Annotated in this window: 53 protein-coding genes, 1 tRNA gene and 1 riboswitch (1 of these 55 running past the window's edge); of the genes, 17 read left to right on the top strand and 37 right to left on the bottom strand. The window is 61.0% G+C overall.

Features of this window, described 5'->3' with window-relative positions:
• Positions 1 to 741 carry the 5' portion of a hydroxymethylglutaryl-CoA lyase gene (locus HX868_RS13555; protein ID WP_177003200.1) on the bottom strand. 210 nt of this gene lie to the left of the window's left edge, so the window shows 741 of its 951 coding nt (coding positions 1–741); it begins with the start codon at positions 739 to 741; its stop codon lies beyond the left edge, outside the window.
• Positions 742 to 757: 16 nt separating this feature from the next.
• The gene (locus tag HX868_RS13550) at positions 758 to 1,948 is read right to left on the bottom strand and encodes a CaiB/BaiF CoA transferase family protein (RefSeq protein WP_177003199.1); all 1,191 of its coding nucleotides are present in this window, start codon (positions 1,946 to 1,948) and stop codon (positions 758 to 760) included.
• A 112-nt stretch (positions 1,949 to 2,060) separates the two neighbouring features.
• Here HX868_RS13550 and HX868_RS13545 point away from each other — a divergent pair, with 112 nt between their 5' ends.
• A complete protein-coding gene (locus tag HX868_RS13545) occupies positions 2,061 to 2,963 on the top strand; it encodes a LysR family transcriptional regulator (RefSeq protein ID WP_177003198.1) in 903 nt (300 codons plus the stop codon).
• Between the two features lie 86 nt (positions 2,964 to 3,049).
• On the top strand, positions 3,050 to 6,250 hold the full coding sequence (locus tag HX868_RS13540; RefSeq protein ID WP_177003197.1) for a DEAD/DEAH box helicase: 3,201 nt from the start codon (positions 3,050 to 3,052) through the stop codon (positions 6,248 to 6,250).
• Positions 6,251 to 6,548: 298 nt separating this feature from the next.
• Here HX868_RS13540 and HX868_RS13535 read toward each other — a convergent pair.
• From HX868_RS13535 to HX868_RS13515, 5 genes are all read right to left on the bottom strand, one after another.
• Positions 6,549 to 6,624, bottom strand: a tRNA-Gly gene (locus HX868_RS13535).
• Positions 6,625 to 6,684: 60 nt separating this feature from the next.
• Positions 6,685 to 7,245: a CDP-diacylglycerol--glycerol-3-phosphate 3-phosphatidyltransferase gene (gene pgsA, locus HX868_RS13530; RefSeq protein ID WP_003232771.1), complete on the bottom strand. Its 561-nt coding sequence runs from the start codon at positions 7,243 to 7,245 to the stop codon at positions 6,685 to 6,687.
• Positions 7,246 to 7,277: 32 nt separating this feature from the next.
• Positions 7,278 to 9,101, bottom strand: coding sequence for an excinuclease ABC subunit UvrC (uvrC, locus tag HX868_RS13525; RefSeq protein WP_028619653.1), 1,824 nt, complete (start codon positions 9,099 to 9,101; stop codon positions 7,278 to 7,280).
• A 1-nt stretch (position 9,102) separates the two neighbouring features.
• Entirely contained in the window at positions 9,103 to 9,744 is a 642-nt protein-coding gene (gene gacA / locus HX868_RS13520; protein WP_032886613.1) for a response regulator transcription factor GacA, read from the bottom strand.
• 151 nt (positions 9,745 to 9,895) lie between these two features.
• Positions 9,896 to 10,261, bottom strand: a complete 366-nt coding sequence (locus tag HX868_RS13515) for a helix-turn-helix domain-containing protein (protein WP_177003196.1) — start codon at positions 10,259 to 10,261, stop codon at positions 9,896 to 9,898.
• Positions 10,262 to 10,343: 82 nt separating this feature from the next.
• On the opposite strand from HX868_RS13515, the gene HX868_RS13510 reads away from it, so the two are divergent.
• Positions 10,344 to 10,583 (top strand): DNA-binding protein, encoded by a 240-nt coding sequence (locus HX868_RS13510; protein ID WP_177003195.1) that lies wholly within the window; start codon positions 10,344 to 10,346, stop codon positions 10,581 to 10,583.
• Positions 10,584 to 10,618: 35 nt separating this feature from the next.
• Here the strand turns inward: HX868_RS13510 and HX868_RS13505 are convergent, their stop codons facing one another.
• Complete coding sequence (locus HX868_RS13505; protein ID WP_177003194.1) at positions 10,619 to 11,050, bottom strand: GNAT family N-acetyltransferase; 432 nt, start codon at positions 11,048 to 11,050, stop codon at positions 10,619 to 10,621.
• 609 nt (positions 11,051 to 11,659) lie between these two features.
• Here HX868_RS13505 and HX868_RS13500 point away from each other — a divergent pair.
• On the top strand, positions 11,660 to 12,727 hold the full coding sequence (locus tag HX868_RS13500) for a 3-deoxy-7-phosphoheptulonate synthase (protein WP_177003193.1): 1,068 nt from the start codon (positions 11,660 to 11,662) through the stop codon (positions 12,725 to 12,727).
• A 123-nt stretch (positions 12,728 to 12,850) separates the two neighbouring features.
• Here HX868_RS13500 and HX868_RS13495 read toward each other — a convergent pair whose 3' ends face one another.
• The 11 genes from HX868_RS13495 to HX868_RS13445 all read right to left on the bottom strand — a co-directional run bounded on the left by HX868_RS13495 (position 12,851) and on the right by HX868_RS13445 (position 25,880).
• Entirely contained in the window at positions 12,851 to 13,552 is a 702-nt protein-coding gene (locus tag HX868_RS13495; protein WP_177003192.1) for an NAD(P)H-dependent oxidoreductase, read from the bottom strand.
• A gap of 9 nt (positions 13,553 to 13,561) precedes the next feature.
• Positions 13,562 to 15,181, bottom strand: coding sequence for an ABC transporter ATP-binding protein (locus HX868_RS13490; RefSeq protein ID WP_177003191.1), 1,620 nt, complete (start codon positions 15,179 to 15,181; stop codon positions 13,562 to 13,564).
• Positions 15,182 to 15,184: 3 nt separating this feature from the next.
• Entirely contained in the window at positions 15,185 to 16,012 is an 828-nt protein-coding gene (locus HX868_RS13485; RefSeq protein ID WP_033902116.1) for an ABC transporter permease, read from the bottom strand.
• A gap of 3 nt (positions 16,013 to 16,015) precedes the next feature.
• Complete coding sequence (locus HX868_RS13480; protein ID WP_177003190.1) at positions 16,016 to 16,972, bottom strand: ABC transporter permease; 957 nt, start codon at positions 16,970 to 16,972, stop codon at positions 16,016 to 16,018.
• Positions 16,973 to 16,983: 11 nt separating this feature from the next.
• The gene (locus tag HX868_RS13475) at positions 16,984 to 18,570 is read right to left on the bottom strand and encodes an ABC transporter substrate-binding protein (protein WP_177003189.1); all 1,587 of its coding nucleotides are present in this window, start codon (positions 18,568 to 18,570) and stop codon (positions 16,984 to 16,986) included.
• A 19-nt stretch (positions 18,571 to 18,589) separates the two neighbouring features.
• A complete protein-coding gene (locus HX868_RS13470) occupies positions 18,590 to 20,197 on the bottom strand; it encodes a 5-guanidino-2-oxopentanoate decarboxylase (protein WP_177003188.1) in 1,608 nt (535 codons plus the stop codon).
• Positions 20,187 to 22,295, bottom strand: coding sequence for an acetate--CoA ligase family protein (locus tag HX868_RS13465; protein ID WP_177003187.1), 2,109 nt, complete (start codon positions 22,293 to 22,295; stop codon positions 20,187 to 20,189). The genes HX868_RS13470 and HX868_RS13465 overlap by 11 nt, the downstream gene beginning before the upstream one ends.
• Positions 22,296 to 22,311: 16 nt before the next feature.
• Positions 22,312 to 23,472 carry an acyl-CoA dehydrogenase family protein gene (locus HX868_RS13460; RefSeq protein WP_033902111.1) on the bottom strand — a complete coding sequence of 387 codons (1,161 nt, stop codon included), beginning with the start codon at positions 23,470 to 23,472 and terminating at the stop codon, positions 22,312 to 22,314.
• A 26-nt stretch (positions 23,473 to 23,498) separates the two neighbouring features.
• A complete protein-coding gene (locus HX868_RS13455; protein ID WP_177003186.1) occupies positions 23,499 to 24,290 on the bottom strand; it encodes an enoyl-CoA hydratase/isomerase family protein in 792 nt (263 codons plus the stop codon).
• 151 nt (positions 24,291 to 24,441) lie between these two features.
• Positions 24,442 to 25,080: a TetR family transcriptional regulator C-terminal domain-containing protein gene (locus tag HX868_RS13450; RefSeq protein ID WP_033902108.1), complete on the bottom strand. Its 639-nt coding sequence runs from the start codon at positions 25,078 to 25,080 to the stop codon at positions 24,442 to 24,444.
• 41 nt (positions 25,081 to 25,121) lie between these two features.
• Positions 25,122 to 25,880 (bottom strand): class II aldolase/adducin family protein, encoded by a 759-nt coding sequence (locus HX868_RS13445; RefSeq protein WP_177003185.1) that lies wholly within the window; start codon positions 25,878 to 25,880, stop codon positions 25,122 to 25,124.
• Between the two features lie 140 nt (positions 25,881 to 26,020).
• On the opposite strand from HX868_RS13445, the gene HX868_RS13440 reads away from it, so the two are divergent.
• The 4 genes from HX868_RS13440 (at position 26,021) to HX868_RS13425 (ending at position 29,669) form a co-directional block, all read left to right on the top strand.
• Complete coding sequence (locus HX868_RS13440; RefSeq protein WP_177003273.1) at positions 26,021 to 27,967, top strand: oxidoreductase; 1,947 nt, start codon at positions 26,021 to 26,023, stop codon at positions 27,965 to 27,967.
• Positions 27,964 to 28,533 carry a cupin domain-containing protein gene (locus HX868_RS13435; RefSeq protein ID WP_177003274.1) on the top strand — a complete coding sequence of 190 codons (570 nt, stop codon included), beginning with the start codon at positions 27,964 to 27,966 and terminating at the stop codon, positions 28,531 to 28,533. Before HX868_RS13440 ends, HX868_RS13435 begins: the two co-directional genes overlap by 4 nt.
• Before the next feature lie 120 nt (positions 28,534 to 28,653).
• A complete protein-coding gene (locus tag HX868_RS13430; protein WP_177003184.1) occupies positions 28,654 to 28,854 on the top strand; it encodes a hypothetical protein in 201 nt (66 codons plus the stop codon).
• Complete coding sequence (locus HX868_RS13425) at positions 28,842 to 29,669, top strand: hypothetical protein (protein ID WP_177003183.1); 828 nt, start codon at positions 28,842 to 28,844, stop codon at positions 29,667 to 29,669. Before HX868_RS13430 ends, HX868_RS13425 begins: the two co-directional genes overlap by 13 nt.
• Before the next feature lie 10 nt (positions 29,670 to 29,679).
• Here the strand turns inward: HX868_RS13425 and HX868_RS13420 are convergent, their stop codons facing one another.
• The 3 genes from HX868_RS13420 to HX868_RS13410 all read right to left on the bottom strand — a co-directional run bounded on the left by HX868_RS13420 (position 29,680) and on the right by HX868_RS13410 (position 31,970).
• Positions 29,680 to 30,447 carry an outer membrane protein gene (locus HX868_RS13420; protein ID WP_177003182.1) on the bottom strand — a complete coding sequence of 256 codons (768 nt, stop codon included), beginning with the start codon at positions 30,445 to 30,447 and terminating at the stop codon, positions 29,680 to 29,682.
• A gap of 124 nt (positions 30,448 to 30,571) precedes the next feature.
• A complete protein-coding gene (locus HX868_RS13415; protein ID WP_177003181.1) occupies positions 30,572 to 31,123 on the bottom strand; it encodes a DUF3455 domain-containing protein in 552 nt (183 codons plus the stop codon).
• A 148-nt stretch (positions 31,124 to 31,271) separates the two neighbouring features.
• Positions 31,272 to 31,970 carry a hypothetical protein gene (locus HX868_RS13410; RefSeq protein WP_025999809.1) on the bottom strand — a complete coding sequence of 233 codons (699 nt, stop codon included), beginning with the start codon at positions 31,968 to 31,970 and terminating at the stop codon, positions 31,272 to 31,274.
• A gap of 273 nt (positions 31,971 to 32,243) precedes the next feature.
• Here HX868_RS13410 and HX868_RS13405 point away from each other — a divergent pair, with 273 nt between their 5' ends.
• Genes HX868_RS13405 through HX868_RS13390 form a run of 4 tightly spaced genes read left to right on the top strand, consistent with a single transcriptional unit; the run spans position 32,244 to position 36,227 of the window.
• The gene (locus HX868_RS13405) at positions 32,244 to 33,092 is read left to right on the top strand and encodes a FecR family protein (RefSeq protein ID WP_177003180.1); all 849 of its coding nucleotides are present in this window, start codon (positions 32,244 to 32,246) and stop codon (positions 33,090 to 33,092) included.
• Between the two features lie 30 nt (positions 33,093 to 33,122).
• The gene (locus tag HX868_RS13400) at positions 33,123 to 34,001 is read left to right on the top strand and encodes a c-type heme family protein (protein WP_177003179.1); all 879 of its coding nucleotides are present in this window, start codon (positions 33,123 to 33,125) and stop codon (positions 33,999 to 34,001) included.
• A 10-nt stretch (positions 34,002 to 34,011) separates the two neighbouring features.
• A complete protein-coding gene (locus HX868_RS13395) occupies positions 34,012 to 35,415 on the top strand; it encodes a serine/threonine-protein kinase (protein WP_177003178.1) in 1,404 nt (467 codons plus the stop codon).
• Complete coding sequence (locus HX868_RS13390) at positions 35,412 to 36,227, top strand: PP2C family protein-serine/threonine phosphatase (protein ID WP_177003177.1); 816 nt, start codon at positions 35,412 to 35,414, stop codon at positions 36,225 to 36,227. The genes HX868_RS13395 and HX868_RS13390 overlap by 4 nt, the downstream gene beginning before the upstream one ends.
• A 5-nt stretch (positions 36,228 to 36,232) precedes the next feature.
• On the opposite strand, the gene HX868_RS13385 is transcribed toward HX868_RS13390, so the two are convergent.
• Entirely contained in the window at positions 36,233 to 36,628 is a 396-nt protein-coding gene (locus HX868_RS13385) for a carboxymuconolactone decarboxylase family protein (RefSeq protein WP_038851339.1), read from the bottom strand.
• 114 nt (positions 36,629 to 36,742) lie between these two features.
• Positions 36,743 to 36,947: riboswitch (cobalamin riboswitch) on the top strand.
• Between the two features lie 91 nt (positions 36,948 to 37,038).
• On the opposite strand from HX868_RS13385, the gene HX868_RS13380 reads away from it, so the two are divergent.
• The 4 genes from HX868_RS13380 to dkgB all read left to right on the top strand — a co-directional run bounded on the left by HX868_RS13380 (position 37,039) and on the right by dkgB (position 41,162).
• On the top strand, positions 37,039 to 38,967 hold the full coding sequence (locus HX868_RS13380; RefSeq protein ID WP_177003176.1) for a TonB-dependent receptor plug domain-containing protein: 1,929 nt from the start codon (positions 37,039 to 37,041) through the stop codon (positions 38,965 to 38,967).
• Entirely contained in the window at positions 38,967 to 39,326 is a 360-nt protein-coding gene (locus HX868_RS13375; protein ID WP_177003175.1) for a (2Fe-2S) ferredoxin domain-containing protein, read from the top strand. Before HX868_RS13380 ends, HX868_RS13375 begins: the two co-directional genes overlap by 1 nt.
• Entirely contained in the window at positions 39,323 to 40,255 is a 933-nt protein-coding gene (locus tag HX868_RS13370) for an ABC transporter substrate-binding protein (RefSeq protein ID WP_177003174.1), read from the top strand. Before HX868_RS13375 ends, HX868_RS13370 begins: the two co-directional genes overlap by 4 nt.
• An 88-nt stretch (positions 40,256 to 40,343) precedes the next feature.
• Complete coding sequence (gene dkgB / locus HX868_RS13365; RefSeq protein ID WP_177003173.1) at positions 40,344 to 41,162, top strand: 2,5-didehydrogluconate reductase DkgB; 819 nt, start codon at positions 40,344 to 40,346, stop codon at positions 41,160 to 41,162.
• On the opposite strand, the gene HX868_RS13360 is transcribed toward dkgB, so the two are convergent.
• From HX868_RS13360 to HX868_RS13325, 8 genes are all read right to left on the bottom strand, one after another.
• The gene (locus HX868_RS13360) at positions 41,159 to 41,581 is read right to left on the bottom strand and encodes an ANTAR domain-containing protein (RefSeq protein WP_177003172.1); all 423 of its coding nucleotides are present in this window, start codon (positions 41,579 to 41,581) and stop codon (positions 41,159 to 41,161) included. The genes dkgB and HX868_RS13360 overlap by 4 nt on opposite strands.
• Positions 41,582 to 41,714: 133 nt before the next feature.
• A complete protein-coding gene (locus HX868_RS13355; protein ID WP_177003171.1) occupies positions 41,715 to 45,329 on the bottom strand; it encodes a transporter substrate-binding domain-containing protein in 3,615 nt (1,204 codons plus the stop codon).
• 1 nt (position 45,330) lies between these two features.
• Positions 45,331 to 45,957: a response regulator transcription factor gene (locus HX868_RS13350; protein ID WP_177003170.1), complete on the bottom strand. Its 627-nt coding sequence runs from the start codon at positions 45,955 to 45,957 to the stop codon at positions 45,331 to 45,333.
• A gap of 301 nt (positions 45,958 to 46,258) precedes the next feature.
• On the bottom strand, positions 46,259 to 46,975 hold the full coding sequence (locus HX868_RS13345; RefSeq protein ID WP_033902087.1) for an MgtC/SapB family protein: 717 nt from the start codon (positions 46,973 to 46,975) through the stop codon (positions 46,259 to 46,261).
• A gap of 16 nt (positions 46,976 to 46,991) precedes the next feature.
• A complete protein-coding gene (mgtA, locus tag HX868_RS13340) occupies positions 46,992 to 49,697 on the bottom strand; it encodes a magnesium-translocating P-type ATPase (protein ID WP_177003169.1) in 2,706 nt (901 codons plus the stop codon).
• Between the two features lie 433 nt (positions 49,698 to 50,130).
• Positions 50,131 to 50,475: an FKBP-type peptidyl-prolyl cis-trans isomerase gene (locus HX868_RS13335; RefSeq protein ID WP_033902084.1), complete on the bottom strand. Its 345-nt coding sequence runs from the start codon at positions 50,473 to 50,475 to the stop codon at positions 50,131 to 50,133.
• Between the two features lie 39 nt (positions 50,476 to 50,514).
• On the bottom strand, positions 50,515 to 50,916 hold the full coding sequence (locus tag HX868_RS13330) for a type II toxin-antitoxin system HicB family antitoxin (RefSeq protein WP_016977415.1): 402 nt from the start codon (positions 50,914 to 50,916) through the stop codon (positions 50,515 to 50,517).
• Between the two features lie 52 nt (positions 50,917 to 50,968).
• Positions 50,969 to 51,154: a type II toxin-antitoxin system HicA family toxin gene (locus HX868_RS13325; protein ID WP_177003168.1), complete on the bottom strand. Its 186-nt coding sequence runs from the start codon at positions 51,152 to 51,154 to the stop codon at positions 50,969 to 50,971.
• A 532-nt stretch (positions 51,155 to 51,686) separates the two neighbouring features.
• Here HX868_RS13325 and HX868_RS13320 point away from each other — a divergent pair.
• The gene (locus HX868_RS13320) at positions 51,687 to 51,941 is read left to right on the top strand and encodes a DUF6124 family protein (RefSeq protein ID WP_246355524.1); all 255 of its coding nucleotides are present in this window, start codon (positions 51,687 to 51,689) and stop codon (positions 51,939 to 51,941) included.
• Positions 51,942 to 52,019: 78 nt separating this feature from the next.
• On the opposite strand, the gene HX868_RS13315 is transcribed toward HX868_RS13320, so the two are convergent.
• The 6 genes from HX868_RS13315 to HX868_RS13290 all read right to left on the bottom strand — a co-directional run bounded on the left by HX868_RS13315 (position 52,020) and on the right by HX868_RS13290 (position 56,764).
• Positions 52,020 to 52,640, bottom strand: coding sequence for a transglycosylase SLT domain-containing protein (locus HX868_RS13315; RefSeq protein ID WP_177003167.1), 621 nt, complete (start codon positions 52,638 to 52,640; stop codon positions 52,020 to 52,022).
• A gap of 134 nt (positions 52,641 to 52,774) precedes the next feature.
• Complete coding sequence (locus tag HX868_RS13310) at positions 52,775 to 53,242, bottom strand: RidA family protein (protein WP_177003166.1); 468 nt, start codon at positions 53,240 to 53,242, stop codon at positions 52,775 to 52,777.
• Positions 53,239 to 54,123 (bottom strand): PhzF family phenazine biosynthesis protein, encoded by an 885-nt coding sequence (locus HX868_RS13305; RefSeq protein WP_177003165.1) that lies wholly within the window; start codon positions 54,121 to 54,123, stop codon positions 53,239 to 53,241. The genes HX868_RS13310 and HX868_RS13305 overlap by 4 nt, the downstream gene beginning before the upstream one ends.
• Positions 54,120 to 55,160 (bottom strand): ABC transporter substrate-binding protein, encoded by a 1,041-nt coding sequence (locus tag HX868_RS13300; protein WP_177003164.1) that lies wholly within the window; start codon positions 55,158 to 55,160, stop codon positions 54,120 to 54,122. The genes HX868_RS13305 and HX868_RS13300 overlap by 4 nt, the downstream gene beginning before the upstream one ends.
• Before the next feature lie 24 nt (positions 55,161 to 55,184).
• A complete protein-coding gene (locus tag HX868_RS13295; RefSeq protein WP_016976714.1) occupies positions 55,185 to 55,949 on the bottom strand; it encodes an ABC transporter permease in 765 nt (254 codons plus the stop codon).
• A complete protein-coding gene (locus tag HX868_RS13290; protein ID WP_016976715.1) occupies positions 55,946 to 56,764 on the bottom strand; it encodes an ABC transporter ATP-binding protein in 819 nt (272 codons plus the stop codon). The genes HX868_RS13295 and HX868_RS13290 overlap by 4 nt, the downstream gene beginning before the upstream one ends.
• Between the last annotated feature and the right edge of the window lie 304 nt (positions 56,765 to 57,068).

The raw sequence follows: 57,068 nt of genomic DNA, 5'->3' as shown, positions 1-57,068 counted from the left end.
CACGTTGCCGCTGGCGCCGGGTGCATAGGGGCAACCGCCAAGGCCGCCCAGCGAAGCGTCGAAACGGTCGATCCCGGCCTGCAACGCCGCCAGGGTATTGGCCAGCGCCATGCCTCGGGTATTGTGGAAATGCAGGGTCAATTGCAGCTCGGGAAAGCGCTCGCGCACTTGCCGCGACAAGGCTTCCACCTGTGTGGGATAGGCCATGCCGGTGGTGTCGCACAGCGTGACGCCGCGCACGCCCAACTCGGCAAAACGCCCGACCCATCCCAACACATCGTCCGCCGCCACATCGCCCTGCATCGGGCAGCCAAACACTGTGGACAACGACACATTGACCGCCACCGGCCCACGCCCAATCACGCCCACTACATCCCTCAACTGGGCAAATGATTGTTCACGGGTCATGCGCAGGTTGGAGCGGTTATGCGGCTCGCTCACCGACATCACCAGGTTGGCTTCGTCGATGCCACAACCCAGCGCCCGCTCAGCGCCGCGCACGTTGGGCACCAGCACCGTGTACTCCACGCCCTTTTGACGCTGGATCCCGGCCATCACGGCCTCGGCATCACGCAACGCGGGGATGGCCTTGGGTGAGGTGAACGAGGTCACCTCGATCTTGGCGTAGCCGCACTGGCTCAGTTTGTCGATCAAAGCGATTTTCTGTTCGGTGTCGATAAAGGTCTTTTCGTTCTGGAAGCCGTCACGGGTCGCGACTTCCTGCAGGTACAGGCGTTTCATAGAGCTACTCCTTGAATCAGATCAGGTCGCGAGCGCGCCAGGCTTCGCGGGTCGGCGCGTCGATACCGATGCCGTCGAGCACCGCATCGGTGTGTTGCCCCAGGGTGGGCGCACGCGCGTGCACGCGGCCGGGAGTGGCCGTCAATTTGGGCACGATGCCGGGCAAGGTGACGGCGGTGCCGTCGTCCAACTGGCTGGCGAGCAGCATGTCGCGGGCCTGGTAATGGGGGTCGGCGGCGATGTCGGCGGCGTCGTAGATCTTGCCGGAGGGGATGTTGGCGTCCTTCAGCGCGGCCAGCACCGCATCGAGGTTTCTCTCGGCCGTCCAGGCGGAAATCGCTGCATCGATGCGCGCCACATGGCGCACGCGGCCGTCGTTCTGCGCCAGTTCTGGATCGTCGGCCAGGTCCAGGCGTTCGATCTTTTCCATCAGGCGCCGGTAGATGCTGTCGCCATTACCCGCGATCAAGGCGTACTTTCCATCCTTGCAACGGTAGGCATTGGTCGGCGCGATACCTGGTAGGCTGCTACCGGCCGGTTCGCGCACGCTACCGAACACCGAATACTCGGGAATCAGGCTTTCCATCATGTTGAAAACCGACTCGTACAAGGCCACATCCACCTGCTGGCCAGCACCGCGATTCTGCTCGCGATGGCGCAAGGCAAGCAGCACACCGATCACGCCGTGCAACGCGGAAAGCGAGTCGCCGATCGACACCCCTACCCGCACCGGCGTACGGCCCGGTTCACCGGAGAGATGGCGCAGGCCACCCATGGCTTCACCGATTACACCAAAGCCTGGCAAGTCGCGATAAGGCCCGGTCTGGCCATAGCCAGAGACCCGCAGCATCACCAGGCCAGGGTTGATCGATGACAGCTCATCCCAGCCCAGACCCCATTTTTCAAGGGTTCCAGGGCGGAAATTCTCGATCAGGATGTCGGCGTCCTTGACCAGCCGCTTGACCACGTCACGGGCTTCGACCTGGCGCAGGTCGAGGGTGACAGACTGCTTGTTGCGCGACTGGGCGGCCCACCACACCGACGTCCCGTCGTGCAGCAAGCGCCATTTACGCAGGGGGTCGCCGGTGACCGGTGGTTCGATCTTGATCACTTCGGCGCCGAACTCGGCGAGGATCTTGGCGGCGAAAGGCCCGGCTATCAGTTGGCCCATTTCGACCACCTTGATGCCTTCCAGGGGTAGGCTCATGACGTTGTCCGTTCTTGTTGGAGGTGATGGCCGGATAATCCCCCCAAAAACAGGCCGTGAGAATGTCAAAGATTTCCACTACTCTTTCCTGATTGGAAACACTGAGGTGGAAATGATCAACCTACTGCAACTGGACCTGGCGTCCCTGCGCCTGCTGGTGCTGGCCGCCAGTACAGAAAATCTCACCCAGGCAGCCAACAGCGCACACATGACCGTTTCCGCCGCAAGCAAACGGCTGGCCGAGCTCGAACGCGTCACCCACTGCACCCTGTTCACCCGCGTGCCCCGTGGCCTGCAACTGACCCCGGCCGGACGTGGCCTGGCCGAGCATGCGCGCACGCTGCTCGACGTCGCCCAGCAAATGACCCATGACGCCAACGACTACGCCAAGGGGGTTCGTGGCCATGTGCGCTTGTTTGCCAATACATCGGCGGTGATCCAGTTCCTGCCGGCGGACCTGGCGAGTTTCCTGGCCGCCAACCCGCATGTGCGCATCGAGTTGGAAGAAGCGCTCAGCGACCGCACCATCCACGCGGTGGAAAACGGCGAAGCCGAGATCGGCATCTTTGCCGACAACGTACCTGCTCCCGGCCTGCAAATGCGGCCCTATCGACGTGATCGGTTGGTGGTGCTGGTGCCGCAATCCCATGCGTTGGCGCAGCGTTCAAGCGTGACGCTGGCCGACACGCTGGACTTCGATTATGTCGCCTTGAACCAAGGCAGCTCACTGCTGCGCCGCATCAACGATGCCGCCGCCAGCACCGGCAAACGCCTCAAGGTGCGTATTCAGGTCAGCAGTTTCGATGGGATTTGCCGGATGATCGAGGCGGGGTTGGGGATCGGCATACTGCCGCTGGGCTCGGTGCATCCTGAGTTGCTGGCGTCCAAACTACGGGCGATACCGCTTGAGGGAGAATGGGCGTCGCGGACCTTGTATGTCGGCGTGGCGGACGCGACGCGCCTGTCGCCGGAGGCGGCGAACCTGTTCAACTATTTGAATAGCCTTGAAGGCTGACCGGTCACGGGTTGTTGCACTCAACGTCTTTCATGCCTGATATCCTCCCTGCAGGAACCCAAGCCAGAGTGCTTTCAAGGACGTAGATGACTTCGCAAAACATCGTGCGATATTGGCATGCCGTCGAACTGCTGCAACCCCAGGCCGTCCCCAAGCTGAAAAAACGCGACAACGACTATCAGCCTTACTTCCAGGACATCCCCTGCTCGGCCCAGATCCTGCCATGGATGCCGGCCAGTGCGCTGAGCCGTCAGCGTCTGCCGGCGAAACGCACCTGGAGCCACACGCTGTACGCCCACCTGTATGACAACCTGGACGTCTCCCGTGAACTGGAGCGGCTCTTCGGAGCAGACCAGGGCTACAAGGAACCGCAACGGCGAATGTCCGCCTTGTTCGCCCTGAAGTTCAACGAGCTGGGCATGATGGTGGTCGACAGCCTGGTATTGTCGAGTGAGGCGTGGTTTGTCGGTTGCGCGATCAATGGTCATAACTGGACACGCGGTTTTGATGACGCCCAGGACGCCTTGCGCGAACAGGCCAAGAGCCTGCTCGGCGGCGTGGTACTGGCCGCCGATCTAGAGCGCATGACTGCACTCGTGCGCAAAGCCCTTGGCGTGGATGAGCTGTTCGGCGACAAGCCTCGCACCCATCGTTTCCGCTCAGCCCCGATTAATCCGGACAAGCCTGAACAAGAGGACGATCCACTCAACAGCTTCCTGCTCGGCGACCTGGCCGACGTCGCCGATGCCCTGGCCTGCGGCCAGACCAGCGCACCACTGGCATATTACCTGAGCCGCCACGACGCCAACCAACGGCTGCACCTGGATAAATCGAATGCCGACCTGGCGCTGATCGATCGCCTCGCCCCCTCTCGCTACGCCTCCGGCTGTTGGCCGGCCGAGCGTCACTTGGGCCTGGTGCACTCGCAGCAGTTGGCGGTCAATAGCTTGCTTTTGAATCTTGGCAATACCCCCGGCTTGATGGGCGTCAATGGCCCTCCCGGCACTGGCAAGACCACCTTGTTGCGCGACCTCATCGCGGCAGTGGTGACACAACGGGCGGATGTCCTCGCGTCACTGAACAAGGCTTCAGACGCTTTTCTGCAAAATGGCCGCGAGTCGGCCAATGATGGCGGGCGCGAGCGTTTGGCGTTTCAGCTGAACCCCCGGCTGCTCGGCTTTGAGATGGTGGTAGCTTCGTCCAACAATGGCGCGGTGGAAAACGTCACGCTCGAATTGCCCCAGCGCGACAAGATCGATCCATCGTGGCTGCCCGATGCCGAATATTTCAGTGAGCTGGGCGAGTTGACCAGCGGCAGGCCGGCATGGGCGCTGATCTCCGCCGCCTTGGGTAGCAAGTCCAATCGTACGCGGTTCGTCGACCGCTTTTTCTATGGCAACGGTGACCCCTCGCCAGACTGCGCCGATAAACAAGAGGTACCGGCCCCCAAGGGCATGCGCGAATGGCTCAACGAGCACGCGCAGCAGATGAAGCCGCTTTCGCCCGCCGAAAAGGCCACCCTCTGGCGTGCCGCCGTCAAGCAGTACCAGGATGCCAAAGACGCAGAGCACGCCCTGCGCGATCAGGTCAGCGACGTCCTCGCACGTGTTCAGGCAGTGATCGATGCCAAGGCGCGGATCAAGCAGAAGGAGCAGGAACGCCAGGCCCGATTGGTCCAACGACACGACCTCGATAGCGAGCAAACCAAGCTCGACCGCCAGCAACTCACACCCGCCCGTGAGCACCTGCAATGTGCCCTCCAGGCTCTGGAAGCGCACCAGGGGAAAAAACCTGGCCTGCTCGCCAACTTGTTGAGCCTTTGGGGCGCACATCGCACCTGGACCGCGCAGCAACGTTTACGCGTAGGTTCTCACGACCTGGCGAAGGATGCCTTCGACAGCCTTCAACGCCAATTGCAGCGACTGACTGCCCAACTGGACCAAATCAAACGCCAGTTGGTCACTGACGAACAGGCTATTCATGATGCCATCCGTCACGCAACGTTGCAGATCGATAAAGCCCGCAGCATTGCCCAGGACGGCCAAGCCGACCATCTGCTGATCTGGCTTGAACAAGGTCAGCTCGGCAGGGGCAGCGACATCGAGTTGCGGGAGCCCTGGATCGTCGAAGGATGGCGCCAGGCGCGGGCAAAGGTATTTATCGAAGCGCTCAAACTGCACCGCACGTTCTTTCAGATCGAAGCTTCGCGCCTGGGCTACAACCTGGCGTTCATCACCAGCCTGTTGACCGGTAGCCGATACCGCGGCGTGTCTCAGGCGGTGGTGCGTTCGGCCTGGGCCTCGTTGTTCATGTGTGTGCCGGTGCTCAGCAGTACCTTCGCCTCGTTCGCACGGTCCTTTGGCAGCTTGGGCTGCGGCGAAATTGGCTGGTTACTGGTGGACGAAGCCGGCCAGGCGACCCCGCAGGCCGCTGTGGGCGCACTGTGGCGAGCACGCCGCGCGGTGCTGGTTGGCGACCCACTGCAACTGGAACCTATCGTGACGGTCTCCGACGCCGTGCTCGAACACATGCGCACCCGCTACCAGGTCGATGCCCATTGGTTGCCCAACCGCCAGTCGGCCCAGACCCTGGCTGACCATGCCACACCCTGGGGGCGCATGGCTGGCCCCCAAGGCCAGAAATGCTGGGTCGGCCTGCCGCTGGTAGTGCATCGCCGCTGCGACAAGCCGATGTTCGACCTGGCCAACCTCATCGCTTACGACGGCGCCATGGTCTACGGTACTGTTGCGCCGTCCGCCACTAAGGAAACGCCCGCCCGCCTGGCCACGGGTTGGATACACGCGAGCGGCCCGTCTTCAGGCAACTGGGTCGATAACGAAGGGCATGCGCTGGATCGCCTGCTGGCCCTGCTCGAAGCCGATGGTGTGCCGCCGGACAATATCGCGGTCATCACCCCTTTCCAGGACGTGCGTAACCAACTCAAGGTCCGACAGCTCGGCCAGCGGGTACACGGCACTATCCACACCATGCAAGGCAAGGAAGCCGCCGTGGTTATCCTAGTGCTGGGCGGCAACAGCGAAAATGCGGGCGCGCGCAACTGGGCCGTTTCACAGCCCAATTTGCTCAATGTCGCCGCGACCCGCGCCAAGCGGCGCTTGTACGTCATCGGCGACCGTGCGGATTGGAAGCAGCGCCGCCTGTTCTGCGATGTCATGGACCTGCTGCCCGCCCACCCCATTGGGGTTACGGGTGCTCCCGGCCTATTCAACAGCGACGGACTCGCGCAGTTCGAGGCAAGCCGAGAGGGTGGTGGCGCTGGTTTCTAGCAGGGTGCGGCGGCTGTCGATGCTCGCACCACAAATTGCCACCCTGAAAATCATCGCACCTGCATCAACTCAACCTCAACGATCGGGTGATCTGCGACTTCGAACGCGATCATCCGAACGACGAAGTCCTGCGCACCCAAGGCAGCCTGCTCACCACAACGTACGTGCCTCCTACACGGGGGCAAAAATCTAAAAACCACGACGCCTATGTCGTTAAAACGTGTGGCTCAGGAGGGGTTCGGTAAATCACGCGCAAACAAAAACGCCGATCATTTCTGATCGGCGTTTTTGTTGAATATGGAGCGGGAAACGAGACTCGAACTCGCGACCCCGACCTTGGCAAGGTCGTGCTCTACCAACTGAGCTATTCCCGCTTGGTGATGCGCATTCTATAGAAATCTCGTAACCGGTCAACCCTTTGATTCAAAAAAGTTTTATTTCTTTTCAACGGTAGTGCGCAGATGCGGCCAGGCAGCGCGCAGGTACTGGAGCATGGACCACAGCGTCAGGCCAGCCGCAATCAGCAGCAAGGCATAGCCAGTCAGGACCCAGAACGAGAAGTCCGACGGGTTGGCCAGCAGGATCACCAATGCAAGCATTTGCGCAGCGGTTTTCCATTTGCCCATGTTGGACACGGCGACGTGGGCACGGGCGCCGATTTCGGCCATCCATTCGCGCAGGGCCGAGACAACGATCTCGCGACCGATGATCACTGCGGCTGGCAAGGTCAGCCACAGGTTGCCGTGTTCCTGCACCAGCAGGACCAAGGCGACAGCCACCATCAGCTTGTCGGCCACCGGGTCGAGGAACGCGCCGAACGGCGTGCTCTGTTCCAGGCGGCGGGCCAGGTAGCCGTCGAGCCAGTCGGTGGCGGCCGCGAAGGCGAACACCGAGCTGGAGGCCGCATAGCTCCATTCGTACGGCAAATAGAACAACAGAATGAAAATCGGAATAAGCAGGACGCGTAGAACGGTGATCAGATTAGGGATATTCATCGGCACAACTGGCTACGAGGTGGAAAGGCATTCTATTCGCTGTGCAGATTCGCATAAATCAGCTCAGCGAGCTTTTTACTGATACCGGGTGCTTTGGCTATTTCGTCAATGCTGGCACGGGATAGCTCTTGCAAGCCACCAAAATGTTTAAGCAAGTCGCGTCGCCGTGTCGGCCCGACCCCCGCCACCCCTTCCAGGGTTGAGGTTCGCCGGGTTTTGCCGCGACGGGCGCGGTGACCGGTAATGGCGAAACGGTGGGCTTCGTCACGGATCTGTTGGATCAGGTGCAGCGCAGGTGAGTCACCCTTCAAAGTGAACTCATGGGCGGCGTCATTCAAGTACAACGTTTCGAAACCGGCCTTGCGCGTGGCGCCCTTGGCTACGCCGAGGAGGATCAGGTCGGGCACCGCCAGCTCGTTGAGCACGTCGCGGGCCATGGACAGCTGGCCCTTGCCGCCGTCCACCAGCAGGATGTCTGGCAACTTGCCCTCGCCGTCCTTCAGCTTGCTGAAGCGTCGCGTCAGGGCCTGGTGCATGGCAGCATAGTCATCGCCGGCGGTGACACCTTCGATGTTGTAGCGCCGGTAATCGGATTTGATCGGCCCTTCCGGTCCGAATACCACACAGGACGCCACGGTGGCCTCACCGCTGGAATGGCTGATGTCATAGCACTCCAGGCGCTGCGGCGGCTCGTCCAGGTTGAGGACTTCAGCCAGGGCGTCGAAGCGTGCGGCGACATGCTGTCGATTGGCGAGGCGTGCACCCAGGGCCTGTTCGGCGTTGGTCACGGCCAGTTGCTGCCAACGGGCACGGGTGCCACGTACGCGGTGGCTGATGTCCAGCTCGCGGCCGCGCAGTTCGTGGATTGCCTCGATCAGCGTGGGAAAGTCCTCATGCACCACGTTGACGATCAGCTCCGACGGCAGATCGCGCTCAGGGCTGCTGACGTAGTACTGGCCAAGGAAGGCGGCCATGACTTCGGCTACCTCCTCGTCTATACCCGTCTGCGGGAAGAAATTTTTGCTGCCCAGCACCCGTCCGCCTCGCACACTGATCAAGTGCACACAGGCACCACCCGGGTTGACGAAGGCTGCGATCACATCGACGTCGCCGGTGCCGCCCTCCATGCTTTGTTGGTCCTGAACACGGCGCAGCAGCGAAATCTGATCACGCAGTTCGGCGGCGCGCTCGAAGTCCAGGGTACTGGCGGCCTGCTCCATGGCGCCGGAGAGTTCATCGGTCAAGGCATTGCTGCGTCCTTCGAGGAACATCACCGAATGGCGTACATCCTCGGCGTACTCCGCCGGCTCAACCAAGCCCACGCAAGGCGCCTTGCAGCGTTTGATTTGGTATTGCAGGCACGGTCGGGTGCGGTTCTTGTAGAAGCTGTCTTCGCACTGGCGCACAAAAAACGTCTTTTGCAGCAGGCTAAGGCTTTCACGGATCGCGCCAGCGCTAGGGTACGGCCCGAAATACTTGCCCTTCTGCTTCTTCGCACCCCGGTGAATACTCAGGCGTGGGAAGTTGCCGTCGGATAAAAACACGTAGGGGTAGGATTTATCGTCGCGCAGCAGGATGTTATAGGGCGGCCGCCACTCCTTGATCAGCGTCTGCTCAAGCAGCAGCGCTTCGGTTTCATTGGCGGTGATGGTGGTTTCGACCTGGGCGATACGCGCCACCAGCGCAGCGGTTTTCGGCGCGAGACCGGTCTTGCGAAAGTAGCTCGCCAGGCGGTTCTTCAGGTTCTTGGCTTTGCCGACGTAAAGCAGGCGCGCCTCGCTGTCGAACATGCGGTACACGCCGGGGCGGCCGCTGCAGGTCGAGAGGAAGGCACTGGGATCAAACGGTGTGGTCATGTCAGGCGCTGGCGTCCACCATGCCGTGGCGCACCGCGAGCAGGGTCAATTCAACATCACTGCTGATGGCGAGCTTCTCGAAAATGCGATAGCGGTAGGTGTTGACGGTCTTGGGCGACAGGCACAACTTGTCGGAGATGGTCTGCACCTTCTGGCAACCGACGATCATCAAGGCGATCTGGATTTCCCGCTCAGACAGCGCATCGAACGGTGAATCGCTGACAGGCTGGAAGGATTTGATCGCCAATTGCTGGGCAATCTGCGGGCTGATGTAACGCTGGCCGGCAAAGACCAGGCGAATGGCTTGCACCATCTCCGCCAGGCCTGCACCTTTGGTCAGGTAACCGGCTGCACCCGCCTGCAAGAGGCGAGTCGGGAACGGGTCTTCTTCACACACTGTCACCACCACGACCTTGATGTCCGGATGGCTGCGCAATAATTTGGTCGTGGCGCCAAGACCGCCGATACCGGGCATCTTGACGTCCATCAACACCACATCGGGTTTCAACTCTCGAGCCTTGATCAGGGACTCTTCCCCGGACTCGGCCTGGCCGACTACTTGCAGGCCATCGATGTCAGCCAGCATTCGTGTAATGCCTGTACGAACGAGATCATGGTCATCGACTACTAGCACCCTAATCAAGCAGACACCTCGCGATATGGTCTTATAGGTTGCTGAACACCTTAGCAAAAAACCAGGGCGCAGACCTAGCTGCAAGCGTCATATATATAGTGTTTGAACCCACAGCAGCCGCCCACAGAGGGGCGGACGGCTCTATTTGCTGGGCAGCGGGTCAGGAATCCTGGGGCTGCGGCTTGGTTTTTCCATTCAGCGAACTGGAATGTTCGGCCAAGGTCGACGTCAGGCGGCGGATCGCATCCTGGTCTTCCTTGAACATAGCGCGGTAATCGCCCAACACTTTCTCTTCGATGTGGCTCAGGTTCTCCAATTGGATCGGTGTTGCCGTACCGGTCAACACGTACAACACATCCACACCTCTTTCAGCGACACGGGACAAATAATCCGCTTTAGGCGCACGCCCTCCACTTTCATATTTACCTTGGGCGTTGGCCTCAACGCCGCCAATTTCACCAAACACTTTTTGCGACAGGCCAAGTCGCTCTCTTTCCTGCCTCAAACGCGAACCGATTCCACTCATTTGGATGTATGATCCTGATTGGCACACCCCAAGAGGTGACACACTCATCTCTTTGTTAAACGAACTTGAACGGTTTTGAACTATGCCCGGAATCCGTACTGCTGCACAAGCCAAGGCCTGGCTGGAACACCAAGGACAGTCAGTCCAAGCGTTCGCCCGCGAACATGGCGTTGATCCGGCAACCACCTATCAAGTGCTCGCTGGGCGCAAAAAGGGACGGCGTGGAGAGGCCCATAAGGTAGCGGTCCTTCTGGGCATGAAAGAAGGGATCATCCTTGCTGAGGCTGATGGCCAAAACAACGATCAGGAAGTCGTCTCCTGAAGCCAGTATGCGCTTATTAGGATTGGCTGCATGCTTTAGCTGAGGGGGCAGACACGCTCCATACGCCAGAAGCAATCCTCCTCACCGACAATGCTAAAGCCCATGCGCTGATAGAGCCGCCTGGCCGGATTGGTCTTGAACACGGTCAAGCGCAACAAGCCCAGGGCCTGCGCCTTGTGCGTCATGTCCTCCAACACCCAGCTGCCCGCGCCAAGTCTGCGGCATGTCTTGAGCATATGCAGCTCACGGATATAGAGCGCGCGGCTGTCGCGGCTCAGGCTGATAAAGCCCATCACGACATCATCGTTGCAGATCAGCCAGTTTTCCCGGCCAGCCCAGGCAACGTCGAAGCCATCGTTGGACCAGATCAGCCCGTATTGCAGGTAGTAATGGCTCATGGCCTCAAAGGTCAGGGTTCGTGCGAACGGCAGGTCCAGCTCCGTGGCTGCGCGTAAGTGAAACGCCATGTGTCCGTGTCCATTCCAATTAGGGTATGCACAGCATATCGACAGTCCCCCATAGCCGTAAGCATCCCACGAGCATAGAAATTTCTGATTGAAACTACTCGCACGCGTCGAGTAAGCTCTGCCCATCATTTGGAGAAACACCATGTTGCAACTCACCCACACTCAGGTCTGCCCTGCTGCCAGCGCCCCGCGCTCGGTATCGGCTACCCGTGTGAACGGTTCGAGCGCACTGGTCAGCTTTTATTTTGGGTATTGGTTTAGCCACTGGCGCGCCTGATACCTGAAATCGGCGCCCACTACTCAAGGGGTCGCCTACCAGAGAAATCTAACCCCCGGTCGGCTCCCCGACCGGGGGTTTTGTTTTTTCGGCCTCTTAATTTTTTGAAGAACACTTAAAGGACACACGACATGAACTACGCCACCTATTACCGATACGACACCTCCACCGCATGGCGATTTAGCCAGCTCCGCTCGGGACAGCCTGCCGCCTCCGATCGGTCACCTCTTGGTGGCAAGCCAACGCACGTAGCCAATACGGCCAATTGTCGAACACCCCAGTAGGGCAGAGCGCGCGGGAACAGCCCGCCGCTTGCCCAGGAAGCCTTGAATATGAACTCTGCCACCGCCGCTCTGCCTGTCGCCAACCTGTCCAGTGCCAATGAAGCCCTGACCCAGCGCCTGCCCAGCTCCCTTGAGCTCAAGCACCAACTGCCCCTCAGCCCGTTCCTCAACGAACAAGTCCACGCCCATCGCCAAGCCGTGCGCGCCATTCTTAATGGCGAAGATTCCCGTTTACTGGTGATTGTCGGCCCGTGCTCGATTCACGACCCTGAGTCGGCCATGGAATACGCACGCAACCTGAAGAAACTCGCGCTGGAAGTCAGCGACCAGATGCTGTTGGTGATCCGCGCCTACGTCGAAAAACCGCGCACCACCGTTGGTTGGAAAGGCCTGGCCTACGACCCGCACCTGGACGGCAGCGATGACATGGCCGCCGGCCTCACCCTGTCCCGCGAACTGATGCGCGAAATGCTGCGCCTGGGCCTACCGGTCGCCACCGAGCTGCTGCAACCCATGGCCGCCGGCTACTTCGATGACCTGCTCAGTTGGGTCGCGATTGGCGCGCGCACCACCGAATCGCAGATCCACCGCGAAATGGCCAGCGGCCTGGGCATGCCCGTCGGTTTCAAGAACGGCACCGACGGCGGCGTCGCGATTGCCTGTGACGCGATGCGCTCGGCGTCCCACCCGCACCGTCACTTCGGCGTCGACAGCCAGGGCCACCCGGCGATCATCCAGACCCCAGGCAACCCCGACACGCACCTGGTACTGCGCGGCGGGCACCGTGGGCCGAACTACGACGCGCAAAGCGTGGCGCAGGTGAAACACGATCTGGCCAAGTCCAAGGTAGCGGCGCGCATCATGGTCGATTGCAGCCACGCCAACAGCGGCAAGGACCCGCTGCGTCAACCGGCGGTGTTCAACGAGGTGCTGGAACAGCGGTTGCAGGGCGACACCTCGCTGATCGGCATGATGCTCGAAAGCCACCTGTTCGAAGGCTGCCAGCCGTTGAGTGCTTCGATGAAGTACGGCGTGTCCGTCACCGATGGTTGCCTGGGTTGGAATGGTACTGAGCAACTGCTGCGCAGTGCTGCCGAGCGTCTCCGCGCACGCTGACCTCTGGTGCTGACCTTTGTAGGAGCTGGCTTGCCAGCGATAGCGGTGCATCAGCTACAAATTTGTTGCCTGACACACCGCTATCGCCGGCAAGCCGGCTCCTACAGTTGGACGTTGTTGGGCTCAGCGAAGCGGATACAACGAGTCATCAAACTGCTCAAGCTTCGGAAACACCAAGGGCTGCTCGTCCGCCAGCCCTTGCAGCCGCTGCTCATACCCCACCAGGAAATCCCGCCGCGCCTCGGCGCTGATGTACGGCACATGCCACGCCACAAACGGTGGCAGCACGTCATACCCCACATACGCCAACGTCCCGCGCAGAATCGGCCGCAACATGTCCTCCAGCGGCCCATGAATCGCGCCCTCACCGAACATATGCTCGCGCCCGCCCAGGGTCACCGTGACCATCGCGCGCTTGCCCGCCAGGCCGCCTTGATCGTAAAAGCGCTTGCCGCCGTAACACACACCCGACACCAGCACCCGGTCGATCCACCCCTTGAGCATGGCCGGCGCCGAGAACCAGAAAATCGGAAAGTTGAGGATCAGCAGATCTGCCCACAACAGCTTGTCCAACTCGCCCTGGATGTCCGCGGCGATCGACTGTTTTTTCACCCCCAGGCGCTGCTCCAGGGCATACACCAGGTACTCGGGATTCTCCCGCGTCGAAAAGTCCGTTGCCGACGCCACCGGATTCCACTGCATGGCGTACAAGTCGCTGACCTTTACCTCATGCCCCTGGCCTTCCAGCGTGGCCACCGCCTGATCGCGCAAGGCCGCAGTGAATGACTGTGGCTCAGGGTGCGCGTGAACAATCAAAACCTTCATACAAACTCCTCAAACGGTATGCGCCGCCCGTTGGGCCAGCAAATGATCGAGCCAATCCGGGTCCATCTCGGGCTCCGATGAAAACAGCAGGCCGGTGTAGTCCTGGTACGGCGGGGTGAAAATCGCGCTGCGACTGCCCTGGTCCACCACCCTGCCCCGCTGCATCACCACCACTTCGTCGGCGATGGCGCGCACGGTGGCGACGTCATGGGTGATAAACAGATAGGCCACACCCAGTTGCTGCTGGAGGCGGTTGAGCAACTTCAGCACGCCCTCGGCCACCAGTTGATCGAGGGCCGATGTGACTTCATCACAGATGATCAGTTGCGGGTCGGCCGCCAAGGCACGGGCGATGCAGATGCGCTGCTTCTGGCCGCCGGACAATTCCCTTGGCTGGCGCTCCATGAACACCGCCGGGTCCAGTTCGATCATCTCCAGCAACTCGGCAACGCGGGCGCGCATCGCCCTGCCCTTCAGGCCCAGGTAAAACGTCAGCGGCCGGCCGATGATATCGACGATGCGCTGACGCGGGTTCAGCGCGGTGTCGGGGATCTGGTAGATCATCTGGATGCGGCGCAATTGCTCCTTGGTTCGTCGCCGAAAATCCACCGGCAATGCCTCGCCGTCATACAGCACCTGCCCCACCGTGGCCGGCAGCAGTCCGGTAATCAACCGCGCCGTGGAGCTCTTGCCGCTGCCCGACTCGCCGATCACCGCCAGGGTCTGGCCGCGATAGAGCTTCATCGACACGTCATGCAGCACCGGTTGATGACCGTAACTGGCGCTCACTTGGCGCACCTCCAACAGCGGTCGCTCCTGCGTCGGGCAAGCCTTGGGTTCGGTGCGAAAACTGCGCACCGCCCATAGGGATTTTGTGTAGTCCTGCTGCGGCTGGCTGAGCATGCTGCGGGTGTCCGCCTCTTCCACCAGCTTGCCGTGGCGCAACACCATGATGCGATCGGCCATCTGCGCCACCACCGCCAGGTCGTGGCTGATGTAGAGGGCGGCGCTGCCGAAGGTTTTCACCGCATCGCGGATCGCTGCCAGCACTTCGATCTGGGTGGTCACGTCGAGGGCGGTGGTGGGCTCGTCGAAGATGATCAGGTCCGGGTGACAGGCCATGGCCATCGCCGTCATGACCCGCTGCAACTGCCCACCGGAGACTTGATGGGGATAACGCTGGCCAATGGTTTCCGGGTTGGGCAGGCGCAGTACGCGGTACAGCTCGACCGCTTCGCGTTCAGCCTGAGCGCGGTCAATACCGCCGTTGATTACCGCCGTTTCGACGTGCTGGTCAATCAGGCGATGTGCCGGGTTGAACGACGCCGCCGCGCTCTGTGCAACATAGGCAATGCGCAGGCCACGCAATTTACGCAGCGCCTCAGGCTTGGCCTGCAGCAACTGGATGCCGTCAAAACACACCGAGCCGCCAATAATGCGGCAACCGTCCCGCGCATAGCCCATCGCCGCCAGGCCCAGAGTGGATTTTCCCGCCCCCGACTCGCCAATCAAACCCAGCACTTCACCGCGCTGCAAGGTCAGGTCGATGCCCTTGATCAGCGGGTGCCAGGCGTCTTCGTAATGCCCTTCGATCTGCAGGTTGCGGATTTCCAGCAATGGCTTGTCCATCCTTCAACACTCCTTCAGGCCGCTGGATTTATGCAGCATCCAGTCGACGACAAAATTCACGCTGACGGTGATCAACGCCACCGCCAGGGCCGGCAGCAACGGGCTGATGTCGCCGAAGGTGATCAGTACGGCGTTGTCGCGCACCATGCTGCCCCAGTCGGCAGTGGGCGGTTGAATGCCCAGGCCGAGGAACGACAACGCGCTGATGAACAGGAACACAAAGCAGAAGCGCAGGCCGAATTCGGCAATCAGCGGCGCGGCGGCGTTGGGCAACACCTCGCGGGTGACCAGCCACCACAAGCCTTCGCCGCGCAGGCGGGCAGCTTCGACAAAGTCCTGCACCACCACGGTCATTGCCACGGCACGGGACAAGCGAAACACCCGCGTTGAATCCAGCAAGGCAATCACCAGCACCAGCGACGTGGCGTTGGTGCCCACGACGCTCAGAATCAGCAACGCGAAGATCAGCTGCGGGATCGCCATCAGCACATCCACCACCCGCGACAAGCCCTGGTCAATCCAACCGCCCTTGATCGCCGCCACCAAGCCGCTCAAGCCCCCCAGCAAAAACGCCAGCATCGTCGTCAGGAAGGCAATCCCCAGCGTGTTGCGCGCGCCGTAGACCAAACGGCTGAACATGTCGCGCCCCAGGTTATCGGTACCCAGCAGGAACTGGCCGCTCCAGGGCGCAAAGCCCTCGCCCACCACCTGGGTTTCGCCATAGGGCGCCAGCAACGGCGCAAACACAGCCACCGCGATGTACAACAGAATAATCAGCAGGCCGAACTTGGCGCTCAACGGCGCACGGGCCACTTGGCTCAACAGGTTCATGGGCTACCCCTTGGGATGCATCAGGCGTGGGTTGCTGGCGATGGACAGCACGTCCGCCCCGGTATTGAGCAGGATGTAAGTGGCGGCAAAGATCAGGCTGCATGCCTGCACCACCGGGATGTCGCGCTTGGACACCGAGTCCACCAACAACTGGCCGAGGCCCGGATAGACAAACACCACTTCGACCACCACCCCCACCACCAGATAGGCCAGGTTCAGCGCGATCACGTTGACGATCGGCGCCAGCGCGTTGGGCAGCGCATGCCGCCAGATAATCCTCGACTGGCGGATGCCCTTCAGACGAGCCATTTCGATATAGGGGCTGGCGAGCAAGTTAATCAGGGACGCGCGGGTCATGCGCATCATCTGCGCGATCACCACCAGGCTCAGGGTCGCCACCGGCAGTACCGAGCGTTCCAGGATCGTGCCAAAGGTGGCATCCGGCGCCAGGTTGGACAGGCTGGGGAACCAGCCCAGCTTCACCGAGAACACCAGGATCAGCAGGTAGGCGACGAAGAACTCCGGAAACGACACGGCGCTCAACGCCGAGGTATTGAGCAGCCGATCGAACCAGCTGTTGCGGTACAGCGCCGCCAGCATGCCCAGCACCAGCGCCGTGGGCACCGAGACCAACGCCGCCAATGCAGCCAGGCTCAGGGTGTTACCCAATCGCGCGCCGATCAGCTCGGCGATGGGCCGTTGATTGGCCAGCGACGCACCCAGGTCACCGTGCAGCAGGCGCAGCAGCCATTGAGCAAAGCGCGTGAACGGCGGCAGATCCAGGCCCAGCTGCGCGCGAAATGCCGCCACGGTTTCCGGCGTGGCGGACTGGCCGAGCATGGCCTGGGCAATATCCCCCGGCAGCATGCCCACGGCGAGAAAGATAATTACCGACACGGCGAACAACGACAGCACACCCAGGGCCAGGCGTTGCAGGACCAGCTTCAACAGGCTATTCATGATGCCACTCCTCAGGCCTGCCACCACCGCTCGATCAGCCGCAGCCCGTCCAACTCACCATAGGGTGCGGTCAGCGGCCCGTGGTTGACCTTGTTCGAGCGCGCCGCCACGGAGCTGGCAAACAGCGGCACAATCGCGCCGCCGTCATCCCGGCACAGGGCCTGCATTTCGTTGTACATCTCCTGGCGCAACGGCGCGTTCATCTCGCCACGGGCGGCATTGAGCAGTTGGTTGAAACGCGCATTGTCCCAGTGGGTTTCATTCCACGCCGCCCCCTTGGCGTAGCCGATGCTGAACATGCGGTCGGCGGTCAGGCTGCTGTACCAGAACGAGGTGGTGAACGGCTGCTTCATCCAGACGTTGGAGAAGAACCCATCGGCCGGTTCACGCACCACATCGATGTCGATACCCGCTTGGCGCGCCTGCTCCTTGAACAAGACCGAGGCGTCCACCGCACCGGTGTAAGCCGCATCGGAAGCCTGCAGGCGCACCTTGAGCGACTCCACACCGGCCTTGCGCAGGTAGAAGCGCGACTTGTCCGGGTCGTAGGTGCGCTGCTCCAGGGCCGCATTGATAAAGCGACTGCCGGGCTGGATCGGGTGGTCGTTGCCCACCAGGCCATAGCCGTGCAGTACCGAAGCCAACAGCGTCTCACGGTTGATCGCGTGCTTCATCGCCATGCGGATGTCGTTGTTCTTGAATTCATTGCTGTCGCACAGCATCGGGAAGGTGTAGTGCTGCGCGCCCTTGGTTTCTTCGATCACCAGGCCGGGGTTGCGCTTGAGCAGTGCCACGGTTTTCAGGTCGACCTTGTTGATCACATCCACCTGCCCGGTGACCAACGCATTGACCCGCGCGGCGCCGTCAGCGATGGCAAGCAACTCGGCGCTGGCGAAGTGCGCGCGGCCGGGTTTCCAGTAGTCGGGGTTGCGCTCAAGGTCCATCCGCACGCCCGGCTCAAAGCTTTTCAGACGGTAGCCGCTGGTGCCCACACCGGCTTGCCAGTCAGCCACGCCGTCCTTGGCGGGCATGATCACCAGGTGGTAATCGGCGACGACGTAGGCGAAGTCGGCATTGCCTGAATGCAGTTCGAACACCACCGCATCGCTGCCCTTGGCACTCACGCTGGCGACATCGCCCAGCACGGTCTTGGCGGCCGAAGTGGACTTGGCGTCCAGATGATGGTTGATCGAGGCCACCACGTCTTCGGCGGTCAGGCTCTTGCCATTGTGGAAGGTCACGCCGGGGCGCAAATAAAAGGTCCACACCCGCGCATCGGGCGTGGATTCGAAACGCTCGGCCAGTTCGGGAATCGCGCTGCCGTCTACCGCGATTTCCGTGAGGGTGTTGTACACCGCCGAGAAGCCGACAAAGGTGAAGGTATCGACCCAGGAACCCGGGTCGCGGGAATCGGTGGTGCTGCCACCGGCCAGGCCCAGGCGCAGCACACCGCCCGGCTTGGGCGTGGCGTCTGCGGCAAACGCCTGCAACGGCAAGCCCATGGAAAACGCCGCGGCCACCGCGCCAGCCACGGCGCTGTGTTTGAGGAAGTCGCGACGGTGCATCGCTTGAGTCATTTTGTTGTTGTTTTCGCTCATGGTCTTGTCTCTCTAAAGGTCAACAGGCACAGGCATGTTTCAACTCGATCAAGGTCACGCCATTGCGTTTGAAAGCGTTGCGCAGGTCCGTTTGCAATTCATCCAGGGTGCGGGGCTGGTTCACGGTGCAGCCGAACGCCTGGCCGAACAGCGCGAAATCCGGGTTGCGCGGCAGTACGCCGATGGGCTCGATATCGAGGCTCAACATGTCATCGCGAATCTGGCCAAGCGCGTCGTTGTTCCACAACAGCACCACCAACGGGCTGTCCAGCTCTTCGACGGCGGTGGCCAGTTCCTGGGCGGTGTAGAGGAAACCACCGTCGCCCACCAGCACCAAGCCCGGCCGTTGTGGCGCGCCGAACTTGGCGCCGATACCTGCGGGCAGGCCGTAGCCCAAGGTGCCGTAGCCGGTAGGATGCAACCAGCTGCGCGGCGCACGGCTGCGGTAGGCGTAATTGCCGGTGTAGGCCAGTTGGGTCATGTCGCTGCTGATGAAGGCGTTCGCCGGCAGTTCGGCTTCGATACGGTCGAGAATGGCTTGGTGGATGGACTGCAAGGGGCCGTGCCCCAACTCGACCGCCTGCAACAACGCCCTCACTGTCGAGACGGCGGCCGCAGCGTCGCGCGCTGTGGTCGGCAGACGTTCGAGCAATGCCAGTACGGTCTGCTGTGCATCGCCTTTCAGTGCCACGGCACAGGGGTAGAAATCATTGAATTTGCGCGCATCGATATCCACCCGCAACAGCTCACCGTTGAGGGGCAAACGCTCACGCCAATAGTCGGTGTCGGCCATTTCCGTGCCGACCGCCAGCACCACATCCGCCTCGCTGATCAGTTGCCAGCCAGGTTCGACGCACAGGGTGGAACCGGCATTCAGCGGGTCGTTGATGGGCAGCAAACCCTTGCCGGCCACGCTGGTGAAGAACGGCGCCGCCAACTGGGTGCTCAACCGCTGCAAAGCCTCGCCCGCCGCCAACGCACCGCCACCGGCAATGATCATCGGTCGCTTGGCTGTCGCGAGCTTGGCCACAGCTTGATCCAAGGCTTCAGCGGACGGCAAGCCGCGCCCAGGGCGGCGCACAACTTCGTTGCTCCAGTCCCGTTGGATCGACGCGGCCAACACGTCCAGTGGCACCGAGATATGCACCGGCCGCGGTCGTTCGCTGTCGAAAACGGCGTAGGCGCGGGCGACCAGTTCAGGCAAGTCCTCAGCACTCAATGCCACCGCCGAAAACGCGGTGATCGGCGCCGTGATGGCGCGCTGGTCCTGGGTCTCATGCAGGATGCCCCAACCCTTGCCGAGGCTGACGGTGCTGTTGACGCTGGAAATCACCAGCATCGGAATCGAATCGGCGTACGCCTGGCCAATCGCGGTGGCGGCATTGGTCACGCCGGGACCGGTGATCACAAAACACACCCCCGGCTTGCCACTGACCCGCGCGTAGCCGTCAGCCATAAAGCCGGCACCTTGCTCATGCCGCGTCAGTACATGACGAATGCCGCTGCCGGGCAGGCCGCGATACAGCTCCAAGGTATGCACGCCGGGAATGCCGAACACCGTATCGACGCCATAGTTAGCCAGTAACCGCACCAGGGCCTGGCCGCCGGTCATCACGTTATTGTGCATGTTCATCTCCTAGACGGATCAATGCATCGACCGCCGTGGCGCCCTGGGCATTGACCAACAGTGGGTTCACATCCAGCTCCAGCAACTGCCCGGCGTTGGCGCAGGCGTAGTCCGCCACGGCACGGATCGCGGCGACCAATGCATCCATATCCGCCACTTCCCGCCCGCGAAAACCTTGCAGCAGTGCTGCGCTGCGCAGGCTGAGCAAGGCGTTGCGGATGGCACTGTCGGTGGTCGGCAACAACAGGCTGCGACTGTCCTTGAGCAGTTCCACCAGGATCCCGCCGGCGCCGATGACCAAGGCCAGGCCAAAGTCGTTTTCGCGCTTGATGCCCACGATCAGCTCCGCCAAGGGCGGCGTGGCCATGGACTCCAGCAGCAATTGGTTAAAGACGACATTGGGCGCATAAGCGGCGATTTTCTCGCGCATCTGCTCCAGTGCGGCGGTCAGGGCCATGCCGTTTTGCAGGTTCAGCACCACGGCACCGGCCTCGGTTTTATGCGGCAACTGTGCGCTGACCGCCTTGAGGACCAGGGGATAGCCCAGCAGCTCTGCATCACTGACCGCCCTTCCCGGCGTACTCAGCACCCCAGCCGGTGTGGTCAAGCCGAACGCACGCAGGGCTTGCTTGGAAGCCCACTCGTCCAAAGCCCCGCTGCTGTCATCCAGGGCTTTTGGGCACAAGGGTTCGAGGATCGACTCCCCCCGCTCCAGCAACACGCGACGGTTGTCCTGGTAATCGGCAATTCGGCCCCAAGCGGCCAGTGCATCTTCTACGCCTTGCAGCGCGGCGATCCCCTGAGCATGCAGACGCTCGCGGGCATGGGCCGGCAACAGTTCGGGAAACGCCGAGGTGACAAATCCGGTCTTGCCATGGCGACCGAGCGCGGCGCAGAACAGCTCCAGCAACAGGTCGCACTCCTTGCGCTCGCCGGTGAACTCGGCCGGGTAATCCAGCACCAGCATGGCGGCATCGGCGTCGGTTCGCAGCGCGGTGTCGAGCATCGTGTTCAGGGCATCACGATCGCCCCAGATAGCGGTGGTGAAATCCAGCGGGTTGACCAGGTTGGCGTAGCTGGGCAGCACCTGGGCCAGTTCAGCACGTTGCTCTTCGTCCATTTTGGGCAAGGCCAGATGATTGCGTTCGGCATAATCGGCAATCAGCCCCGCATCGCCACCCGAACAGGCCAGTGCAATCAGGCGCTTGCCCGCTGGAAGATTGCCGCAGGCGGCAGCCTTGAGGGTTTCGACAAAACTCACCGGCCCGCTCACACGGATCACGCCCAGGCGCGCAAACAGGCTGTCGTACAGCGCATCAGAACCAGACAGCGAACTGGTATGACTTAAAGCCAGCTCGGCGCCGATCTGCGACACGCCGGTTTTCAGCGCGATGATCGGAATACCTTTCTCCAGCGCCTTGTGCGCTGCTCGGGCAAACCCCGGCACATTCTTCAAACCTTCCAGGTGCAGGCCGATGGCGGTGACGCGCGGCTCGTCGAGCAGCACGTCCATCAATTCGGCAACGCCCAGTTGCGCCTGATTACCCACGGAAGCCATGTAGGCCACCGGCAGCGAACGGTCGCTCATCGATAGGTTGTAGGCGAAATTGCCACTCTGGGTGAGCACCGCCACGCCCTTCTCCACCGACGTGCCGCCATGGGCGACCGGCCACAGCGCAGAGCTGTGCAGGTAGTCGAGCAAGCCGTAGCAGTTGGGGCCGAGCAATGCCATATCGCCCGCCGCCTTTAAGAGCTGCTGCTGCATGGCGGCGCCGCTGGCACCGGTTTCGGCAAAACCCGAGGCGTAGCAAATCGCGCCACCGGTGCCGATAGCGGCCAGTTCAGCCACGCAGGTCAGCGTCAATTCACGGTTGGTGGCGATAAACACCGCATCCGGCCCGCACGGGAGATCAGCCACGCGGCGCACACAGGGGATGCCATCGAGGCTGTCATATTGCGGGTTGACCAGCCACATCGGCCCGGTAAAACCACCGTCGGCACAGCGCTTGAGCGCGCGCGCCATGCTGCGTCCGCCAACGAATGCCAGGTGCCGGGGTGCCAGCAGACGTTTGAGGTTGTCGCGAATAGCCTGGGACATACGCTCTCCTCGCCGCTTAACGCAACAGTGGCCGCAACAGTTCACGGGCGATGATATGGCGCTGGATTTCCGACGTGCCTTCCCAGATCCGTTCAATCCGCGCATTGCGCCAGATGCGCTCGACCGGCCCTTCATCCATCAAGCCCATGCCGCCGAAAATCTGCACGGCTTCGTCAGCGACCTTGCCCAAGGTTTCGCTGGCAAACAGCTTGGCCATGCCGGCCTCGCCGTCGGTCATGCTGCCTTGGTCCATTTTCCAGGCGGTGTGCAGGGTCAGCAGTTCAGCGGCGCGAATCTGCGTGGCCATGTCGGCCAACTTGAAACTCACGCCTTGGTAGGTGCCGATCGGCTGGCCGAACTGTTTGCGGTCCGCCGCCCATTGCAACGACACATCCAGCGCGCGCTGGGCCTGACCGACGCAGTTGGCGGCCACCATCACACGGCCAGCGGTGAGCCAGGCGTTGGCCACTTCCCAGCCTTTGCCCACTTCGCCCAGTACCTTGGACGCCGGGACGCGGCAGTCGTCGAAGAACATTTCATAGGTGTGATAACCCCGGTTGCTCACGCACTTGGGGCCACGGCGGATGGTCATGCCAGGTGTCCCCCGGTCCACCAGGAACGAGGTCACCGCGTTGCGCTGTCGGCCGTTGTGTTCGTAGGTATCCGTGACCGCAAACACGATGGCGAAATCGGCGTGCCCGGCGTGGCTGATGAAGTGCTTGCTGCCGTTGATCACGAAGTCATCGCCACTGCGCACGGCGCGAGTCTTGATGGCATTGGCGTCGGAACCGGCGCCGGGTTCGGTCAAGGCAAAACAGTCGATTTTCTTGCCTTGCACGCAGGGCAACAGGTAGTCGCCAATCTGCGAGCCCGTGCACGCCATCAGGATCTTGGACGGCCGCGCGACAAACACATGCAGCGCCCACGAGACTTTGGACAACTCCCGCTCGATCAGCGCCTGGGACAGGTAGTCCAGGCCACCACCACCCACTTCTTCCGGCATGTTGAAGGCATAGAAACCGGCAGCAATTGCCTTATCGCGAATCTGCGCAGCCAACTCAGGCGAGACCTCATCGGCACGGTCCACCGCCTCTTCATGGGGCAACAATTCCTTGGCAACAAAACTGCGTACCGCGTCCACCAACATGTCTTGTTCTTGGCTGAGTTGGAAATTCATGGCGCTACCTGTTCGGGGTGTTGTTGTTATTTGCCGGAGAAATTCGGGAGGCGTTTTTCCATAGAGGCGCGCAGGGCTTCGGCGCCATCGGCACTGCGTCCGCACAACAGGCCTGCGGCCAGTTCGGCCTGCAGTTGCTCGGGCAGGCTGCGGTCGGCGCCTTCACGGATCAGGGTCTTGGTTTGCGCGAAGGCGAAGGTCGGGCCGTTGGCCAGGCGCGTGGCGAGTTCGGTGGTGTGGGCGTGCAGTTGATCATCCGCAACCACCTCTGCGACAAGGCCGGTGGCCAGGGCGCGGTCGGCGCTCCACAGTTCGTCAAGGAACAGCAGGCGCTTGGCTTGCTCGCTGCCGATCAGGCGCGGCAAGTGCCAACTGGCGCCGGCGTCGGGCGAATAGGCCATGCTGGTGTAGCCGGCCTTGAAGCGTGCCGATTGGGCGGCGACGCGCAGGTCGCAGCACAGCGTCAGGTCCATGCCCGCACCGACGGCGGTGCCGTTGATGGCGGCAATCGTCGGTTTGTCGAGGCTGTGCAGGCGGGTCATCAAGGCGTGGGCGGTTTCGGTCCAGCCGTAGGTTTCGAGGGCGCCACGGGCTTCGGCATCGGCCCACTCGGCAAGGTCGGCCCCGGCGCAGAAGCTGCGACCGTTGCCGGTCAATACCACCACGCGCACAGCGGGGTCGGCGTTGAAGGCGTCGAGCAAGGCGTGCAGGTGCTTGAGGGTGGGAATGTCCAAGGCGTTGCGCTGCGGACCACGATTGAGGGTGATCCAGGCAACGCCAGCTTGCACATGAGTGAGCACGGGCGAATCGGTAGTCATGGCTTCCTCGAATTATTTTAGTTGGCTTGAGGGGTGCGACATGAGGCGATACTAAACAAGTGTTCAGTAAGAAGGCAATCGGCAAACCGCAAATATTTTCAGAAGGGGAAATGGCCGACCTGAACCTTGCGTTCAGGCGGCTGCAGAAGACTCAGGGTTTGAGCTGATAACGCTGGCGGCCACCGGCCTGCAGGCCATCGACCCAGGCCTCGCAGATCTGGATGCCCTGCTCCGGCGTGAACGTGCCGGGATTGAGCCCCGACTCCAGCCACAACCCGTCGAGCAGTGCGCTCAGGCCGATGGCGGCCAGATCGGCATCGAAGTGCTTCCAGCCCTCCTCCTTGGCCATGTCGGTCAGCGCTGAGCGCATGATGGTGCGGTACTCGCCGTAGGAGTGTTCGTGGGCCAGGTTGATCGCCGGCGCCGTCTTGACCGCGCCCCAGAACACCAGCCAGGCGTCCAGCAGGTGCGGGTCGAGCAATTCGGCGGAAAACGAGCCACGGAACAACGCCGACAGGCGCTCCCGAGGGTTCGGCGGCGCCTTGGCCATGGTTTCGCGCAGCAGGCTCATGACCTGGTCGGTGATGGTGCGGTAGGCCTCCGCCACCAGCTCATCCTTGCCCGAATAATGGTGGCTGATCAGCCCCACCGACACCCCGGCCTCGGCGCTGATCTTGCGGATCGACGCACCCTGGAACCCGTCACGCTTGAGGCACGTGAGCGTGGCCTGGACCAGATTGGCCTTGCGCATTTCCGGGTCCATCCGGGAAAAACGGGATTCCTGGGTCATGCGGTTAATTCCTACGATTGGGTCGGCAGCACGACTCTACCTCAGTCGCGATAACCCGGCGACACCCGATCCAGCATCCTCAGCAACGCCGCCCAGGCCAGTTGCATGGCGTCCAGGTCGACCAACTCACTCTCTTCCAGCGGGCGGCCAGGGTTGTTGAATTGCTGTTCGGTGTAGGCACAGACCTCGGCGGACGGCAGCACCAGCTTGCCACACGCCTGGGCGGCGATCTGTATATCGCAGGCCTTCTCCAGGAAATACATGCGCAGGAACGCCTGGCTGACCGTCTCACCCACCGTCAGCAAACCATGGTTGCGCAGCATCAGCACCGGCTTGTCGCCCAGGTCCCGCACCAGCCGCTGCTGCTCATCCATGTCCAGGGCCACACCTTCGTAATCGTGGTAGGCCACCTTGCCGTAGAACTCCATGGAAATCTGGTTTACCGGCAATAACCCGCACTCCAAGGCCGCCACCGCACAGCCGGCACGGGTGTGGGTATGCAGCACGCACTGGGCGTCTTCGCGGGCGCCATGAATCGCGCTGTGAATCACGAAGCCCGCCGGGTTGACCGCATAAGCCGAGGGCTCCACGGCGTGACCGTCCAGGCCGATTTTCACCAGGCTCGATGCGGTGATTTCGTCGAACATCAGCCCGTAGGGATTGATCAGGAAGTGGTGCTCGGGCCCAGGGATGCGCACCGAAATATGCGTAAAAATCAGGTCACTCATGCGGTAGTGCGCGATCAATCGGTAGCAGGCGGCGAGCTGTTCACGGAGCTGCTGTTCGGTGGAGTGAGTCATTTTTATTCTCCAGGCACGGGGTTGGTGAGGGCGACGCTAATCCAGTCACCAGTAAAAAAACAAGTTGATTTTTTACTGGCGCTCGCCTCCTATAGAAAAATAACAATAACAGCGCCTGGAGTATCTTCACCATGTCGCACCTGACCTTTCCCCATCTGTTCGAGCCTCTGGAACTGCGCGGCAAGCGCCTGAAAAACCGCATCATGTCCAGCGGGCACGACACCTCGATGCCCACCGATAACCGCGTCAATGCGCAATTGATCGCCTACCACCGCGCACGGGCCGAGGGCGGTGTAGGGTTGATCGTATTACAGGTGGCCGGGGTGCATGACAGCGCGCGCTATACCTCCCATGTGCTGATGGCGACCGACGACAGCTGCATCGACGGCTACCGCGAACTGGCCGAAACCTGCCATGCACACGGCACCGTGGTGCTGTCACAGATCTTCCATCCGGGACGCGAAATCATGGAGTCCGCCGATGGTCTGCTCGCCGTGGCGTACTCGGCGTCAGGGGTGCCGAATGAACGCTTTCGCGTGATGCCACGAGCGCTGGACCAGGCGATGATCAACGAGATCGTCGCGGGTTATGCATCGGCGGCCAGGCGCTTGCATGAAGCCGGGATCGATGGGGTGGAAGTGGTTGCCAGTCATGGGTATCTGCCGGCGCAGTTTCTCAATCCTCGGGTAAACCGGCGTACCGATGATTACAACGGTTCTTTGGAACATCGGTTGAGGTTCTTGAGGGAAATCATCGAAGCCGTAAGGGACGCCACCGACGAACAGTTCATTATCGGGCTGCGCATTTCTGCCGATGAACGCGACGCCGAAGGCCTCACTGAAAACGAGTCCCTTGAGGCCGTTCAACACCTGCAAACCCAGCTGGATTACGTGCATATCGTCGCGGGCACATCAGCGTCTCTGGGCGGCGCAGTCCATATCGTGCCGCCCATGGCGATTGCCGCCGCATACCTCGCCAGCGAGGCGGCCACATTCAAGGCCAGCCTGTCGATTCCGCTATTCGTCACAGGGCGAATCAATCAGCCCCAGGAAGCCGAACTGATATTGGCGCGGGGCCAGGCCGATGTCTGCGGCATGACGCGTGCGTTGATCTGCGACCCGCTGATGCCGGCCAAGACCCTTGAGGGCCGTGCCGAAGATGTGCGGGCGTGCATCGCCTGTAATCAAGCCTGCATCGGTCACTTTCACAAGGGGCTACCGATCTCCTGTATCCAGCATCCCGAGACCGGCCGCGAGCTGGTGTTTGGTGTGTTGCAACAGGCAGTGAAGTCCAAACGCATCATGGTGGTGGGCGGTGGCCCGGCAGGCATGAAAGCAGCGGCAGTCGCCGCGCAACGCGGGCATGACGTGACGCTGTATGAAGCCAGCGGGCAATTGGGCGGGCAAGTGTTGCTGGCCCAACTGCTACCACGGCGCAGCGAATTCGGCGGCGCCAGTACCAACCTGCAACGTGAAATGGAACTGGCGGGGGTACGGGTGGTGCGCCATACCTGGGTCGATCGTGCGCTGGTGGAACAGGAACAGCCCGATCACGTGATTATCGCCACCGGTGCCGAGCCTTATTGGCCGGCCTTCGAACGCGGTGGCGCACTGCAAGTGGTGGACGCGTGGCAGGTGCTGCGCGAGCAGGTCACGCTGGGCCGCTCGGTGGTGGTCGTCGACTGGCGTTGCGACTGGATCGGACCCGGCATTGCCGAGCGCCTGGTGCGCGCCGGCCATCAGGTGCAATTGGCGGTCAATGGCACGCACTGTGGAGAAAACCTGCCGCTGTATGTACGTGATCAATTGGCTGGCGAACTGCATCGGCTGGGCATCCCGATCATCCCTTACTCCCGCCTCTATGGCTGTGATGACACCACGGTCTACTTGCAACACACCGCCAGCGGCGAGCCGATGCTGCTGGAAAATGTCGACACGCTGGTGTTGTGCCAGGGCCACCAGCCGGTGGACACTCTGGGCGCGGAGTTGCAAGGCTTGGTGCCCTTTGATCGCATCGGCGACTGCCTGGCCCCGCGCACCGCCGAAGAGGCGATCTACGAAGGACTCAAGGTAGCGTGGAATCTGTGACAGACAATCCCCAGCAACTGTTTCTCGGCACGCGCATTCGTGGGCTGCGCAAGGCGCGTGGCCTGACCCTCACGGCCCTGGCGCAGGCCAGCGAATTGACGGCCGGCTACCTCAGCCAGTTGGAGCGCAACCTGGCGTATCCATCGATTCCCGCATTGTTCAATATTGCCCGCAGCCTGGGCGTGACCATCCAGTGGTTCTTCGCCAGCGAAACCGTAGCCGCTGTCGAGGACGAAGGCTATGTAGTGCGCAAAGGCAACCGCCAGAGCATTCACTACGAGGACGGCATCGTCGACCAATTGCTGACGCCGTTGCCCAACCACCAACTGGAAATGCTCCAATCAAGCTTCCCGCCGGGTACGTATAGCCAGCAGAGCTACAGCCATGAAGGCGAAGAAGCGGGGTACGTACTGAGCGGCCAGTTCGAGTTGTGGGTGAGTGAGCGACACTTCCTGCTGCAGGCCGGTGACAGTTTCAGCTTCGCCAGCCGTGAGCCCCATCGATACGGCAACCCTGGCAAGGTAGAAACCGTGGTGATCTGGGTGATTACACCGCCGACGTTTTAGGCAACCATACAAATGGAGACGTTTCCTACAGGAACCGGCGACAGTGGCAAGGCGGCCATCAATGGTGAGGGGCCCTTTCGCTTGCTATAAAAATGGCTACTTCTCTTCGAGGATGTCGCCATGTCGTTATTGCATTTGCTGTTTGGGAAGCCGACCCAGGATGAGTGGGAGCGTGCGAAAGAGATCAAGTCCCGTAAAACATGGAAAGTCGTGTACGGAGGCATCGGCTTGGATGCCGCCGAAGTGTTGGAGTCGCAGGGTTACAAGGACGCCATGGAGCAACTACGTAAAATGGAGGCTGATCATTCATGGGCTTGCTGATCATCGTCCCCTTGCTGGTCAGCGGATACATGGTCTGCATCAGGCACCCCTTTTTCTACGTACGCCTGCACCGCTTCCAAGGACAACTGCTCTATTTGCAGGTGGCCAGGATGGGAATGGCTTGCCTGATCGCTTCGACCCTCCTGACTGCAGCCGTTCTGGCAGTGTCAAAGCAGGCGGTCCCGATCATGGGTCATGTCATTGCAACAGACTACAGCAGCTACTTGGGCACGCTATTGATGCAGCTTGATATTGCCAACGAAAAAAACGCCACGCTATGGGTTTTCCTGATGCAGGTTGGCCTGACGGCCCTGGTAATTCCTTTCTTCTGGTCAGCGTTCTATGTGGGCGTGAGGAAGAAAATATTGCAACTGGAAACAGACATCCAGCTCCACTCGCTGCTGGCGCTGGGTGTCCTCGAGGGCACGCCTTTCAGAGTCTTGCTGAGAGAGTCCATCGTGCAGTGCAGGCCGTGCATGTTCAGCTTGAACGATCGCAAGGTCTATGTCGGAATCGTACTGTTCGCCGGTACACCGACCGAGTCCGAAGGTGTCGATCATGCCTTCACGCTTATCCCCATACTCAGCGGCTACCGAGACAAGGACACACTGGAGGTCACGCTGAATACTCACTACTCAAATGCAGCCACCCCGCCCCCCATCACACTGATCCAGGAAAATGTCGTTTCCGCCACACAGTTCGACTTCACTCTCTGGAACGCGATCCATACCCGCAAAACCCGCAAGCCGCGACAGGGCGAGTTCCATCAACACCGCCCCGCGCGTCCGATGCACGCTGAAAGCCTCTGCGCCTGAGGCTCCAACGTCAGTCAAACTTCCAGTTCAACCCGACGCGTAACATCTGCCCATCGTTCTTGAACTTGGAATCATAGCCAGTCCCTGCTCCACCGCTGCCCGGAATCACCGCGACGTTCAGCTTGTCTTCACCCAGGTCGTAGTACAGGTATTCGGTCTTGAACGACAGGTTTTTGGTGATGGCCTGTTCGATACCCGCACCCACCGTATAGCCCATCTTGAAATGACTCTGGTCGCCGCTGAACTGGGTATTGCCGGTAGGGCCGAACATGTCAACGCTCTGGCTGGTTTCACCATAGGCCAGACCCGCCGTGCCGTAGACCAGGGTGTGGTCGAACGCATAACCGAAGCGACCGCGCAGGGTCCCAAGGTACTTGATCTTCGATTCGAATTTATTGTTCAGCGCCAAGCGGGTGTTGAGTTGAGCGGTGCCGATGTTTCGGCTGTCTTGCAGATCGGTATGGGAGATATCCGCTTCGATACCGGCCACCCACTGGCCGAACTGGTAGTTGTAACCGAACTGTATGCCACCTATGAGGCCGTTGCGGTCCAGGTCCACACGGCCAGGGCGTGCACCGCCATTGATGTTGGCGATGTTCGGTGCGGCCTGGCCTTTGGTATCGACATCGCCGTTGCCACCAAAGCCGTAGCCGGCACTCAAGCCGCCGTAGAAACCGGTCCAGTCCGTCGGGCCTTCGGACGAATAGGCATCCGCCGCCTGGGCGCAGGTTGAAGCAACAACAGTCAGTGCCGTAGCGGCAAGTAAACGCTCGATCATGTGCAGAGCTCCTAGGTTTTTTAGTGGTGTAACAGGCACAGCTTCGCCGCACGCCGAAGGCAATCGGCGCGAGGAATCAATTCATTTCGAGGGGTATTACTGAGCCGAACGGTCCGGGATGAGGCTACTGACCGAGGAAGCGGTAATCGGCGCTGTAGGGCTCCAGGTGCAATTCACCGACCTGGGCACAACTGCCGCTGAATACTCCGCCCAAGGTATGCAGGCGCTCCACCGCGACCACCTGTTCCAGCCCGCCGTCGCCTTGATGGCTCACTACACCAAGGCGTAGCAGCGGAATGTCCTGGGCACTCGCCCCCGGTGCCTGGGCAATGACCTTGCCGACCACTGCGCTGCGATCATCCAGTTGCCAAGTGGGCCCGGCGAAATGTCGGCCAACGGTCTTGCCATTGATCATCAGCGTGGCAAGCGGCTCACGAAACTGCCAGGCAAGTTGACCACTGTTGTCACGAGCACAGGTATAGATCTGCACGCCGGCAGCCCGCACGGTCATCAGCACTTTCCTGGCCGAGTCATTGGCAGGTTCCGGCAAGTCCTGTGCCTGTGCCCGCTGCGCATCGACAGCGCAGATGACCAGTACAATCAGGCCGATCACTTGCACGACCAGCAGCGCCAGACGATTACGTCGGGTGATGTCATCAGGATCGGTATCACTCATTTTTCGCCTGCCAGGAGAAGGGTCAAGCAGCGTCTGGTTAATCATGTTGAAGTCCGTCGGTAGCGGCTGGTTATCAGCGTCTGCAGGATGAACAACCGACCCGAACCGTTTATTCCCGACTATTTTCCAAGCCGGGCAAAAACCTCGCCTACCAGACTTCGATCTCCAATTCCGCGAGCTGACTGGCCGGTGTCGGCACGGCCTTGCCGCTGTGCATCACACCCTGGCGTGGCGGCTCGCGCTTGAGGTTCGGCACCGGTATCCGCCCGCCTCCGCGTACCGTTTGAGCGCCGACCATCGCGAACTGTCCATTGGCGAAGTTCAGCCCCACGCCATTCTGGCGCTGGAAGTAGATCCACCAGCGTTCCTCCTCAAACTTCATGAACGCGAACCCACGGGGATACGCCGCTTCGCCATAGTCGTCAAAGGTCATCGCGGTGGCGAAACCCAGGCCATGCCCGTCGGAACGACTGAGGTATTCCTTGTTCAGGTAATCACTGCCGCCCTGTACGTGAAACACCCGGTAAGTGAGGTCATCAAGTTGATCAATCAGGATCGAACAACCACTGAAATCCGGCGTGAACACGTACCCGGTCGCCCCGGGGTTGACCGGGATATCGCAAAAATCGCCCTGGGGAACCCAATGCCCCATCAGCGGCCGTTCGATCTTGCCAAAATCACCCGGCTTATCCAGGGTGGCCAGTCGGTATCCACCGGCTTTATGGCTGTTGACGTCAAACACGTTGATCCCCTTCACCAGGCTTGGAGGAATACGTTTGGCGGTCATGAAGTTCTGTTGCAAAAAGGTCTTGGTGGACGACAACGCAGTCATGCACGTAGTGGTCATAGGTGCTCCGGATAGAAGAAAGATGCAGACGTCTCGCCAATCCTTGTAAACGCCGTTCGAATCACGGGAAATCATCAGAAGAACACCCTCCCCGGACGCTTTATTCCATGATTTCGTTTAATCGAAATGCGCGTTTTCCATGCAGATAATTGTCTTCTTCCTACGGCCAGTCAGCCGGTAGCCTTCGGCCCTGCGATGCCTTGCGCACGCACTAACACCGGCTGTTGCTACAGCATCGGTGCCTGACCCCAGTGCTCGATAGATGGCGCCCACGTGAAAAAACTTTCGATAGTCCTCTTGCTCACCGGCTTGCTCCAGTTGCCGCACGCCCTGGCGGCGCCAGCCACTATTGGCGTGATCGCCTATGCGGAAAAACCGCTGAAGCTGATACGCGCCACCACCCTCTACACCGTGGGCGTCGGCACCCGACTGCAAGGGGGCGATATCCTGCAAACCGGTGCGGCTGGCGTTCAGATCGAGGGCATTGCGTCGACTACCCTGGCATTGGGTCCCGACACCCGCATCTTGATCGCCACCAACCGCACCGCCGCACAGATCAATCTGCTCAACGGCTGGCTGAAGCTGCAACCGGTGGCGGGCAGCACGCACGCCAACCTGGCAGTGACCACTGGTGCCCTGGCGTTCACCGCCACCCAGAGTTCGAGCGTGATTCACGTGACCCCACGCCAGACCGAGATGTTCGTCGAGGACGGCAGTCAGGTGGTCAATGAGCTAGACGCCCACGGCAAAGGTGAGCACAGCGTCACCCTGGGCCACGAAGACTTTTCACAACGCAGCGCCGGCAGCGCCCTCAAGCGCGTGCCACGCCCCGAGCAGGCATTTATCGACGCCCTGCCCCGCCAATTCCTCGACCCGCTGGTACCACTGGGCAAGAAAATCCCTGCCGCATCCGAGCCGAAAAAGGAGCGTGACGTCACCTACGACGACATTGCCCCTTGGGTTGTCAGCCCGCTCAATCTCAGCCAACAGATGCTCGCCAACCGCTTTGCGCCGCGCCTCAACGACCCCGCGTTCCGCCAGGCGGTGAAGGTCAACCGTGGCGGGGTGCTGGAGTGGGAGCTGGAGCTGTTGCGCCTGGAACGTCGCAAGAATGCGCACTGATCCCCATCACGTCGGTCCCCGAAGGTCTTTATGAAACTGTCGCTTGCGGTCAAATTCAACGTGGTGTTCCTGGCGGTGTTTATCGTCGGCTTTATCGCCACCAGCCTCTCAACCCACTACATGCTGCAACAGAGTGCGCGCCGGGAAACCCTGGAAACCGCACGCATGCTGATGCGCTCGGCCTCCGCCGCCAGCACCTACACGGCCGAGCAGATTGTGCCGCTGCTGGAGAACCGCCTGAAGTTCCAGTTCCTGCCGCAATCGGTGCCGGACTTCGCCGCCATTTCGCACCTGCAGGAACTGCTCAAGTCTTACCCGGACTACGCCTACAAAGAAGCCACGCTCAACCCCACCAACCCGCGTGACCTGGCCAACGAATGGGAAAAAAACCTGATCAGCACTCTGCGCAGCCAGCCGCAGACCGACGAAATGGTGGGTGAGCGCGCCGATGACAAAGGCACGTCGCTCTATATCGCGCGACCAATCCAGATCAAGGACGCTGCCTGCCTGGCCTGCCACAGCACGCCAGATGCAGCGCCAAAAACCATGGTCGACATCTACGGAGCGGTGAACGGCTTCGGCTGGAAACTCAACGACACCATCGGTGCGCAACTGGTCTCGGTGCCACTGGACCTGCCGATGCAACGCGCCAGAAGCCTGCTGCACAGCTACATGCTGTCGATGCTGGGAATTTTCGCCGTGTTGTTCGTGGCCTTGAACGTGGCGGTGCACCTGTTTGTCACCCGACGCCTGCGGCAGATGTCGGTGCTGGCTGACCGCGTCAGCCTGGGCGAAACCGATGTGCCGCCGATGGACGTCAGCGGCAGCGACGAGTTGGCACGCCTGGGTCAGTCCTTCGGCCGCATGCGTACCAGCTTGGTCAGCGCCATGAAGATGCTTGAGGAATAGGGCCGCGATCATGCTTGAACAACTCGGCAAATACCGCATCGACAGCGTGCTCGGCAAAGGCGCCATGGGCACGGTGTACAAGGCGTTCGACCCGAACATCGCCCGCACCGTGGCGCTCAAGACCATCCGCAAGGAACTGTTCGGCGACAGCCAGCACGCCGAGTTGGTCAGCCGCTTCAAGAATGAAGCGCAGGCTGCCGGCCGGCTGATGCATCCCAATATCGTCGCAGTCTACGATTACGGCGAGGACGAGGGCTCGGCGTATATCGCCATGGAGTTCGTCGAAGGCACACCACTCAACACCTTGCTGGCAGCACAAACGGCCCGTGACCTCAGCCACAGCCTCGGCTGGATGCGCCAGTTGCTGCTGGCCCTGGAGTACGCGCACTCCAAGGGCGTGGTGCACCGCGATATCAAGCCGGCGAACCTGCTGATCACCGCCGACAACCACGTCAAGGTCACCGACTTCGGCGTCGCACGCCTAGACTCCTCCACGCTTACCCAGACCGGCTCGATGATCGGCACCCCCAGCTACATGTCGCCGGAGCAATTCTGCGGCGAGTTGATCGACGGTCGCTCCGACGTGTTTTCCGCGGGGATCGTGCTGTACCAACTGCTCACCGGCGAGCGACCGTTTTCCGGCTCGGCCACCATGGTTATGCAGCAGATTCTCAACCAGACGCCGGTGGCACCGTCGAGCTTGAACCTGGCCCTCGACCCGGCGTTGGACAGCGTGATCGTCCGCGCCCTGGCCAAGCGCCCGGCCGACCGCTACCCCTCGGCGCACGCCTTTCTGGATGACCTTGAAGCGCTGCTCGGCACCACCACCGGCAGTTGGACCAGCGCCGATATCGACGATGATCGCACCGTGCTGATGCGCCCCAACCAACCCTTGAGCAGCGGCGTGACAGCGTTGGCGACCGAAGCGGTGGACACCCTCACGCCGTGGAAGCTGGCCGTGATGCCCGAGCTTGAGTCGCTGCTGTCCCACCAGATTGGTCCGCTTGCGCGCTTTCTGGTACGCAAGAGCCTCAATGGCGCAGATGATTTTGACGGCATCTGCGCCGCATTGTTGCCGCATATTCCATCGGAGCGCGGCCGTGAGCAGTTCGCCAGCGCCAGCCAGGCGCTGTTCCAGCGCCTCAACCCGCCGACTGCTGCGCCCGAGGTCGTGACTGAACCCACCGCGATTGTCCCGAGCGCCGAGGTGATTCCTGCGCCAGTCGACCCCGACTTCGCGCACATGGCCGAACGCCGGCTGGCGGTGCTGATCGGTCCCATCGCCCGTATCGTGGTCAGTCGCGCCTTGCGTGCAACTTCATTGCGCCAACCCTTTGTGCAACGGTTGGCCGAGTCTATCGAGAGCGAGGCCCAGCGCCTGGCGTTCCTCCACAGCTTCGAGCCCCTGCCATGACCGACTCCCCCCTCAGCGCCTGCGGGCCCCATCGTCTGGCCTGCGCGGTCGCCTATGGGGCCAGCGATGTCGGCACGGTACGCCAGAGCAACGAAGATAACTTTCTGGTGGAGCCCAGCCTCAGGTTGTTGGCCGTGGCTGACGGCATGGGCGGCCATGAAGCCGGCGCCCTGGCGAGTGCCGAAGCCTTGATCAGTTTGCGCCAGGCGCTCAACGCCGACCGTGTCGACCCACTGAACGACGGCAGCGACCCGGACGCCACCTGGTCGGACCCGGACATGCAAGCTGCCGGCCGCCTGCACAACGCCATCGACCAAGTGAACCAGTGTGTCTACCAGCAAAACGTGGCACGCCAGATGAGCGAAGGCAGCGGCATGGGCACCACCCTCACGGGAGCATGGCGCCCGCATGCCGATGGACCACTGTTGCTGTTCCACGTAGGCGACAGTCGTTTGTACCGCTACCGCGACGGTGAGTTGAGCCTGCTGACCCGCGACCAAACCTGGTATCAACAAGCCCTTGAGGCCGGCAAAGTCGACCGCTTGCCGGCACGCAACCTGCTGTTGCAAGCGATCGGCCCGGGACCACGGGTAGAACCGCAAGTACGCGTGCAACCGGTGCAGCCCAACGACCTGCTGATGCTGTGCAGTGACGGCCTGCACGGTTGCGTCCCACACCAGGAAATGGCCCAGGTGCTGGCCGCTGCGGGCCGCGACACGCTGGACACCGCCTGCCAACGGCTGATCCACCTCACCCGCGAATACGCCGGGCGCGACAATGTCACGGTGCTGCTCGCCTGGTTCGACGGCTGAATCGTCTATGGCAGCTTGAACGCCTCGTCCACCGGCACGCGGTAACCGGTGGCCAGGCGGTTGGTTTCGTTGGCCATGCCGACCACCGCCTGCAACTCGCCGAACATCTCGTCGGTCATCCCCGCCTTGCGCGCCGCCGCCGTGTGGGACGCAATGCAGTACGGGCAATTATTGGTCACGCTGACAGCCACATAGAGCAGCTCCTTGGTCAGTGGGTCCAATGCCCCCGGTGCCATGATTTCCTTGAGACTTTCCCAGGTACGACGCAGGGTCGGCGGATGGGCGGCCAGGCATTTCCAGAAGTTGTTGACCTGATCGACCTTGCGTGTGCGCATGATGTCGTCATAGACCGCCCGCACTTCGGGGCTGGCATCGGCGTATTCGGTGAGATGTTGAGTCATAAGATGTCCAACGCGGATGGAGAGTGTTGTGGAATACCGCGCCGCCCCCATTGCTGGCAAGTGAAGCCTGAAAATCCTGGATGACGGAGTTGACGAACGGTCATGCGAATGTTCAGATGCCGCCCTGTTTCAGGTGCCCCCTGCCGCCGTGCTTGGGGTGAAACGGGAAACCGGTACGCTCTTTTGAGCCAGTCCGGTGCTGCCCCCGCAACGGTATTCGCGTGACCCCTTCGACACACCACTGTGGCCTGCGCGCCATGGGAAGGTGAAGGGCTCCATACGCGAGAGCCCGGAGACCGGCCTGGAATTTCTGTTAGGCAAACTCCTGCGGTGGGCGGGCATGGGCCGGTGTCGGTGTGTGCGCGATGCCTTCTCCTGCGTGCTTCTGCGAAGATACTTTCGAGAAGACTATGATTCGACGTTCCCTGATCCCTTTGTTCGGCTCGCTGTTCAGCCCGCTGTTGCTGGCCGACGACAATACCCTGGTGCTCAACCAGCAGATCGTCTCCGCCCCCTCCGTGGAATCCACCACCGTCGCCGCCATGGCCCAGTACGGCAGCAAAGTGGAGATCGTCACCCGCGAACAGATCGAACGCGCCGGCCCCGCCGCCGACGTGACGCGGGTGATGCAGATGTTCATCCCCGGCCTCTACGTGGCGCCGAAAAACGGCCCGTTCGACTACGGCACTTATTCCCTGCTGGGCGGGCGCAACGATGACACGCTGATCCTGCTCGACGGCGTACGCCTGAACAACCGCCTGTATGGCGGCCTGTACCTCGACACGCTGCCGGCCAACGCTATCGAGCGCATCGAAGTGCTCAAGGGCGGCCAGAGCCTGTTGTTCGGCACCCAGGCGGTGTCAGGGGTAATCAACATCGTCACGCGCAGCCCGCAGACCCGCGACGCGTCCGGCGAAGTGAACGTGGGAGTCGATACCTTCGGTGGCACCACTGGCGATGCACGGGTCGAGAAGATCTTCACCAACGGCTGGGGCGACCTCGGCCTGCTGGCGTATGTCAGCCGCAACGCCTCCGAGGGCTACCAGCCGTTTCGCAACAGCGACTACAGCGGCCGCGTCAGCGACAAAAAGCGCTCGTACGAAGTGACCACCTTCGGCACCAAGGCCATCCAGTCGTTTGGCGATGACTCGCGTCTGGAACTGTTCTACCAATATGCCGATGCCAACCTTGATTTCGCGCGGCCAGTGAACAACTACAAGACCACCAACGACCGCGTGCAACAGATCGCCACGGCGACTTTCGAACAGGCGATCAACGAGCGCCTGAGTTATTTCATCAAGGGCCATATCAACGACTGGGACACACGCTACACGCGAATCGATAACACCGCGAATGGCGGCCGTAATGTGCGCAATCACAATGACTACTGGGGCTTTACCGATTGGGGCGTGCAGGCCGAGGGCAAGGCCGAGTTGCCAGGCGGCCATGTGCTGGTGGTGGGCAGCGACAATCAGTGGTTCAAGGGCCAGGACGATGTACTGGTGATCGACGACAACAAGGCCCAGGCCCATGCGCTGTATACGCAACTGCGACCGCAGATCGACGCATTGCCCAACTGGCACCCCAGCCTCGGCGTGCGCCATGAAGCCATGAGCGGTGGCGACAGCGCCACCGTCGGCATGCTCACCTCGCTCTACGACCTCAACGACCACTGGGCCCTGCGCGGCCAATACGGTACGGCCTACAAACTGCCCAACGCCGAGCAGTTGTTCGTCAACGAGCCAGGCGACGAAATCGGCAACCGCAATCTCAAGCCGGAGAAAAGCCGCAACGCCGAGCTGGGTATTGATTACAAGGGGTTGCTGGCCGAACGTGATTTCAGTGCCAGCGTCACGCTGTTCAAACGCAAGATCACCGACCTGATCACGCTTGACGATGTGCAATGGGTCAACGGCCAGGGCCAGATCCAGATGCGCGGCTTCGAGGCCGACGCCAAGCTTGCACTCGACGACCAGTGGAGCCTGCAAGCCGACATGACGCGCAACCTCACCGAGTCCCGCACCGGGGTCACTATCAACGACATTCCGAGCTTTTTTGCCCGTTCACGGATCGGTTTCGAATCTGAAAACCGCTTATGGGGCGCAGGTACTGCGATCCGCTATATCCGCGACATCACCAGCTCAAAAAATGTCGAATACGGCCACTACTCCGTGGTGGACGCCGATGCCTATCGCTACCTCGACAACGCCCACCAGCACCACCTGAGCCTGCTGGTGGAAAACCTGTTCGACCGCGACTACGTCACCAGCCGCTCCAGCAACGTCGATAACCTCGGCCGCCCATTTACCTCGGAGGTGCGTTACACGTATCGCTTCTGATGACTGAGATCACCAAAATCGACGGGGTGGACTTCCATCCCGACTGGTCCCGCATACCGGACCACGCCCGCCATGTATTCCTGTGCACCGGCCCGCGCTGTACGCAGCGCGGCGCCTTGCAACTGTGGAAAACCCTGCGTCGCCGGTTGCTGGAACATGAGCACATAGAAGTGTCCGGAGGCGTGCTGCTGACACGCACCCATTGCCAATTTCCATGCAATCTCGGGCCAGTGCTCACGGTGTATCCCGAGCGTTGTTGGTATGGCGTGCGCAACAAGGCCGAAGTGCTGCACCTGGTGGATGTGCATCTGGTGGGTGGCGATGTGGTGCAAGACCTGCTGATCAAGGACGCCCCATGAAACAGCCATGGCTATGGCTGGGCGCCCTGCTCTGCTGCACACCGGCGCTGGCAGACAGTTATCGCAACTGCACCCAGGACTGGAGCGTGCCTCCTTCACCACCGTCGCGCATCGTGGCACTCAACCAGCACGCCGCCGATTTGCTCCTGGTGCTGGATGCCGGGCCTTCGCTGGTAGGTGTCGCGTATCTGGACGACAACGGCATTGCACACCGGCACGGCGAGTACTTCGACGTGCCGGTCATCGCGGCGAAATACCCGTCCAGTGAAGTGCTGTATGCGCAACGTCCGGACCTGGTGGTGGGCGGCTTTGCCAGTGCGTTCGGTAATGGGGTCACGTCGCGCACCGGTCTGGCAAACAACGGGGTGGCGTCATACTTGTTGGAGTCCGCCTGCGCGGGTCACTCGCTGGATTACTTTGGGCATATTCGTCAGGACTTGTTTACCCTCGGCGCCCTGCTGCACAAAACCCGGCGCGCTCAAATGCTGAGCGATGCGTTGGATGCCGACCTGGCAAACGCCCATGCGCTGATCGGGGATGCCCGTCCGCTGTCGGTGTTCTACCTGGACAGTGAAGTGGGTGGACTCGATAGCGAAGGTCAACGGGGTTTTGTCACCACCTTGCTGGCAGCTTCCGGTGCCCGCAATGTACTGGCCGATATCCCGTTGTCACGGGTGACCGTCAGCAATGAAACCCTGTTAGCCAAGGACCCGGACGTGATCCTGCTAGCCGACGCCCTGTGGTCACCGGCCAGCCGCAAGCGGCAGTTGCTGACCACCGACCCGGTACTTTCGAAGCTGCGCGCCGTGCGCGAGAACCGCATGATCGACATTCCCTTCACCCACGTGGTGCCCAACATGGGCAGCGGGCAGGTGGTTCTGTCATTGGCACAGCGGTTCAAGGCGCTGGCGATTCGTGATCTGCGGTAAAGAGTCCTTTTCGGATTCGGCGGTTTTTCCGAAGGAACGACGGGTGGATACTCGACTCCATTGTTTACCCCCTCTTCAGGAGTTACTGATGTCCATTCCAACGCAAAACGTTCCGGCCTTCGGCCTTGGCACTTTCCGCCTGCAAGGCCAGGTGGTGATCGACTCCGTCAGCACCGGCCTGGAACTGGGCTACCGTGTGATCGACACCGCGCAGATCTACGAGAACGAAGCCGACGTCGGCCAAGCAATTGCCGACAGCGGCGTGCCGCGTGACGAACTGTTTATCACCAGCAAGATCTGGATTGCCAATTTCGCCGAAGGCCAGCTGATTCCAAGCCTGCGCGAAAGTCTGAGTAAACTGAGGACCGACTACCTGGATCTGACCCTGATCCACTGGCCCTCGCCGGAAGACCAGGTGCCTATCGCCGAATTCATGGGCCAGTTGCTGGAAGCCAAGCGCCTGGGCCTGACCCGCCAGATCGGCATTTCCAACTTCACCGTCGACTTGATGAAACAAGCAATTGCAGCCGTTGGCGCCGAAAACATTGCCACCAACCAAGTAGAACTGCACCCCTACCTGCAAAACCGCAAGGTCGTGGACTTCGCCACCGCCAACGGCATTCAGATCACGTCGTACATGACCCTGGCCTACGGCGAAGTGCTCAAGGACCCGGTGATCCAGCAAATCGCCGAACGCCATCAGGCGACCCCGGCGCAAGTGACGCTGGCCTGGGCCATGCAGCTGGGCTACGCAGTCATCCCTTCATCGACCAAGCGCGTCAACCTGGAAAGCAACCTCAAGGCCCTGCAACTGACCTTGAGCGCTGCCGACATGACACAGATTGCCGAACTGGAACGCGGCCATCGCCTGACCAGCCCCAAGGGTATCGCACCAGAATGGGATTAAACCCCTGCTGCTGGTGCTTGGGCTAACTCGCGCAACCACGGCAACACCCGCAGGCCGGCAGTGGCTGCGGGTGGGTCAATGATGTCCATGAAGTGTTCGAGGTTGACGTTGTCAGGCACGCCGGGCAATCGCACCAGCACCGCCGGCGTTATGTCAGCGCGGGTGCTCAGGTCCAAGTGATCGTAGACCAGCACATGGTGCGCCTGGGGTTGAGACCCGCAAGCATGAGCCGTCAGCCCCGCATTGATGATCAGCACATCAAAGGGCACGGCCGGGATAGCGGTGAGCAACTGGGCCTCTTCAAAGGTTTCCACCGGTACGATCCGGAAGTATCCCAACCGATTGAGCATTTTCTCGATATACAAGCGTTGCAGGTGTTGTTCATCGGCAATCAGGATGGTCAGTGCTTTGTTTGGCATGGCGAATCCCTGGGCAGGCAGCGCTCGTCAGTGAGCGAGGCCCATTTTCCAGACATACTCCGAAGACAAAATCAGGTTTATTCCTGTTCCATGTAGGAATTCTCCCAAATCCGCCGAATAGCCATCACTTCAGTCAAGCCTGCTTGATGCGCGCACTCAAGCTGTGATGCAACCTATCCACGGCGTGGCGAATGGCATCCACCGAAGCTGCCAACGCATCACGGTCCCGCCTTTCACACACGCCCTCCAGCGTTTCACAACAAGCGACCAGAGTCTGCGCCTTGACCATGCGGGCCCCACCTTTGACGCGATGGGCCAGGTCATGCAATTTGCCAAAGTCCGCTTGTTCGTGCAGCGCCGATAGCAGCAAGCGATCCTCTGCAAGGCTACCGAGCAAGGGCGCCAGCAACTCATTGAGCCCAGCAGTATCCCCCCCCGTCAGGGCGACCAGAGTATTCAAGTCATATTCCGGCACAACTTCTTTCACCACCGGTGCCGCGGTGCGCGACGCCAACGCCGTGCGCAGATCATCCAGGCCGGTCGGTTTGAAGAGACAGCCGTCCATGCCCGCCTGCCGGCAACGCTCGGTCTCCTCGGGTTGCGCGTTGGCGGTAAAACCCAGTAACAGACAACGCACCAGACCACGCTGACGCTCTTGCGCACGGATATCACGTGCCAATGTATAGCCATCCATGACCGGCATATTGCTGTCGGTGATCACGCCATCAAAATGCCCGGCCTGCCATAACGCAAAGCCTTCAGCGCCGTCTTGCGCAGTGACGATGTGATGCCCCAGAAAGCTCAATTGCCGAGCCAGCAACAGGCGGTTGGCCGGGTAATCGTCAACCACCAAGAGGTTCAACGCATGAGTCGCAGGCGCAGGCACTACAGGCGTACACACCGGTGCTACCGAGGCCAACGCCAGCGTCAACGTCAGGTCCACGCGCGTGCCTTTACCCAGCACACTGCTTAAATGCAATCGACCGCCCATCATTTCGCAAAGGTTGCGGCTGATCATCAACCCCAGCCCCGAACCACTGCGCGCCGATTGGTCGTGATTGCTGCCTTGGACAAAGGGGCTGAACAACCGCTGTTGGTCTTCGGCACTGATGCCAATCCCCGTGTCCTCCACAAACAACCTCAGGTTCAAATGATCACCGCTCAACGAAGGTGTGCCCTGAGCCCCCAGGCGTACCTGGCCGGTGGTCGTGAACTTGATGGCATTGCCCAGCAGGTTGGACACTATTTGTTTGAGACGCAGAGGGTCGATCAGCACCAATCGGTCGATCATCAGGTCGAGTTCAGCTTGCAACTGCAGCCCCTTGTCCCGCTCCAGCCCCTCGAACACCCGCGCCACAGAGGCCAATAGCTCATGGAGATTGGCCTCTTCCAGGCTCAGGGACAGGTGACCGGTTTCAATCCGCGCAATGTCCAGGATATCGCCAATCAATTCCAGCATGCTTCGGGATGCCATCGATGCCACTTCCAGCGCGTCCAGATCGACACGGCCCTGCTCGGCGTTTTTCAGGGCCAACTCAAGCATGCCGATCACCGCATTCATGGGCGTGCGTATCTCATGACTCATGGTCGCCAGGAACGTGGTCTTGGCACGGTTAGCGGCGTCGGCGTCCTCCTTCGCTTCCTGCAGCTGGCCCAGCAGGCGCTGGCGCTCGCTGACGTCCACCCAGCCGGCGATCATGCCCACGACGCTGCCATTGCTGTCACGGTACGGAAGCATCCACTGGTAAATGGTCAACACACCGCCACCCGGCACCTTGAGCACACGATCCTGGATCTGCGGCTCGCCCTGCTCCATCAGGCTCAAGTAATCGGCATGGAACGACTGCGCCTGCGGCGGGTTGCCCGTGTCGGTTTCCACCACGGTCTTGCCGATCACATCCTCCAACTTGAAGCCAAACACATCAAGGTAAGCGTTATTGCAGGCCATCAACCGACCCTGGCGATCACGCACGTAGATCGGATGGGGTGTGCCGTCGATCAGCACGCTCATGAATCGCATCTGATCGCTCAAGGCCCGTTCCGCCTGGGCACGCTTGTGGATCAGGTTACGCAGGTAGAGCACCCAACCCAGGGTCACCAGCAGCAGCAAGGCGGCCAGGCCAAACCCTTGGATGATCACGTTTCGATGGCTGCTCCAATAGCTGTCTTCGATGATGATTTCACTGCGCCAACGGTTGGTCAGTTCGTCCATTTCTTCAGGGGTGATACTCAACAACGCCTTCTCGAGGATCGAATACAGCTCCAACTGGCTGCGGTTGACGCCGAAGGCAATGCGCGCCGGCTCCGTGCCGATCGTGCTGGTGATACGCAGGCGGTCTCGATAATTGCGCGCAATCATGTAGCGTGCGCTGATCAACGAAACTATCGTCGCATCGACACTCCCCTTGGCGACCAGGTCCATGGCGGCCTCAGGGTTCTCGACGTAGACAAACTTGATACCTGGATAGTCCCGGGCTATCTGTGCACCGAGGCTGTTGCCACCAATGAATGCCAGGCGTTTTCCGGGCATGTCTTCCAGGGTGAGCAGCCGTTCGTCACTGGCACGCGCCACCAACACATAGGGATTGGACAGGTAAGGTCGGGTAAAGCGGACCTTCTCGGCACGCTCGACGCTAGGCGTGATAACCGCAAGCATATCCACTTGACCGCTGCTGACCTCGTCGATTTGCCGAGGAAGAGAATTGCCGTGGACCATCTCGAACTTCAAGCCCGTGCGCAGGCTGATCCGCGACAACACCTCCTCGCTCAGCCCCGCGAATTGCTCGTGCTCATCTAAAAATGACAGCGGCATGAACCTGTCGAGCACAGCGACTTTCACCCGTGTGTGCTTCTCCAGCCAACTCTGCTCGCTGTCGCTCAGGCGCAGTCGGTCGGCCTCAAGGAAACCGCTGTCGCCAGCACTCCAACGGCGCAGGATGTTCATTTGCTCGCTGGGCGGAATGACGGCCAGCGCTGCATTGATGATATTCAGCAGTCGAATGTTGTCCTTGGAGAAAGCGAACCCGAACGGGTTGACCTCCAGCCCGGAAAAATCGGCCATGCGCACCTTATTGAGGTGATGCTTGTTGATCAGATAACGGGTACTGATAACGTCGCCCAGGTAAACATCCGCCTGGCCGAACGCCACGGAGCCGATGGCTTGGTGGGTCGAGCCATACAACAGCAATTGCGCGTCGGGGTAATAGGCTTGGACAGCGCCTGGTTGCATGTAGTGGTAAAGCATCGCCACGCGTTTGCCAGCCAGGTCGGCGCTCAGTAAATGGCTGTCACCCGCGCGGGTGACCAGTACAGGTTGATCATTGGCGTAGGAACGGGACAGTACCAGGTCCTTGTCGGCAGCTTCGTAACCATTGGCCGATCCTACTAAATCCACCTCGCCCCGCTTGAGCGCCTCGATCACCTCATCACGGGTGTCATAGCGCCGAACCTCGATAGGCACACTCAAGACAAGGCTGATCATCCACGCATAGTCAGCGGTGATGCCTTCAAAATCGTTGTTGTTGCTCAGGTCAAAAGGCGCGTAGTCCGGCGCCGACACGCCCATTACCAGCACGCGTCGCTCGCGCAACCAGCGCCAGTCACGCTCATCAAGCTCAAGGCCAGGGTTTTCAAGGGAGGAGTGGCCGAGGAGCCGTAGAGTGTGTGGCTCATCCAGGGCCATCGCTGTATAGGGCAACAGCCCGACCAACAGGATGGCCGTGAATCTCAACAACCGGGAGGTGGTCACTTCAGATCAGATGATTGCGCTGTGCGAACTTGGACAGGTGCACCACCGAAGACATGCGCAGCTTCTCCTTGAGTCGCGTCTTGTAGGTGCTGATGGTTTTGTGGCTCAACAACATATCCTCGGCGATTTCCTTATTACCCAGGCCCAGAGCCAGTTTTTGCAGCACGGTCAACTCGCGGTCCGACAGCGCGTCGACCAATTCTTGCTCGGTGGTCTGCAAATCGTCACGGCGCACTGAACTGGTAGCCACACTGGGAAAGCAGCTGTAGCCCGAGCGGATCGCCCTGATCGCCTTTTGCAACTCGTCCAGTTCACCCGTCTTGGCCACAAACCCCATGGCCCCGGCGCGCATGCAGCGGGTGGAGAAGAACACCGCAAGGTACGAGGTGAGCACCAGGATCTTGCAAGGCAGTTCCAGCGCCTTGATCCGGCTGATCACCTCCAGCCCGCCAAGCTTGGGCATGGCCAGGTCAAGGATGATCAGATCCGGGCGCTGCTCACGCGCACACTGCATGGCGTCGGCGCCGTTGCCCGCCTCATAGATTTCAACAAAACCTTCCTGCTTCAGCAGGTATTTCACGGTGGCGCGGATAAAAGGGTGATCGTCCACAATTAAAGCTTTGCTCATAAGACTCCCCCGAGGGATCAGTACGCTTACATATCACACGGGACCTATCTACCTGTGAAAAGTAACAGTTCCGACGAACGGTGCTGATTACTCCGCATGACACTTCAGGCAGTACAGACCCCTCCTTTTGATAAAGCACGGTCAAAACGTTGAGCTGCGCCCTGTGTTTCCTGAGGCGCAAGGGCGCAACCTTAACAACGGTGCGGCGTATCAAATGAAGGGGTAATCTCGATTGTTTGTAGGACTTTTCCTCTCACCAGCATAGTCAGCTTTGCGCGAGACAACATCTGACACCCGGGGACTACTCAGTGGTACTCGGGCTCCAGAACGCTTGCACCACCAGGGTCGACATCGAAATTCGCGCCACCAGCGCGTCCAGTTCGTCACCGTCCACCGATGTCACGGCCAGAGTGGCTTCGATCTCCACCTCTTCCGTACCGAAGGGGCGCACGTCCACATCGCTGGCCGGATAGTTGCAACGTGCCAGCTCCGCTTCCAACAAGGCCAGTACGGCTTTCTGCTGGGTACGCCGGGCGATCACATAGAGGATGTTGGTGACCTCTGCCGACACCACGTCCAACGGCTGGCGGTTGATGTTGTTGACGATCGGTCGCAGCAAGGTGTTGGCTGCCAGCACAAACAGCGTGCCCAGCAGCGCTTCGAGGACCAGATCGGCCCCCGCGCAGGCGCCCACCGCCGCCGATGCCCAGAGCGTGGCCGCCGTGTTGAGCCCACGCACGTTGCCCTCTTCACGCATGATCACACCGGCACCGAGAAAGCCGATGCCCGAGACCACGTAGGCCACCACCCGCACCGCGCCTTCCGCGCCGCCGAGCCGGCTGGCCATATCGACAAAAATCGCCGCGCCCACCGCCACCAGCACGTTGGTGCGCAGGCCAGCGGTGCGCTGGCGGTACTGGCGTTCAAAACCGATCAAACCACCGAGAATAAAGGCCGCGGTGAGGCTGACCAAGGTGTCGACCAGGGATTCAAGGTTGATGTTGTTGATTGCTTGCATAGGAAGTCTTCCCTGTTCATTGCCAGCCAAACTTACGGATGTAGTAGCCCTTTACCGCCTGGGTCAGTGCCATGTACGCCAGCAGGATCACCGGCAGGAACACGAAGTACAGCGACGGCAGCGCCTGCAACTTGAAGTAATGCGCCAGCGGCCCCATCGGCAGGAAAATCCCCACGGCCATGATCACGCCGGTCATCACCATCAACGGCATCGCCGCACGGCTTTGCAGGAACGGGATTTTCGGGGTGCGGATCATGTGCACGATCAGCGTCTGGGTCAGCAACCCCACCACGAACCAGCCGGACTGGAACAGGGTCTGGTGGTCAGGCGTATTGGCATCGAAGACATACCACATGAGTGCGAACGTGGTGATGTCAAAGATCGAACTGATCGGCCCGAAAAACAGCATGAAACGGCCGACATCTCCTGGCTGCCAGCGCTGGGGTTTACTCAGCATCTCGTCGTCGACGTTATCGAACGGAATCGCAATCTGCGAAATGTCATACAGCAGGTTCTGCACCAGCAAATGCATCGGCAGCATCGGCAGGAACGGGATGAACGCGCTGGCCACCAGCACCGAGAACACGTTGCCGAAGTTGGAACTGGCGGTCATCTTGATGTACTTGAGCATGTTGGCGAAGGTGCGCCGGCCTTCCAGCACGCCCTCCTCCAGGATCATCAGGCTCTTTTCCAGCAGGATGATGTCGGCGGCCTCCTTGGCGATATCCACCGCGCTGTCCACCGAAATGCCGATATCAGCCGTACGAAGTGCTGGCGCATCGTTGATGCCGTCGCCCATGAAGCCGACCACATGCCCGTTGGCCTTGAGCAAGCGCACGATGCGTTCCTTGTGGGATGGCGTCAGCTTGGCGAACACATTGGTGGTTTCCACGGCCTTGGCCAGTTCGGCGTCGGTCATGGCTTCGATGTCGTTGCCCATCAGCAAGCCCTGTTGCTCCAGGCCCACTTCGCGGCAGATCTTGGCAGTGACCAGTTCGTTGTCACCGGTCAGCACCTTTACCGCCACACCGTGGGCTTTGAGCGCCTTGAGCGCTGGCGCGGTGCTTTCCTTGGGCGGGTCCAGGAAGGCGACATAGCCGATCAGCGTAAGGTTGCTCTCATCCGCCAGACTGTAGGTATCGCGCCCCGGCGCCATCGGCTGCGCGGCCACGGCGACTACGCGCAGGCCTTCTTCGTTGAACGCGGCGGTGACCTGGCGGATGCGCGCCAGCAGTTCGTCGGTCAGCGCTTCGTTGACGTCGCCGTGACGCACGTTGTTGCACACCGACAGAATCTCTTCCACGGCGCCCTTGCAGATCAGCAGATGCGGCTGGTCGTGCTCGGCGACGACGACGGACATGCGGCGACGGTTGAAGTCGAACGGGATTTCATCGACCTTCTGGAACGCCGTGCCGACTTTCAGCTCGCGGTGCACTTCCACATGTTCCAACACCGCCACATCCAGCAGGTTTTTCAGGCCGGTCTGGTAGTAGCTGTTGAGGTAGGCCATTTCCAGCACGTCATCGGACTCTTCGCCCCACACGTCCACATGGCGCGCCAGGAAGATTTTGTCCTGGGTCAGGGTGCCGGTCTTGTCGGTGCACAGCACGTCCATGGCGCCGAAGTTCTGGATCGCGTCCAGGCGCTTGACGATGACTTTTTTGCGCGACAGAAACACCGCCCCCTTGGCCAGGGTCGAGGTGACGATCATCGGCAGCATTTCCGGGGTCAGCCCCACGGCAATCGACAGCGCGAACAGCAGAGCCTCGGTCCAGTCGCCCTTGGTGAAACCGTTGATGAACAGCACCAGCGGCGCCATCACGAACATGAAGCGGATCAGCAACCAGCTGACCTTGTTGACGCCATGCTGGAACGAGGTGGTGGCGCGATCAGTCGCGGTCACACGCTGGGCCAAGGCGCCGAAATAGGTGCTGTTGCCGGTGGTCAGGATCACCGCCGTCGCCGCGCCGGACACCACATTGGTGCCCATAAACAGGATGTTCTCCAAGTCCAGCGGGTTGCGGGTCTTGGCGTCCTGCTGCTGGGCGAACTTCTCCACCGGCATCGATTCACCGGTCATTGCCGCTTGGCTGACGAACAGGTCCTTGGCACTGAGCACGCGGCAATCGGCGGGAATCATGTCCCCAGCGGACAGTACGATCAGGTCGCCCGGCACCAACTGCTTGATCGGCAGTTCGATGCGCTTGGCTTCATCGCGGCGCAGCACCGTAGCAGTGTTGCTCACCATGGCTTTCAGCGCATCGGCGGCCTTGTTGGACTTGGCCTCCTGCCAGAAACGCAGCAGCGTCGACAGCACCACCATGGAGAAAATCACCGTGGCGGCCTTCATGTCCTCGGTCAGCCAGGAGATCACCGCCAGCAACGTCAGCAGCAGGTTGAACGGGTTTTTGTAGCAGTGCCACAGGTGCACCCACCATGGCAGCGGCTGCTCATGCTCGACTTCGTTGAGGCCGTATTGCACGCGCAGGGCATCGGCTTCCTGAGTCGTCAAACCCTCGGAATGGCTGCCCAGGGTGCCGAGCAATTGCACCGCACTGCTGTTGGCCGAGACCACCAGGGTTTGCGCCAGGGTCGGCGGCACTTCGCGGCTGACGCTGGCGTCGGTCACGGTTTCGAGCATCGCCAGGCGACGGAAATGCCGGGCGATGTGCCGGGTCCGCAGGAAGCCGGCAAAGAACTCTTTCAACAGAGTCAGGTTCATGGTGTTACTCCTGCGCGAGGAAAAAACCGTCGTGCAGGTACCGCCGTCTGCACCGCGCCCGTTTTATAGGCACAGCCAGCTTGGCCCGCCTGTCGTAAAAGACAGGCGCGTCCGTAGCATCCCGAGGGTGAGCCGGGTGCTGGTCAGCGTCGATGAGAGGGATTCGGGCAGGTGCCAGGACTGGCCGCTGCCGGGATGCCGCTTCTCGCTATTAGTGGCGAGACAACGGCATCGGAAAAATGCGCGTTACCTTGCCAAGCCTGTGCCGGTTACCGAAACCGGCCGACTACTGTCACTCGAACAAGTACCCACTGAGGGTCTCCGCTATTGATGAAAACGCGCGAAGCTTACGCCCCGATGATGAGAGAGTAAACCGTAGGAAAGTTTACATATGGGGAATAAGAGGATTCTTCAGGGTGGGTTCAGGAAGCGCTCAATCGTCCCGCGTCAGCACTTCCAGCAACTCAATCTCAAAACGCAGGTTGCTGTTGGGCTTGATATGCGCCCCCATCGACCGCTCGCCATAGGCCAGATGCGCCGGCACGAACAGGGTGCGCACGCCGCCTACCTGCATGCCCATCAAGCCCTGGTCCCAGCCCTTGATCACACGCCCGGTGCCGATCACACACTGGAACGGCTTGCCGCGCTCCCAGGAGGAGTCGAACACCGTGCCGTCTTCCAGGGTGCCGGTGTATTGGGTGGTGATCAGCGCGCCTTTGACCACGGCTTTGCCGGTGCCGGGGCGGATGTCGGTGATTTGGAGTTCTTCGGGGTTCATGGGGAATCCGTTGGATAGATAGTGTTTGCCTGAGTTGGTTTACGCCGAAAGCTCGCGCAATGCAGCAGTCGCCAAGAACCCTGACCGCGATGCATAGCGATGGTCCTTCTGCACACGCTCATCAATGCGTTGCAACAGGTGTTCCGGCAAAGAGGCATTAAACCGCACTGACTTGCCCAGATAGGGCGTTAGATCAAAGTCAATGATCGCCCAGACACCACCGGCGAAATCCGGATTACCTATATGAGCATCAACCTCCTGCGCCTGAGGAAGCTGTTCTTGATCGGCAACCAGGCCTTCAAGGTGCAAAGCCAATGCTTCACGAACATTATCCAATGCTTCGGAGAAAGATCCACCCGCCGAGAAACACCCCGGCACGTCAGGAACGGTCACGCTGTAATCCGAGTCAGCGTCTTTATGCACTACCACTGGGAATTTCATTGATCCTCCTCTGGATGAGCCCCTTCGGCGCTCGTCCAACGCTCCAGCAGAGTCATTGCTTGAGCCCTGCTGACTTGAAAATGCTGTGCAGAGTGCCCTTGGCAATCTCCGACTTGGGATGAGGGACGGTTACTCTGCCCCGCTTCACAGGGTGTTTGAACTGGTGATGACTCCCCTTCACCGCCACCTCAACCCAACCATCTGCAACCAACAGGTCAATCACCTCTCGACTTCTCATCGCCCACCCTTAGGTGTGTATATTACACACCGCTAAATGGCAATGCGTTTTTTGTACACACATGACACACCAATGAAAAAAGCCCGCTGCCCCTCAAGCAAGCTTGCGTGCCGTGATGATGACGATGTGCGAAACCTTTGCGCCAGAGAACTAATGTCAGTATTTGTGCCTTGATCTTACGGCGCCATACGGAATGTTGGAGAGATGACACACCTCAAATCAGTGACATTTCGCTTTAACTCGCAGGACGTTTCCGAGAGAATCCCAGCCGCTTGCGCCACTCAAATCACGTGGCTAGTCTTCGTCGGTCACTGCCAATTCAGTGACTCGGGGTTTGGTAGACCACGAGTGATTAGGCGCTAAGCGCCCCCTTCTGCAAGGCGCTTTTTTTCGGCCCTGCGTTATGGTGGCCGTGCGCAGGGCACCCTCGGGTGCACCGGGTCCTAATCACCGGTCTACCAATCTGCGTACGGTCACCACCCTAAAAGTCGTTTGGTAGCGATGGTGGTGATATTCCAACTTAGATTAGGAGTTGAACCCATGGACAAACCTGTCCCCGCGCCACCCGCTTCAGAACTGCAATTCTTCACCACCACCCCAGACCTCAGTCTTCGAAGACGCCCTGGCCCACGCCAGCAGCGTGTTGCGTTGTGCCGCCGTTGCGGCGCAAACGGCCGGGGATCAACTGGAAGGGACTTCACGCACGTTGGTGCTGTCGGTCATGCACCTGGTGGACATGGCCAGTGTGATGGTGGATCGGTCGCTGGCGTGTATGCAGCCGAGCTAACCCCTGTGGCGAGCGGGCTTGCCACAACAAGCCCGCTCGCCACACAAGCATACTCACCACAAGGGTTAAATCACTGCATCACAACCACCGCCAAAACCGACTCCAAAACCCCCTCCCCAAATCATCCTTGCACCGCGCATACTGCGCCGCATACAGCTGTGAACGCGCCTGCACCTTGCTGGCCACCGGCGGCAGCCAGGCCTTGGCGGCGTAGGTGCGTTGGCGGTAGCCACCCCAGCCTTCGTGGTAGTTCAGGTACTGGCCGTAGGCGTCGTATTTGTAGACGCCGTTGACGGTGTAGGTCTTGTCCATGTACCAGCCGACAAAGTCGATGGCGTCGTCGAAGTCCTGGCGACTGGCGCCGCTGCGACCGGTGCTCTTGCGGTAGTCGTTCCACACTTCGTCCTTGGCCTGGGCGTAGCCGGCGGCGGTGGAGACGCGGCCCCAGGGGATGATCCACAGCAGGTATTTGCGCGGGGCCAGGGCGTCCTGGCGGAAGCCGGACTCCTGGTACATGATGGCGAACGGCACCTGGATCGGCACGCCCCAGCTTTTTTGCGTGACTTTGGCGGCGTCGTACCAGTCGTCCTTTTCGCGGAAGATGCCGCAGAGGTCATTGGGCGTGCGTGGCGGTGAGGTGCCGCACGCCGCTAATAGTGAAGTGAGTAACAGCAGTCCGACGGTTTTGCCTGCGCTCAAGGGGCACCTTTGCGAGATACGCGTAAAGGCCGGCATTCTGCCACAAACCCTGTAGGAGCCGGCTTGCCGGCGATGGCGGTATGTCAGTCAGCACGTTGGTGACAGGGCCACCGCGATCGCTGGCAAGCCAGCTCCTACAGATGGGAGTTGTGCTTAATGACTGCGGTGACCTCCAATTCCAGCATGCCGCCACTGGGCAGCCCCGCCACGCCCACCGCCGACCGCGCATGCCGGCCCTGCTCACCGAACACATCGATCAACACCTGGGAAGCGCCGTCGACCACGTTGGAAAAACTCTGGAAACCCTCGCCGCCATACACAAAGCCACGCACAAACAGAATGCGCTCGACATTCTCCAACCCTACCGCCTGATCCAGCACGCTCAAGGCACGCAACGCGCAGGTTTGACCGGCTTGGGTCACCCGCGCTGGCGAGGTCTGGTCCGTCACCGGTCCTCTGATCACGCCATCGCCCAGCCGGCACACTTGCCCACTCACATAGGCCACACCCGCATGAATCGTCACCGGCACATAGTCACCCTTGGGGCCTGGCGCCTCGGGCAGTTGCAAGCCCAAGGCGGCGATACGCTCGCGAATACTCATGCCGGCTCCTCGACAAATTCCACATGCCCGCCCAACCAGCAACCCTGTAGCTGCCCTGCCGCATCGTGACGAAAGCGCAGCGAAATCTGCGAAGGCCGGCCCATCGCGCGGCCTTGGCGGATGTACACCGGACGATCGTCAGCGGTCACCAAGCCGTTTTCCAGCAGGCCAAAAGACAAGGCCGCGGCGGCGATACCAGTGGCGGCGTCTTCCGGGTACCCCGAGGATTTGGGGAATTGCCGTGCATCAAACTGGCGACCTTCAAGGTCCGACGGCGCGTAGGGATACAACCCCGTGGAACCAATGCGCTCGCACAGTTGCTCCATGCGGCGGAAGTCCGGCTTGAGGCTGTCCAGCACCGCCACGCTTTTGAGCGCAACCAGTGTTTTGACGCGGCTGGTGCGGGCGTTCTGGATCGGCAACGGCGCCAGTTCATTGGACGTGATGCCCAACACCGACAGAATTTCGGCCTCCACCTGCGGGTCGCTCAAGGTTTCAACCTGCCCCTTGGGTTGGCTGATTTCGACTTGAATCTGCGGCGTTCCGGCATGGGTAATCCGTGCATCAACCCGCCCGCTCAACGTCCACAGCGCCAGGCGCTCCTTGTGCAGCATGCCCAATTGATCCAGCAGCCAAATGGCGCCGACGGTGGCATGGCCGCACATTTCCATCTCATGGTTGGGCACCCAGAAACGCAGGGCAAAATCAAAATCGCTGCCGGCCGGTGCGGCAAACACAAAGCCGCACTCATGCCCGTAGTCCCGGGCGACTTGCTGCATGTCGGCATCACTCATGCCGTCGGCCAGCGCCACGGTGGGCGCCGGGTTGCCGCCACGCGCGGTGGCGGGAAATACATTGACCAGATGAACCTCGGGCGTCATTTCGCCTCTCCCTTGAGGGTGGAAACAGTCGGCGCCACGGCGTCGACGATGGTGTTGGTGTAGACCTGCTGCGGGTCGAGTGTCACCGGATCATTCTCGACGGCGTTCATGAAACTGATGTTCTTCTCGACGCCGTCTTTTTCGATACGCGGCGTGGCCGGGTAGGACGGCAACGAAGCCGTCCAGGCTGCGTCGAAGATCGCCGCATCGGTGTGGGCGAAGTACGGGCGCACCGACTCGCGGGCCTTGTCCGGTTCGCTGGCGATCAGGTGCTCGGCTTTCCAGATAGCGCGCACCAGTTTCTCGGCGGTGGCCTTGTTGCTGCTCAACCAGTCCTCGCGGGCGATCATCGCGGTGAACAGGAAGCCGTCCAACGGTTTGTATTCACCTTTGGCCAGGTCCATCAGCACAAACCCGCCCTGCTGCGCCGCCGTGGTGACGGTGGGCGGCGACAGCGAGAAGCCGTTGATGCTGCCCTGGGAAAACGCTGCCAGCATGTTCGGCGCGCCACCGATAGGCATGATGGTGAAGTCCTTGTCCGGGTTCAGGCCGGCGTCCTTGGCCAGGTAGCGCACCAGCATGTCGGTGGTGCTGCCGGGGCCGGTCACGCCGATCTTCAAGCCTTTGAGGGCTTGGGCACGCGCCGAAATGGGCGACGCGGCCGACACCCCAGCCTTGCGCGCCGACTCGCCATCGATTACCACGGTGCTGCCGAATTGGGTCTGCACGGCGGCAAACGCCTGCACGTTCTGGCCTTTGGAACGCGCGCGCACCGCGACCGCCGGCAGGCCGACGTAGGCATCCGCGTCGCGGCCGAGCACGGCCGTCAACGCCGCCGAGCCGCCCTTTTGAAACACGATCACTTCCACATTCAGGCCTTCTTCGGCGAAGTAGCCCTGCTTCTGCGCGACGTAGATCGGCACATACAGAAAGCCTTCGCTGGGGAATGCCAGGGTGACCTTGGTGAGGTCCTGGGCCTGGGCGGCGGGCAGGAAGGCAGCGCACAACAGACCGGCAATCACAAGACGCTTAAGCATGATCAAGCTCCAAACCAGAGGGGGTTAAACCGCGACTTCACGTTCCGCTTCATTGGCTTTCCACGGCATCAGCTTGCTTTCAGCCAGCTTCACCGCCGTGTTCAGGATCAGCGCCAGGGCAATGATCCCCACCAGTGCGGCAAACACGCCGGCGGTGTCGAACTGCGAGGCCGCATCCGACAGCAGGTAGCCCAGGCCACGGTTGGCGGCGATGATCTCGCCCACCAGCGCGCCGATCAGCGCATAGGGCACCGACAACCGCAGGCCGGTGAACACCCAGGTGAAGGCCGAGGGGATCACCACCATGGTCAGCAGGTCGCGCTCCTTGGCGCCCATCAGGCGCAGGATAGTCAGTTGCTCGCGGGACACGTTGCGCACGCCGCTGTAGGTGTTGAGGAACACCAGGAAGAACACCACCGCGGCGGTGAGGATGACTTTCATCGGCAGACCGATACCGAACCAGAGGATGAACAGCGGCGCCAGCGCCACTTTCGGCAGGCTGTAGAACGCGGTCAAAAACGGATCGAGGATGTCAGCCAACAACTTGGCACGGCCCAATACAAGGCCTGCGATCAAGCCCGCGAGGGAGCCGAAGAAAAAGCCCAGCACCGCCTCCAGGGTGGTGATGCCGGCATGGTAGAAAAACACGCCATTGAGCAGGATTTTCCACAGACTCTGGGCCACGGCCGAAGGGCGGCTGATGAAGAATTCCACGCCAAACCAGCGTGACACGCCTTCCCACAACAGCATCAGGAACACCAGGAACAGCAAGCGATAGACCTGGATCATACGACCTCCAGCGAGTGAGCCAATGAAGAAGGGTCAGCGGCGCCGGCAACGTCGGGCGCCAGGCGTTTCCACAGTTCGGCGCAGAGTTCCACGTAGCGTGGGTCGGAGCGCAGTTGCACCAGGTTGCGTTCACCGGTCAGCGGGATGTCGAGCACATGGTCGATGGTGCCGGGGCGGCCGGCGAACACCACGCAGCGGTCGGCCAGGGCGATGGCTTCGTCGACGTCATGGGTGACGAACAGCACGGTCTTGTTGAGCTTGCGGCACAGGCGCAGCAGTTCGGTCTGCAGGGTCAGACGCATTTGCGCATCGAGGGCGCCGAAGGGTTCGTCCATCAGCAAGGTTTCCGGGTCACTGGCCATCAAACGCGCCATGGCCGCGCGTTTGCGCATGCCGCCGGAAAGCTGGTTGGGGTAGCTCTCGCCGAAACCGGTGAGGCCGACCAGCGCCATCAATTCCTCAACCCGTGCCTCGATCTCGGCCTTGGGCACGCGGCGAATCTGCAGCGGCACCGCGATGTTGCCCGCCACAGTGCGCCAAGGCAGCAGGTGATCGGCCTGGGTCATGTAGCCGACCCGGGTGTTGACGCCTTTGACCTCGGCGCCGTCGTAATGCACCACACCCTCGGTGGGGCCGAACAGCCCGGCGGTCATGTTGAGCAACGTGGACTTGCCGCAGCCCGAGGGGCCGACCAGGGTGATGATTTCACCGCGCTGGACCTCCAGCGACACATTGCGCACGGCCACAAACTGGCGGCCCTCGACTTTGAAGCTTTTTTGCACGCCTGAAAAACGGATAAAGGGTTTTGCGCTCACCGCCCCTCCTCGTCCGGTACGCCGGACTTGTTTGTTGTTGGTGAGCAGAGGATGAACGGATGACAGATTTGTGGCGCACGGGATCGGGCCGGATCATGCGCGGGATTGGGACAGCGGTGATTGGGATTGCGCCTGGAGGAACCGACTCGAATGTGGGCTTGCCCGAGAAGGCGGCCTACCAGACAACCACTACCTAACTGTCACACCGCAATCTAACTGTAGGAGCTGGCTTGCCTGCGATGGCGGCCTGACAGCCGACCTGGATGTTGGATCTGATCGGGTACATATCCGTTATTTGGGTGAT

It is taken from the genome of Pseudomonas reactans, assembly GCF_013385825.1.
Lineage (GTDB): Bacteria > Pseudomonadota > Gammaproteobacteria > Pseudomonadales > Pseudomonadaceae > Aquipseudomonas > Aquipseudomonas reactans.
Note: the sequence above shows the minus strand (reverse complement) of the source record. Positions and strands in the feature narration are given on the sequence as shown.

Excerpts from the sequence above, each read along its gene's own strand:
- HX868_RS13450 (WP_033902108.1), bottom strand. The coding sequence starts at position 25,080 with ATGACCCAGGAATCCCGTTTTTCCCGGATGGACCCGGAAATGCGCAAG.
- HX868_RS13325 (WP_177003168.1), bottom strand. The coding sequence starts at position 51,154 with ATGAGAAGTCGAGAGGTGATTGACCTGTTGGTTGCAGATGGTTGGGTT.
- HX868_RS13310 (WP_177003166.1), bottom strand. The coding sequence starts at position 53,242 with ATGAGTATTCGCGAGCGTATCGCCGCCTTGGGCTTGCAACTGCCCGAG.
- HX868_RS13425 (WP_177003183.1), top strand. The coding sequence starts at position 28,842 with ATGGGCTTGCTGATCATCGTCCCCTTGCTGGTCAGCGGATACATGGTC.
- HX868_RS13545 (WP_177003198.1), top strand. The coding sequence starts at position 2,061 with ATGATCAACCTACTGCAACTGGACCTGGCGTCCCTGCGCCTGCTGGTG.
- HX868_RS13345 (WP_033902087.1), bottom strand. The coding sequence starts at position 46,975 with ATGCAAGCAATCAACAACATCAACCTTGAATCCCTGGTCGACACCTTG.
- HX868_RS13370 (WP_177003174.1), top strand. The coding sequence starts at position 39,323 with ATGAAACAGCCATGGCTATGGCTGGGCGCCCTGCTCTGCTGCACACCG.
- mgtA (WP_177003169.1), bottom strand. The coding sequence starts at position 49,697 with ATGAACCTGACTCTGTTGAAAGAGTTCTTTGCCGGCTTCCTGCGGACC.
- HX868_RS13515 (WP_177003196.1), bottom strand. The coding sequence starts at position 10,261 with ATGAGTGGAATCGGTTCGCGTTTGAGGCAGGAAAGAGAGCGACTTGGC.
- HX868_RS13495 (WP_177003192.1), bottom strand. The coding sequence starts at position 13,552 with ATGAAGGTTTTGATTGTTCACGCGCACCCTGAGCCACAGTCATTCACT.
- pgsA (WP_003232771.1), bottom strand. The coding sequence starts at position 7,245 with ATGAATATCCCTAATCTGATCACCGTTCTACGCGTCCTGCTTATTCCG.
- HX868_RS13305 (WP_177003165.1), bottom strand. The coding sequence starts at position 54,123 with ATGACGCCCGAGGTTCATCTGGTCAATGTATTTCCCGCCACCGCGCGT.
- dkgB (WP_177003173.1), top strand. The coding sequence starts at position 40,344 with ATGTCCATTCCAACGCAAAACGTTCCGGCCTTCGGCCTTGGCACTTTC.
- HX868_RS13375 (WP_177003175.1), top strand. The coding sequence starts at position 38,967 with ATGACTGAGATCACCAAAATCGACGGGGTGGACTTCCATCCCGACTGG.
- HX868_RS13550 (WP_177003199.1), bottom strand. The coding sequence starts at position 1,948 with ATGAGCCTACCCCTGGAAGGCATCAAGGTGGTCGAAATGGGCCAACTG.
- HX868_RS13445 (WP_177003185.1), bottom strand. The coding sequence starts at position 25,880 with ATGACTCACTCCACCGAACAGCAGCTCCGTGAACAGCTCGCCGCCTGC.
- HX868_RS13330 (WP_016977415.1), bottom strand. The coding sequence starts at position 50,916 with ATGAAATTCCCAGTGGTAGTGCATAAAGACGCTGACTCGGATTACAGC.
- HX868_RS13500 (WP_177003193.1), top strand. The coding sequence starts at position 11,660 with ATGAACTCTGCCACCGCCGCTCTGCCTGTCGCCAACCTGTCCAGTGCC.
- HX868_RS13390 (WP_177003177.1), top strand. The coding sequence starts at position 35,412 with ATGACCGACTCCCCCCTCAGCGCCTGCGGGCCCCATCGTCTGGCCTGC.
- HX868_RS13505 (WP_177003194.1), bottom strand. The coding sequence starts at position 11,050 with ATGGCGTTTCACTTACGCGCAGCCACGGAGCTGGACCTGCCGTTCGCA.
- HX868_RS13410 (WP_025999809.1), bottom strand. The coding sequence starts at position 31,970 with ATGACCACTACGTGCATGACTGCGTTGTCGTCCACCAAGACCTTTTTG.
- HX868_RS13475 (WP_177003189.1), bottom strand. The coding sequence starts at position 18,570 with ATGAGCGAAAACAACAACAAAATGACTCAAGCGATGCACCGTCGCGAC.
- HX868_RS13510 (WP_177003195.1), top strand. The coding sequence starts at position 10,344 with ATGCCCGGAATCCGTACTGCTGCACAAGCCAAGGCCTGGCTGGAACAC.
- HX868_RS13490 (WP_177003191.1), bottom strand. The coding sequence starts at position 15,181 with ATGGACAAGCCATTGCTGGAAATCCGCAACCTGCAGATCGAAGGGCAT.
- HX868_RS13465 (WP_177003187.1), bottom strand. The coding sequence starts at position 22,295 with ATGTCCCAGGCTATTCGCGACAACCTCAAACGTCTGCTGGCACCCCGG.
- HX868_RS13455 (WP_177003186.1), bottom strand. The coding sequence starts at position 24,290 with ATGACTACCGATTCGCCCGTGCTCACTCATGTGCAAGCTGGCGTTGCC.
- HX868_RS13350 (WP_177003170.1), bottom strand. The coding sequence starts at position 45,957 with ATGAGCAAAGCTTTAATTGTGGACGATCACCCTTTTATCCGCGCCACC.
- HX868_RS13470 (WP_177003188.1), bottom strand. The coding sequence starts at position 20,197 with ATGCACAATAACGTGATGACCGGCGGCCAGGCCCTGGTGCGGTTACTG.
- HX868_RS13295 (WP_016976714.1), bottom strand. The coding sequence starts at position 55,949 with ATGATCCAGGTCTATCGCTTGCTGTTCCTGGTGTTCCTGATGCTGTTG.
- HX868_RS13385 (WP_038851339.1), bottom strand. The coding sequence starts at position 36,628 with ATGACTCAACATCTCACCGAATACGCCGATGCCAGCCCCGAAGTGCGG.
- HX868_RS13300 (WP_177003164.1), bottom strand. The coding sequence starts at position 55,160 with ATGCTTAAGCGTCTTGTGATTGCCGGTCTGTTGTGCGCTGCCTTCCTG.
- HX868_RS13335 (WP_033902084.1), bottom strand. The coding sequence starts at position 50,475 with ATGAACCCCGAAGAACTCCAAATCACCGACATCCGCCCCGGCACCGGC.
- uvrC (WP_028619653.1), bottom strand. The coding sequence starts at position 9,101 with ATGACCACACCGTTTGATCCCAGTGCCTTCCTCTCGACCTGCAGCGGC.
- HX868_RS13460 (WP_033902111.1), bottom strand. The coding sequence starts at position 23,472 with ATGAATTTCCAACTCAGCCAAGAACAAGACATGTTGGTGGACGCGGTA.
- HX868_RS13360 (WP_177003172.1), bottom strand. The coding sequence starts at position 41,581 with ATGCCAAACAAAGCACTGACCATCCTGATTGCCGATGAACAACACCTG.
- HX868_RS13485 (WP_033902116.1), bottom strand. The coding sequence starts at position 16,012 with ATGAACCTGTTGAGCCAAGTGGCCCGTGCGCCGTTGAGCGCCAAGTTC.
- HX868_RS13400 (WP_177003179.1), top strand. The coding sequence starts at position 33,123 with ATGAAACTGTCGCTTGCGGTCAAATTCAACGTGGTGTTCCTGGCGGTG.
- HX868_RS13430 (WP_177003184.1), top strand. The coding sequence starts at position 28,654 with ATGTCGTTATTGCATTTGCTGTTTGGGAAGCCGACCCAGGATGAGTGG.
- HX868_RS13380 (WP_177003176.1), top strand. The coding sequence starts at position 37,039 with ATGATTCGACGTTCCCTGATCCCTTTGTTCGGCTCGCTGTTCAGCCCG.
- HX868_RS13395 (WP_177003178.1), top strand. The coding sequence starts at position 34,012 with ATGCTTGAACAACTCGGCAAATACCGCATCGACAGCGTGCTCGGCAAA.
- HX868_RS13540 (WP_177003197.1), top strand. The coding sequence starts at position 3,050 with ATGACTTCGCAAAACATCGTGCGATATTGGCATGCCGTCGAACTGCTG.
- HX868_RS13415 (WP_177003181.1), bottom strand. The coding sequence starts at position 31,123 with ATGAGTGATACCGATCCTGATGACATCACCCGACGTAATCGTCTGGCG.
- HX868_RS13420 (WP_177003182.1), bottom strand. The coding sequence starts at position 30,447 with ATGATCGAGCGTTTACTTGCCGCTACGGCACTGACTGTTGTTGCTTCA.
- HX868_RS13480 (WP_177003190.1), bottom strand. The coding sequence starts at position 16,972 with ATGAATAGCCTGTTGAAGCTGGTCCTGCAACGCCTGGCCCTGGGTGTG.